The organism is Hydrocarboniphaga sp. FW305-C-57 (genome assembly GCF_058783045.1).
The window spans coordinates 113,097-169,560 of the sequence record NZ_JBYSYG010000001.1; the positions used below are offsets into that span (position 1 = coordinate 113,097).

Below are 56,464 nucleotides of genomic sequence, written 5' to 3' on the forward strand. Positions count from 1 at the left end.
CGTCATCACTCACGTGCCGGCCGGACTCGGCGTCATGGAGGCGGTGTTCCTGGCCGTGCTCAAGGGCCGGGTCGACGAAGCGCCGCTGCTTGCCGCGCTGCTGGCCTATCGGGCGGTGTACTACCTGATGCCGCTGCTGCTGGCCGGCGTGGTCTACCTGAGCATGGAGGCCCGCCTGCGTGGCGGCCTGCGGGCCTGAGACGCCGAAGGCTCAGACGCCCCAGGTCACATCCTTTCCGTTGCGCGCCGCACGCTCGAGCATGTCCATGAGCGGGAAAGCCCGGCGGCCGAGGCTGACGTCCTGAGCCTGGCGATCACGCTCGTCCGGGTCGTCGGCGTCTTCCGCGTGCGCATGCTGGGGAGCGTCCTTGGCGATGGCGGAGCGCAAGGCGGCGAGCGCGCCCGGAATTTCCGCGGCCGCAATGACGCCGCGTTCGCCGGCACTCTTGCCGATCACTTCGAGCAGCTGCCTGGCATGGGCGTCGAGCATCTGCACGTCGCCGCTGGTAGGGGACGAGAATCGGATCATGGGAAGTCTCCAGGCGGTTCGGGGCATCAGAGCATGCGGTGAGGAACCGCAGATTAATCCCGCGACTCGGCCGTTCCCAAGCCTGCCGGAAGCTCTTTCCAGATCGGACGCGCCCAGGCAAGCTGCGCGCCCTCTCGCTCCGTCGCTAGGTTCGCAAGCCGCCCGTCATGACCGACGTCGCCAAAGCCCGCTGGCAACTGCATTTCTGCGTCCTGCTGTGGGCCTTTACCGCCATTCTCGGCAAGCTCATCAGCCTCGATGCCGTGCGGCTGGTCTGGTGGCGCCTGCTGATCGTGGTCGCCTGCCTGTTCGTGCTGCCGCGCGTCTGGCGGGCACTGCGGCAGACGCCACGGCGCCTCGTCGCGATCTTCGCGGGCATCGGCGTGCTCGTGACCCTGCACTGGCTGACCTTCTACGGGGCGATCAAGCTCGCCAACGCCTCGGTCGCGGTGACCTGTCTCGCGGTGGCACCGGCGTTCTTGTCCGTCATCGAGCCCTGGGTCGCCAGGCGGCCGTTCGACTGGCGCGAACTCGCGCTCGGGCTCGCGGTGGTTCCGGGCGTCGTGCTGGTGGTCGGAGGCGTTCCGGACGACATGCGCCTGGGCGTGCTGGTGGGCGTCAGCTCGGCGCTGTTCGTCTCGTTCTTCATCGCACTCAACAAGCGCTATGCGGAGCAGGGCGACTCGCTGCTCGTGACGGGCCTGGAACTCGGTGCCGGCCTCGTGCTGATCGCGGTCGCGGCACCGCTGCTGCCGGGCGGCTTCGCTTCGCTGATGGTTCCGCCCGCCGGTCTCGATGTGCTCTGGATCGGCGTACTGGCGGTGGCCTGCACCTTGCTGCCGTTCACGCTGTCGCTCGTCGCCTTGCGCAGGATTTCGGCTTTCGGTGCGCAGCTGACGATCAATCTCGAACCGATCTACACCATCGTCTTCGCCGCGCTGATCTTCAACGAGCAGCGCGAGCTCGGACCGCGCTTCTATCTCGGCGTGGTGGTGGTGCTGTCGGCCGTGTTCCTGCACCCGCTCGTGGCGCGGCGACCCGAAGTCATCGCTCCGGACGCGATCGCAGCGGACGCCATCGCGGGCAAAGGCGAAGCGAACTAACCGTCTGCGCCCCGGCGCTGGCCCGTACGGGCCAGCCTTGAATTCAGGCGAGACTCATCTGCCCTCGGCATTTTGGAACCGTGCCCGCATGCCAAGGACGGCGTCGGCAGCACAGCGCTTCGCAATACTAGGTTTCAGCTCCAGCAAGCCGGGGTGCCTGCTCGTTCCTGTAGCAGCCCTTACGTGCCATGACGAGGGCGGCCATGCCGTCGTCGCAAAATGCTGCACTGCAACTGAATTGCGAGGATCTGAACTCGTCCTTGGCCTGCGGATCCATCTTCTTGGACGAGAGGACATCATGAGCTGGGCTCCCCATCAGATCCAGATCGGCAAATCCCTGGTCGGTCGCACCGCGACACCGATGCGCTTCAGCGGCCGCAGCCAGGCCCGCGCGCCGGTACTGTTGTGTCTTTCGCATCTGCGCTGGCAGTTCGTGTACCAGCGCCCGCAGCATCTGATGACGCGCTTCGCGCGCGATCATCGCGTGATGTTCTTCGAGGAGCCGCTCACGCACGAGGAGCTCCAGGAGCCTCAGCTCGAAACGCGCTACGACGAAGGCGTCGAGATCCTGGTGCCGCACCTGCCCAAGGGCCTGAGCGAAGCGCGCAGCGACGAAATCCAGCGTGAACTGATCGACGCGCATCTGGCCGCGGCCGGCGTGCCGCCGAGCGAGTTGATCCTCTGGTACTACACGCCGATGAGCCAGAGCTTCACGCGCCATCTGCGGCGCTCGCTGACGATCTACGACTGCATGGACGAGCTCTCGGCCTTCATGGGTGCGCCGCCGAAACTGCTCGAGCGCGAAAGGGAACTGCTCGAGCGCGCCGACCTCGTCTTCACGGGCGGCTACAGCCTGTTCGAAGTCAAGCGCGAGCGTCATCCGAACGTGCATCCGTTTCCGAGCAGCGTCGACATCGGCCACTTCGCGAAGGCGCGCGGCAGGCTGTTCGAGCCGGGCGATCAATCGGAGATTCCGCATCCGCGCCTGGGCTTCTACGGCGTGATCGACGAGCGCTTCGACCTCAAGCTGGTCGCCGAACTCGCCGAGCGCCGGCCCGACTGGCAGATCGTGCTGATCGGCCCGGTCGTGAAGATCGACGAGAGCCAGCTGCCGCGTCGCGACAACATCCACTACCTCGGGCCCAAGGTCTACGACGTGCTGCCGCATTACCTGCAAGGCTGGGACGTGGCGACGCTGCCGTTCGCGCTAAACGAGTCGACGCGCTTCATCAGCCCGACCAAGACGCCCGAATATCTCGCCGGCGGCTGTCCGGTGGTCTCGACACCGATTCGCGACGTCGTGCGCCACTACGGCGACAGCGGCGTGGTGCAGATCGCCGATGGCACCGATGCCTTCGAAAAAGGCATCGAAACGGCGCTTCGGCAAGGCGCCGAGCGCCAGAACTTCCTCGCCCAGGCCGACGCCGCGATCGATGGCCTGTCTTGGGAGCGCACTTGTGCCGAGATGGGTAAGCTCATGGTCGATGCGCGCGGTCGCTCGCAGCCGGCCTCCACTGGAGAATCGCATACCGTGTCTATGGACTCCGCGCGTCGTGGACGCAGCATGCCGGCGGCTCGCCGCTCCGGCTTCGATTATCTGATCGTCGGTGCCGGCTTCGCGGGCTCGGTGCTGGCCGAACGCCTCGCCTCGCAGGCGAACAAACGTGTGCTCGTGATCGACCGCCGCCCGCATATCGGTGGCAACGCCTACGACTGCTTCGACGATGGCGGCGTGCTCATGCATCGCTACGGCCCGCACATCTTCCATACCAATGCGCAGCGAATCTTCGACTACCTGTCGAAGTTCACGCGCTGGCGTCCGTACGAGCATCGTGTGCTCGCCGACGTCGACCAGCAGCTGGTGCCGATTCCGATCAACCAGACCACGATCAACAAGCTCTACGGCCTCGATCTCGATGAGGCTGGCGCCGCGCAGTTTCTCGCCGCGCGCGCGACCGCGATCGACGACATCCGCAGCTCCGAAGACGTGGTCATCAGCCAGGTCGGCCAGGAGCTCTACGAAAAGTTCTTCCGCGGCTACACGCGAAAACAGTGGGGCCTCGATCCGAGCCAGCTCGACAAGGCCGTCACCGCGCGCGTGCCGACGCGCACGAACACCGACGACCGCTACTTCGGCGACAGCTTCCAGTTCATGCCGCTGCACGGCTACACGCGCATGTTCGAGAACATGCTCGATCATCCGAACATCCGCATCATGGTCAATACGGATTTCGAGGACATCCGCAACGACGTGCACTACGACCACCTGATCTACTCGGGGCCGATCGACGAATTCTTCGACTATCGCTTCGGCAAGCTGCCGTATCGCTCCCTGCAGTTCGAGCACAAGACGCTCGATCAGGAATGGTTCCAGCCGGTCGCCGTCGTCAACTATCCGTCGCAGGACGTGCCGTACACGCGCATCACCGAGTACAAGCACCTGACCGGCCAGGTGCACCGCAAGACCAGCCTGACCTACGAATATCCGTCGGCCGAGGGCGATCCGTACTACCCGATTCCGCGCGAAGAAAATCAGCTGCTCTACAAGCAGTATCGCGAGCTGGCCGACAAGACGCCCGACGTCAGCTTCGTCGGCCGCCTCGGCACCTATCGCTACTACAACATGGACCAAGTGGTCGGACAGGCCATCACCTTGTTCAACAAGCTCATCGACACGCAGAACGACGAAGCGCAGGACGAGCCGCGCATCGCCCTGCGCCGCGCTTGAAGGAGGTAGCCCATGCATCGACCGACGCAGCTGTCCAGCTTCTTCCTCGGTGGCTTCGAATGCTCCTCGCACCGGCGCGAAGACGGCCGCAGGCTCGACCTGCTTGCGAGCACCGCGCACGATCGCAATGCGGCCGCCGACTACCGGCGCATGCGCGAACACGGCCTGTTGAGCGTGCGGGATGGCCTGCGCTGGCATCTGATCGAGAAGAGGCCCTGGCAGTACGACTGGAGCAGTTTTCTGCCGATGCTGCGCGCCGCCAGGGAAAACAGGATTCAGGTGATCTGGGATCTGTGCCATTACGGCTGGCCCGACGATCTCGACATCTGGTCGCCGGCCTTCGTCGATCGCTTCGCCGCATTTTCCAAAGCCGCGGCGACGGTGATGCGCGAGGAAGGCATCACGGCTCCGCTGTTCTGTCCGGTCAACGAGATCTCGTACTGGTCCTGGGCCGGCGGCGAGACCTCGAAGTTCTGGCCGCTCGGCAAGAGGCGCGGCGATGAGCTCAAGCGCCAGCTCGCGCGTGCGGCGATCGCCTCGGTCGATGCGCTGCGCGGTGTGGACCGGCAGGTGCGCACGGTGTTTGCCGATCCGGCGATCAACGTCGTCGCGGCTTCGGCCGACAGGCGCTCCGATGCCGAGCGCGCACGCCTCGCGCAGTACGCCGCCTGGGATCTGCTGACGGGCCGCGAGCAGCCCGAGCTCGGCGGCCATGACGACATCGTCGACATCATCGGCGTGAACTACTACAGCGACAATCAATGGGTGCTCGGCGGCAAGACCATCGAGCCCGGCGACAAGCGCTATCGCCCGTTCTCCGACATGCTCGGCGAGATCCACTCGCGCTACGCCAAGCCGATCCTGATCGCCGAGACCGGCGCCGAAGGCGACGCTCGCGCCAAGTGGCTGCGCTATGTCTGCGACGAGGTGTTGCAGGCGCTCGACCGCGACATTCCGGTCGAAGGCGTCTGCCTGTATCCGGTGCTCGACTATCCAGGCTGGATCAACGATCGCCATTGCGAAACCGGCCTGTTGGGCTTCGCCGATGCAGACGGCCAGCGCACGGCGCATGCGGGCCTCGCGCAGCAGCTCGCCTTGGAGCAGGCGCGCATCGCGAGCGTGGTGGCGAGCGCCTCGTCGCTCGCCGCCGAGCCGGCCTAAGCATCCTTCGCGTGACGAGCGCAGTGCATTCCCCGAGGCTCGCTGCGGCCCCGGCGGGTTTCCCGAACAGGCCGGTTCCATTCCTGCTGCGCTACGTCAGGCTCAGGCGCGCGCAGTTCTCGCTGCTGTTCGCGATCATCACCGGCGCGGCGAGCTGTGCGGTGGCCGTGCAGTACGGCATGAAGCTCATCGTCGATGCGATGGCCGTGCCCGATCGCATGGCGGCTCCGATCTGGTTTCCGCTCGGACTGTTCCTGGGCCTGATCGCTGTCGAGCAGACGCTCTGGAGACTCGGCGGCTGGCTCGGCTGCCGCACGGTGGTCGCGACGGGCGTCGACCTGCGGCTCGACCTGTTCCATCACCTGACCGGCCACCCGATGCGCTATTTCGCGCAACATTTCTCGGGTGCGCTCGGCAATCGCATCAGCCAGACCGCAAGCTCGGTGACGCTGATCTTCAGCTCGCTGACCTGGAGCATCCTGCCGCCGGTGGTCGATTTTCTCGGCGCCGTCGTCGTGCTCTGCACGATCGACTACCGCATGGCGCTCGCGCTCGTCGGCTTCGTCGCGGTGGTCGGCGGCGTGGTGCTGATGTTCGGTTCGCGCGGGCGCCCGCTGCATCAGCGCTTCGCCGAAGAAGGCGCGCGCACCAATGGACAGCTCGTCGACGTGGTGTCGAACGTCTGGACCGTGAAGGCCTTCGCCGCGCGCGATCGCGAGCGCGACCGGCTCGAGCGCGAACTCGGTGTCGAAGCGAACGCGCAGCGGCGCAGCTGGATGTTCATGGAAAAGACGCGCGTGCTGCACGACCTGAGCCTGTGGATCATGGCGGGGTCGATGCTGCTGTGGGCGATCCTGTCGTGGCGCGGCGGACGCATCACGCCGGGCGACGTCGTCATCATCAGCGCACTGACCTTTCGCATCCTGCACGGCTCGCGTGATCTGGCCTTCGCGCTGATCAACACTTCGCAGCAGTTCGGCGGCATCGCCGAAAGCCTGCGCGTGATCGGCGAGCCGCACGCGGTGGTCGATCCGGTCGATGCGCGCGGCTTCGAGCCGCTGCAAGGCGCGATCGAGTTCCGGCAGGTCCGCTATGCGTATCCGGGCGAACGCCACGTGTTTCGTGGACTCGATCTGAAGATTCCGGCCGGGCAACGGGTCGGCATCGTCGGGCCTTCGGGCGGCGGCAAGTCGACCTTGATCACGCTGATCCAGCGGCTCGACGACGTGCAGGGCGGCAGCATCGAAATCGATGGCCAGGACTTGCGCTCGGTGACGCAGGATTCGCTGCGCGCACGCATCGCCGTGGTGCCGCAGGAGATCGCGCTGTTCAATCGCAGCATTCTCGAGAACATCCGCTATGGCCGGCCCGAGGCGAGCGACGACGAGGTCTGCGACGCGGCGCGCCACGCCTACTGCGACGCCTTCATCCGCGATCTGCCGGATGGCTACGCCACGCTCGTCGGCGAGCGTGGCGTGATGCTCTCGGGCGGACAGCGCCAGCGGCTCGGCATCGCGCGTGCGTTCCTCAAGAACGCGCCGATCCTCGTGCTCGACGAGGCGACGTCGGCGCTCGACACGCATTCCGAAATCGAGATCCAGGCCGCGCTCGACGATCTCATGCGCGGGCGCACGGTGCTCGCGGTCGCGCATCGGCTGTCGACGGTTGCGGGCTTCGATCGCATCATCGTGCTGCAGGACGGTCGCGTGGTCGAAGACGGCGCGCCCGAGCAGCTGCGCCAGGCCGGCGGCCTGTATGCCTCGCTCTGGAGCCTGCAGGCCGACGTGCTCGCCGCGGCCTGAGCGCGGGGCGGCGGGGCGACTCAGCGGTCGAGCAGCGCCTCGAGCGCGTCGTTGAGCACGAAGCGCTGCTCGGCCTGCCGGAAATCCCAGCGCTCGACCACACAGCGCGTGTTCGCAGCGGCGTCGTAACGGATCAGGTTGACGCTGTTCGGCGCTTCGAAGCGCACGCGGGCCGACAGCGCGGTGCCGGCCTGGATCGCCCAGACCTCGCGCGGAAGATCGAGATAATGCGCGCGCAGGCTGCGGAAATAGGGCAGGTGGATGTGCCCGCCGAGGATCAGGTCTGCGCCCGCGGCCGACCAGGCGCGAATCGCGGGCTCGTGATGATGCAGGCGGTTCTTCTCGTCGCGCTGCTTGGTCACGTGCACGGGCTGATGCGTGACGACGATACGCAGCTGCCTGGCCGATGCGCGACGCAAGCGCCGTGACACCGCTTCGATCTGCGCATCCGAAACCTCGCCGTCCTTGTGCCGCCACCAGCGCGTGGTGTTGACGCCGATCGCGAGCAGATCGGCCGTTTCGATCAGCGATTCGATCTGCTGGTCGAGCGGCCCGCCGAAGGCGGCGCGATAGCGCGCGTAGGGCCGCCGCAGGCGCGACCACAGATCGAACAAGGGAACGTCGTGATTGCCCGGCAGGCACAGCATCGGCAAGGCGAGCGAGTCGACGAAGCGACGCGCGGCCGCGAATTCGTGCGCGCGCGCACGCTGCGTGATGTCACCCGACAGGATCGCGGCCTGCGGTTGCTGGTCGCCCGCGAGCCTGCGCAGCGCATCGACGACCGCGGGCTGCTCGGTACCGAAATGCGGGTCCGAGACGTGCAGCAGCACTGTCATGCGGGTTCGGTCCGATCGACCGGCGTGATCAGCTGCAGCTGCTTGGGTGCGACACGAAAACGCAGCGGCGGCGCGAGCCGGCAGACTTCGCCGTCCATCGCCACCTTGAGCTCGCGATGATGGCGCCGGCCCTGCACGACCGGCTGCACCTGCAGATCGCGGAACGCGAAGTTGATGACCGACTCCGCGCGTCCGAGCCTGCCGAGCGCGCCGCTGAACAGCAGCCCGGCCATCGCCCAGCGGCTCACGGGTTTGAGCGCGACGCCGGCCAGATGGCCGTCTTCGACCGCCTCGGCTTCGGGCAGGCCGACCTGATGCAGTTGCAGCGCGTTGTTGCCGACGAACAGCGTCGGCGTCTGCAGCGTCGCCTCGCGTCCGCGCTCGTCCTCGAGCCGCAGCAGCCAGTAACGCTTGCTGCGCAGCAGCGTGTGGGCGGCCGACCACAGCGCGACGATGCGATGGCGGCCGTAGCGGCGCTTGAATTTCTCGCGGTCCTCGAGCAGCCGCGGATACAGGCCGACGCTCGCGTTGACGAGGAACAGCCGGTCGTTCATGAGTCCGACCTGTACGGGCCTGATGCGACCGGTCAGCAGCGTCTGCACGGACTCGGAAACCTCCTGCGAGATCGAGTGGGCGCGGCCGAAATAATTGAAAGTGCCCTGCGGCAGCACGCCGAACGGCCGCTCGCTTTCGAGCACGGCGCCGGCCACGCAATTGATGGTGCCGTCTCCGCCCGCGGCGACGACGATGCCGTTCTCGCGCTGGGCTTTCTCGACGGCCTCTCGCGCGAGCTCCGGCAGTTGTGATGGATCGTCGACGCTGAGCAGCTCGTAGCGGCGCTGCGCCGCGTTCATGGCCTCGTCGATGATGCGGCGCGCGGCCTGCGGATCGCCGTGGCCGGAACCGATGTTGAAGACGATGTAGAAAGGCCCGTCGGCCTGACCGCTGGGCGGCATCGTGAGCGACATCGTATTCCCCCTGGTGGATGCGCTGCGGCGCGCAGCATGAGAGCGCTGCGCTGTACCGGGCCTGTCCGAGTCGGTCTTGACGATACGAGCGGGCACCACGCATTCAGCGCGGTGCCGGATGCCGGTGTTCAGGCTTGCTCGCCTAGCCAACCGCCGACTGGAGCCCGCCGTGCCCCGCATCCCGCTCAGCTTCGCCCAGCTCAAGCAGATCGGGCGCCTCGCCGCCCAAGGCTGGGTCGACGACAACGCGAGCAGCATGGGCGCGGCGATCGCGTACTACACGATGCTGTCGCTCGCTCCGCTGCTGCTCATCGTCATCACCACCGCGGGCCTGATCTTCGGCGAAGAGGCCGCGCGCGGAGCCTTGTTCGGCGAACTCGCCGAACTGGTCGGAGACAACGGCGCCCAGGCGATCCAGGCGATCCTGATCAGCTCGAGCGAGCTCGGCAGCGGCCTGATTTCGATCCTGATCGGCCTGGTGACCCTGTTCATCGGCGCGACGACGGTGTTCGCCGAGTTGCAGTCCGACCTCGATCGCATCTGGAAAGCCCCGGCGCCCAAGCACGGCGGCGTGCTGGGCTTCCTGCGCAAGCGCCTGCTCTCGTTCGGCATGATTCTCGGCATCGGCTTCATGCTGATCGTCTCGCTCGTCGCGAGCGCGGCCATCGCGGCGGTCGGCACCTTGTGGAACCAGTGGCTCATGGGCACCGAGACGCTGCTGCAGGTGCTCAACTTCTTCGTCGGCTTCGCGGTCATCACCGGCCTGTTCGCGCTGATCTACAAGCTGCTGCCGAGCGTACCGATCGCCTGGAGCGACGTCGGCATCGGCGCGGCGGTGACCTCGCTGCTGTTCTCGGCCGGCAAATTCCTGATCGGCCTCTATCTCGGCAAGGCGGCGATCAGCTCCTCGTTCGGCGCGGCCGGCACGCTCGTCGTGGTGATCGTGTGGGTCTACTACTCGGCGCAGATCTTCCTGTTCGGGGCCGAGTTCACGTATCACTTCGCGCGTGAGCGCGGCTCGCGTTCCTGACAACAGGCCCGCGATGCGGCCATAGCGGAAACTACGGTTTCGCCCGGGCGCGGTCGCTGGGACAATACGCGCATGCCCGCCGTCCGATTGCCCGTCTCCATCCAGGCCCGCTTGCGTGCCGCCCTCGTCGGGCTGATCTCGCGTGATCCCAAGGCCGACGGCGATCACTGGACCGAGCGGCTGATCGATTTCGACTCGCCGCCCGGCGATATGGGCCTTTTCGGCCCCGACACGATGACCTGGCGCGTGCATGCGGATTTCCCGGGCATGATGGCCGGCGGCGTCTGCGCACTGATGCTGCAGACGCTGCATCCGCGCGCGCTCGCGGGCGTCTGGGATCACTCCAATTTCCGCCAGGACCTGCTCGGCCGCCTGCGCCGCACGACCGCGTTCGTCGCGGGCACCAGCTATGCGCCGCGCGCCGAGGCCGAGCGGCTCATCGCCCTCGTCGGCCGTATCCACGAGAAGGTGCGCGGCGTCACGCCCGACGGCCAGCCGTACTCGGCCGCCGATCCCGACCTGCTGACCTGGGTGCACGTGACCGAGATGTGGAGTTTTCTGGCCGGCTACGAGCGGTATCGGAGCCGCCAGGGCGGCAGCGTGCTGACGCCGGCCGATCGCGATCGCTACTTTCTCGAGACCAGCCGGCTCGCCGAGGCGATGGGCGCCGAGCGCGTGCCGAAGTCGGCCGCCGGCGTCGAGGCCTATTTCCGTCGCGTGCGCCCGCAGCTGCGCTTCGACGAGCGTTCGCACACGGTGCTGCAGGTGCTGCGCTCGATCGACTTGCCGGTTCCGGGCGGCGTGCTGTTCCGTGAAGTGTTTCTCGGCGCCGGTGCGGTGCTGCTGCCGGACTGGGCGGCCGGGATGATGGGCCGCAGCCGGCGGCACAAGGCGCGCGCCGCAGCGGCTGCGCGCAGCCTGAGCCTGGCCGCGCCCCTGCTGCGCCGCGCGCTCGCCGACGGTGTCGTCGCGCGTTCGCATCGCCGGCTCGGATTGCAGCCGCCACCGATCTGATCGCGTCCGATGTCGATCTTCCTGCATCAGGTCGCGCTCGCGACGCCGCTGTTCGTGCTGGTGCTCGCGGGCTACGCGCTGACGCGCTGGGCGCGCTGGCCGGCGACCATCGATGCGGCGCTGTCGCAGTTCGTGTTCTCGGTGGCATTGCCGGCGCTGCTGTTCCGGCTCATGAGCCGGCTGTCGGAGATGCCGCCGATCGATACGCGCCTGCTCGTCGCGTTCTTCGGCGGCTGCTTCGTCACCTTCGCGATCGGACGGCTCATCGCCGCCAGGCTGTTCGCGCTCGACGGCGCCGGGCAATCGATCTTCGCGATGGGCGGCGTGTTCTCGAACAACGTCATGCTCGGCCTGCCGATCGCCAAGCTCACGCTCGGAGACGCGGCGCTGCCGGCGGTGTCGCTCGTGCTCGTGTTCAACGCGCTGATCCTGTGGACGCTCGGCACCGCCTCGGTCGAATGGTCGCGCAGCGGCTCGCTGTCGCTGGCCGGCTTTCGCAGCACCGCGAGCAGCGTGATGCGCAACCCGATCATCGTCGGCGTGCTCGCGGGCACCGCGTTCGGACTCACGGGCTGGCATCTGCCGATGCTGGTCGACGTGCCGCTGCAGATGCTCGGCGACTGCGCGCCGACCGTGGCGCTGATCGCGCTCGGCATGGGCCTGGCGCGCTACGGCTGGCGCGAACACGTCACGCAAAGCCTCGCGATCACCGCGCTCAAGCTGCTCGTGCAGCCGCTCGTGGTGTGGGCACTCGCGCTGCTGATCGGCCTGCCGTCGCTCGAGACACGCGTGGTGGTTCTGCTGGCTTCGATGTCGGTCGGCGCGAACGTCTACCAGATGGCCAGGCAATTCCACAGCCTCGAAGCGGCGACCGCCGCGAGCCTGCTGTACTCGACCGCGCTCGCGGCGCTGACGACGCCGGTGTTCCTGGCGTTGACGGCTTGAACGGCCGGCAGACGAGAGACGCGGAATGGGAGACGCAAATGCAGTGGATGCGCCACCCCTCCGCCGCTATGTCTTCCGTCTTCACCGCAGCAGCGCCGCCAAATCCGCATGCACCTCGCCGCCCGCCGACACGAGTACGAGCAGATAGCCCGGATGCAGGCTCAGCGCGTCGACCGAGACGCGCTGCACGTCGATTTGCGCGAGGCCGTCGGAGCGTTTCGAGACATCCGCCGCGAGCTTGGCCGCGGCGTCGCGCGCCTGGGCCTCGAGCGGAGCGAGCGGCAGCCGCGCCTTGCCCTGCAGTTCGGCGAGCAGCTTGGGTGAGGTGAGCCAGGAGGCGGCGCGCAGCAGCAGGTCTTCGGACTGCAGCGTGTAGCGCAGCTCGCGCAGGGCGAGCTCGTGCGTGGCCTCGTCGAGAAACGGCACGGCGTGCATGAAGACATCGGCCTTGGTGCGCCGGAACCAGGTGCCGGCTTCGATGCGCAGTTTCAGCACCAGCTCCTTGCCGTCGCTCCCTGCGCCGACGCCTTCGACCTTGACGTTGCGGCGCTCGAATCTGAGCTTGCCTTCGTGCAGTTGCTGCTCGAGCGCTTGGGCGAGTTTGCCCAGATCGACGGCGATGGGCAGCTCGAGATCGAAGCGATTGCCGAGCGTGTCGACGAAGCGCGGAGCCGGCAGGGCGCGCGGCGCCGGTGCGCGCGGTGTACCGCCGACCGCGAGGCTCAGCTGGCCTTCGAGCCCGAGCCCGAACACTACATCGCCCGAAGCGGTCGCCACCGGATTGGCGAGCAGCAGGCGCATCGGCTGGTGCAGCAGCGTGAGTTCGTAATCCGCCACCGAACGCGAACGCAGCGGCACCGCGCCGTAGGCCGAGCGCCAGAGCCGGCTGGCCTTGTCGCGCAGGGCTAGCCGCTCGTCGAGCTTGCGATCGAGCCTGGCCGCCCAATCGCGCTGCGCATCGCGGTAGCGTTCGGTCAGCAGCTTGCGCAAGGAAATGTCGGGCAGGTGATCGAGCTTGAGCCTGGCTTCGTCGATGTCGACGCGCGATTCGAGCCGTGAGCGCAGGCGGTAGGCGCCGTCGATCATCGGCTGGATCCGGCCGTCGACGCGACCGTGCACGCTCCAGCGCGTCGGTGCGCTGCCGTGGCCGTCGAGCGTCGAGCTGAACGCGATCGCCGGACTCGCCGGACGCAATTGCAGCGGCGTGCGGGTCACGCTGCCGTGAAACGGAATGCGCGGATCGTCGAACAGCGGCACACGAATCCGGATGCGCTCGTCGATGTCCTGCTGGCGTGGCAGCGCCTCGTCGAGCGCGGCCTGGACCTGCGCCAGCGGCAGGCTCGCGCGCAGTTCGATGCGCGAAAGCCGCTGAAACTGCGGCGGCTCGCTGGCGCCGGCCGGCAGGGTTTCGCCGCTGTCGAGGCGTTGCGTGCAGGCGCTCGTGAGCAGCATGCAAATGAGCAGTAGCTGAAGCCAGGAGGAAGGAAGCGAGCTGAGCATGCCGGAAGTGTCGGAGCGCGAGCCCGCAGCCTAGCCCGGATAAGAGCCGGGTTCGAGCCACCTTCGCGTGACGCCTTGCCTGCAGCGTCCGAGTCAGGCCGGACTCCGTACACTGTGGGCAGCATCCATCCGCGATCCGAAAAACGAGAGGCCGCCACCATGTCGCCCAAAACCCTCAGAACGCCCGTCGCCCTGCTGGCCCTGAGCCAGTTGCTCGCCGCCTGCGCCACCGCCACGCCCTACCAACCGCAAGCCAAGAGCGGCGAGGGCTACAGCGAGCAGCGGCTCGAGACCAACCGCTATCGCATCCGCTCGGTCGGCAACTCGGCCACCTCGCGCGAGACCGTCGAAAACTACCTGATGTATCGCGCGGCCGAGATCACGCTGCAGAACGGCTACGACTGGTTCGCGATCGCCGATCGCGCGACCAATGTCGACCCGCAGCTGTCGGGCGGCGGCAGCAACTTCGGCATCGGCATCGGCGGCAGCTCGGGCAACTTCGGATCGGGTGTTTCGATCGGCCTGAGCTCGCTGTTCGGCGGAGGCAACAAGTCGGCATACCAGGCCCAGGCCGACATCCTCGTCTACAAGAATCCGCGCACGCCGAACCTGGCGAATTCGTTCGACGCGCGAGAGCTCAAGGCGAACCTCGAGTCGACGATCAAGCGCCCGGAACCGAAGCAGTAAGCCAACGCTTGCCTCGATGAGCAACGAAAACATTATCCACCGGATGCAGCTCACGATCGATGCCTACCTTGAGAAGGCCCTGACGGCGATCCAGGTTGAGGACGCTCTGGAGGCGAATATGGCGGCGTTGGAGCGGGTGCAACTTCGCCAGATTCACGAGGTGCGCGAGCTAGGCAGCGAATTGGTTGTCGCAAGTGGCTTCTCGGGCTACGAGCGAGAGTTCCAAATATCGAAGAGCATTGAGTCAGTTATCGAGGATTTGCGCGCAGCGATTGCGGCTTTGCCAAAATGAGCGTGCCACACTGCTGCACGAAGATGAGCGTCTAACATCCATGCCCTGGCGCAACCCCTACTACGATCCGGCGCTCGCGCATCATCGCGTCGACGGCTTCGTCAATCCGGAGCCGGAGGTTCCGGTCGGCGGCGATTTCTGGCGCTGGCGGCGCGAGCGCCGTGCGCAGGGCGTTCCACAGGCGCCGGCCGCGGGCTATGCGGCCTTCGCTCGTGAGTGGAGCATGGCGCCGGATTTCGCACAGGCCGGCGAGCGCATCTGGTGGCTAGGCCATTCGACGCTGTTGCTGCAGATCGATGGCCTGCGCGTGCTGACCGATCCGGTGCTGTCCAGGCGCGCCTCGCCGTTTTCGTTCGTGGGGCCCGCGCGCAAGCTGCCCTGCGTGACGAGCGTCGCGGCGCTGCCCGACATCGATCTCGTGCTGATCTCGCACAGCCATTACGACCATCTCGATCGCATCAGCGTGCAGCAGCTCGCGCGGCGTTCGCGCGTGCAGGCGCAGCCGATTCATTTCATCATGCCTCTCGGGCTCGCCGACAAGCTGCGCAGCTTCGGCGTCGACAACGTGCATGAGCTCGACTGGTGGCAGGCCTTCGATTTTCGTGGCTTGCGCATACGCGCGACGCCTGCGCAGCACTGGAGCGCGCGCACGCCCTGGGATCGCAATCGCACGCTCTGGTGCGGCTTCACGGTGCATGGCGCGCAGCGCGGTTTCTATTTCGCGGGCGACACCGGCTATTGGCATGGCGTGCCCGAGATCGTCGAGCGCTGCGGGCGCATCGATCTGGTGGCCTTGCCGATCGGCGCCTACGCGCCGCGCTGGCTCATGAAGGGCCAGCACATCGATCCGGCGCAGGCCGTGCAGATGCATCTCGAACTCGCGGCCCGGCATTCGATCGCGATCCACTGGGGAACCTTCGAGCTCGCCGACGATGCGCTCGACGAGCCGCCGCAGAAGCTCGCCATCGCGCTCGCCGACAATGGTCTCGGCGCCGACGATTTCTGGTTGCTCAAGCACGGTGAATCGCGCTCGCTCGCGATGCAGACGCTCGCCGGATCGCGCGTGCATTTCGGCAGCTGATCTTCATCCTTCGACAGGAGTCACGGACATGAGCATGGAACGCAAGCCCGGAGCCTGGGCCTCGCCGATCAGCGTCGAAGCGGTGTTCGGCGAATCGCTGGGGCTCAGTGCGATCCATCTCGACGGAGACGACGTCTACTGGCTCGAAAGCCGGGCCAGCGAAGGCGGCCGCTCGGTGCTCGTGCGCAAGCGCGGTGAGCGCATCGAAGACCTCACTTCGCCCGAGTTCAGTCCGCGCACGCGTGCCAACGAATACGGCGGCGGTGCGATCACGCTGCACGATGGCTGGCTCTATGGCTGCAACGACGAAGACCAGGCGCTGTATCGCCTGCGGCTCGACGAAGAACATGCCGAACCCGAGCGCATCGTCGCGGGCGATCCGCATCGCTACGCGGACCTCGTCGTCGATGCGCAGCGCCAGCGCCTGATCGCGGTGCGCGAATCGCACGAGAACGCTGGGCAGGAGCCGGTCAACCGGCTCGTCGCAATCGACCTGCGCGCGCCGCACGCCGTGCGCTTGCTGCAGCAGGGCGCGGATTTCTACTCGTCGCCGCGGCCGAGTCCCGATGGCCGGCAGCTCGCATGGATCTGCTGGAGGCATCCGAACCTGCCGTGGGATGGCACCGAGCTCTGGGTCGCCGACTTCGCCGACGACGGCTCGCTCGCGAACGCGCGCCGCATCGCGGGCGGCGAGCAGGAATCGATCTTCCAGCCCGAATGGTCGCCGGGCGGCGAACTCGTGTTCGTGTCCGATCGCAGCGGCTGGTGGAATCTCTACGCCTGGCGCGATGGCGAGGCGCACGCGCTGTGTCCGCTGCAGGCCGAATTCGGCGTGCCGCAATGGACCTTCGGCGCCTCGCAGTACGCTTTCGACGCGCAGGGCCGCATCGTCTGCGCCTACAGCAGCGACGGCTTCTTCTCGCTCGCGTTGATCGATCCGGTGACGAGCGAGAAGCGCGACATTCCGACGCCGTACCGCGACATCGGCGCCTTGCGCGTCAGTGCGGCGGGCGTGTTCTTCATCGGCGGATCGCCGTCCGAGCCCGCCTCGATCGTACGCGTCGACCTCTGCAGCGGGCAGTCGCAAGTGCTGCGGCGCTCGAACCCGCTCGTCGTCGACGAAGGCTATCTGTCGGCTCCGCAGGCGATCACGTTTCCGACCACCGGCGGGCAGATCGTGCACGCGTTCTACTACGCTCCGCGCAACAAGGACTTCCACGCGCCAGAAGGCCTTGCGCCGCCGCTGCTCGTGCTCAATCACGGCGGCCCGACGAGCGCCGCGAGCCCGACGTTCAAAGCCTCGACGCAGTTCTGGACGAGTCGCGGCTTCGCGGTCGTCGACGTCAACTACGGCGGCAGCAGCGGTTACGGCCGTGCATATCGCGAACGGCTCAAGGGCCGCTGGGGCATCGTCGATGTCGACGATGCGGTCAACGCGGCCCGCCATCTGGTCGAGCACGGGCTTGCGAACGCCGATCAGCTCGCGATCCGTGGCGGCAGCGCGGGCGGCTACACCGCGCTCGCCGCGCTGACGTTTCGCGATACCTTCAAGGCCGGCGCGAGCTACTACGGCATCGGCGATCTCGAAACGCTCGCGCGCGACACCCACAAGTTCGAATCGCGCTATCTCGACAGCCTCGTCGGTCCGTATCCGGCGATGCGCTCGGTGTATGTCGAGCGGTCGCCGATCCATCACGTCGATCGACTGTCGACTCCGCTGATCCTGTTCCAGGGACTCAAGGATCCGGTGGTGCCACCGAACCAGGCGCAGGCGATGTTCGATGCGGTCAAGCGCAAGGGCCTGCCGGTGGCCTACGTCGCGTTCGCCGACGAGCGACATGGCTTTCGCGCGGCGGCGACGAATCAGCGCGCCTTGTCGGCCGAGCTGTATTTCTACGGGCGCGTCTTTGGATTCACGCCGGCCGATGCGATCGAGCCCGTGCCGATCGAGAACCTGCGCTAGCCGTCGCTCAGTTTTGCGGAAACGCTTCCAGCAGCGGTTCGGAACCCGGCTGCTGCGCGGGCGCCTTGCCGAAATCGAAGCCGATGTTCGCGGAGCGGATCTCGTCGGTGTGCTCGATGCCCGCCGCGGCCTTGCGGTTGTGGCGCAGCTCGTAATCGAGCGAGACGAACCAGCGCTTGCTGAGCTTGAGCCTCAGCGTCGAGACGCTCGCCAGGTAGAGGTTGTACGACGAGAACTCGGTCTGCACGGTCTGGCGGAACTGCGACTGCGCATTGAAGGCATGCACGTAGACGGCGCCGACGACACCGATCGCGCGTCCTTCGAAGCCGTCTTCGTCCTGCGCCTGCGCGTTCGACCAGCCGAGGCCGAGATCGAGATCGAGCTGGTCGGCGCCGCGCAGCAGGTGGCGGCCGAGGCCGGCGGCGAGCGAAACGCGCTCGCGGATCGCGGCGACCTCGTCGTGATCGTAGTGCGCGAGCCCGAACGCATAGTTCCGCCGGCCGAGCTCGAGCTTGAGTTTGTCGGCGATGCTGAACTTGCGGTCCGCGAGTTCGCCGCGCGCATGCGAATCGACGTAGAGCAGATCGACCCGGTTGTCGTATCGCGTCGTGTGCTGGTCGAGCGCGCCGCGTGCGGTCAAGGTGGACGAGCGCGTGTTGCCGGTATTGGCGAGCAGGCCCAGGCTCAGGTCGCCGCCACTGGCCGGGGCCGCTTGCAGGGCCTGCGCTTCGTCGAGCGGATCGAAGGCCGGCTCGGCCTGCGCGGCAGCGGCGCACATCGCCAGCAGGCCGCCCGTCAGCGCCGGACGACAGCGCTTCGCAAGCCGGCCGCGCATCAATGCTCGCGCTTGCGCGAGCCCGAGGTCAGCGAGGTTTCGCGCATGTCGATCTCGTAGAGCAGGGCGTTGAGCACCACGTCGTTGATCTCGTCCTCGCGATGCAGGCGCATCACTTCCTCGCGTTCGGCGCGCACGCCGACCAGGCGCAGCATGCGATCGGCGGCGCTGCGCTCGAGCAGGCCTTCGGCGGCGGCCTCGTCGACGCGCAGCGTGGTGATGCGCGACTGGTAGGCCTGGATCAGCCGCGAAGCCGCGGCCGAGACCGGCGACGGGTCGCTGGAGGCTTCGTCGTGATTCGGATCGTCCTGCCGCGCGGCGTTGGCGATGGCCGCGACCGCCGCTTCGCAGGCGCGGATACGCGCGGCCTGCTCTTCCTGCTCTTCCGGATCCTCGTCGACAGTCATGCCGCGCAGCAGCCAGGGCAGGCCCGTGGCGGCGGCGATCAGCGAGATCAGGATCACGCTCGCGGCGATGAAGATCATCAGCGAGCGTTGCGGAAATTCGGAGCCGTCTTCGAGCAGCAGCGGAACCGACAGCACGCCCGCGAGCGTGATCGCCCCGCGTACGCCGGCGAGCGCGGTTGCCACCACCAGGCGCTTGCGCGGCCGCTGGCGCGGGCCGGTGGCGGTGCCGCGCAGACGGCCGACCAGATGCGTGACGTGCAGCAATCCCCAGACCCAGGCCAGCCGGGTGACGAACAGCGCGAGCCAGGTGACCACCGAGTAGATCAGCAGTTCGCTGGTGTCCTTGAGCCCGCCTTCGTAGAACGAATCGGTGAGCGCCTCGCCGATGATGTCGGGCAACTGCATGCCCATGAGCACGAAGATCACGCCGTTGAGGACGTACTCCATCATCCGCCACATGTGCGTGGTGGCGATGCGCGTTTCGGCGCCCGAAACCGAGCTGGTGTCGGTGTCGCTCTTGAGGTTCAGCGTCATGCCCGCCGCGACCGCGGCGAGAATGCCCGAGGTGCCGAATTCTTCGGCGAGCAGATAGGTGGCGAACGGCAGCAACAGGGTCATCACGATGATGCCCTGCGCCTGCACCTGGTTCCAGCTCGCGAGCCACTTCTGGAACAGCGCCATGCCCCAGCCCATGGCGATGCCGAGCAGCAGGCCGCCGATGGCGACGAAGCCGAAGTTCAGCGAGGCCGATGACAGCGAGAAGGCTCCGGTCATCGCTGCGGCGACCGCGAACTTGAACGCCGTCAGGCCCGAGGCGTCGTTCATGAGCGCCTCGCCTTCGAGCACGTACATGAGGCGCTTCGGAATGCCCGCCCGGCCGGCGACCGCGGCGACCGCGACGGCGTCGGTCGGCGACAGCACCGCCGCGAGCGCGAACGCGGCCGCGAGCGGCAGGCCCGGCACCATCCAGTGCAGCAGCGAGCCGACCGCAACGACGGTGAACAGCACCAGACCGAAAGCCAGGCCCAGGATGCGCTCGCGCATCTGGAAGAACTCGCGCTTGGGCATGCGCCAGCCATCGGCGAACAGCAGCGGCGGCACGAACAGCAGCAGGAACAGATGCGGTTCGAGGTCGACGTAGATGCCGTGCTCCGGAATCGTCACCGCGGCGCCCAGCGCGATCTGCGTGAGCGGCAGCGGCAGGCGGGAGACTCGAAGAATGACGGCGGACGCGGCTACGCAAAGCAGCAGCGTGAGAACGAGAATGGTGGCGTGCATTGGCCGGAATCTACCGTCTGGATTTGCTTCTGCACAGTTTTTTGTCGCGAGCCATGTCCAGGCGATTCGCTCCGGCCGCTGCCGCTGTAGGCAATGTTCTCTAGGATGCGGCGGGTGGCGATTCAGGGAAGGTCGCGTGACCGCCGACACAATGGCCCGATACGCGCGGCGGCTTGTTGCCGCGTCCCGTGATGAAAGCAGTGCCGGGTCCGCGCAGCCCGGCTCAGGAGCGTGAATGCTGTCTCCGACCGAAATGACCGCCGCCAGTCTCGTGCATGCCGACCGCGATCTGAGCCACGTGCCGGCGGCCGATACGCTGACCCCGGCCGATCGTTATCACGAGCTGTTCGTCGACGTTCAGTTGAACCGCATCTTCGAAGATGGCAAGACCTTCGTCGACTGCTCGCCGCGCTTCGATCCGACCGCCATTCTCGACGCCTACCGCCTGCGCAAGCAGCAGCCCGGCTTCGACCTGCTGGCCTTCGTGCTCGAGCATTTCGAGCTGCCGCAGGCGGTGGACGGCGAATATCGCTCCGATCCCTCGCGTTCGCTCTGCGAACACATCGACCACCTCTGGGACGTGCTGACGCGGCTGCCCGAGCAGCATCCGCGGCGCTCCTCGCTGCTGCCGCTGCCGCATCCCTACGTGGTGCCGGGCGGCCGCTTCGCCGAGCTTTACTACTGGGATTCGTATTTCACGATGATCGGCCTGGCCGCGAGCGGGCGGCTCGACCTGATCAAGTCGATGGCCGACAACTTCGCCTGGCTCATCGACACCTATGGCCATGTTCCGAACGCCAACCGCACCTACTACCTGAGCCGCTCGCATCCGCCGATGTTCGTGTTCATGGTGGACCTGTTCCATCAGTACGGCATCGGCCGCGCCGAGGACTACCTGCCGCAGCTGCGCAAGGAGCATGCGTACTGGATGGAAGGCGCCGACGAGATTCGTGCGGGCGAGCAGCATCGCCATGTGGTGCGCACGCTCGATGGCAGGCTGCTGAATCGTTACTGGGACGATCGCGACACCCCGCGCGAGGAGTCGTATCGCGAAGACGTGACCACCGCGCGCGGATCCGACCGCAACTCGCACGTGGTCTATCGCGACCTGCGCGCGGCCGCGGCCTCGGGCTGGGATTTCTCGTCGCGCTGGTGCGTCGACGACGGCGGCCTGTGCACCACGCGCACGACGGCGATCCTGCCGGTCGACCTGAACAGCTTCATGTTCCGCCTCGAGCAGTCGATCGCCGAACTCAGCGCGCAGGTCGGCGACCAGGCGGCCGCGCAGAGCTTCGCCGAGCAGGCGGCCCGGCGTCGCGAGGCTACACACCGACTCATGTGGAACGAACAGGCCGGCGCGTTCTTCGATTACGACTGGGACCAGGAAGCGCAGCGCGAAGTGCTCACCGCGGCGACCGTCGCGCCGCTGTTCGCGGGCCTCGCGAGCCTGCCGCAGGCCGATCGTCTCGCCGGCACGGTGCGCGCGCGCCTGCTGTCCGCGGGCGGTTTCTCGACCACCGAGCACGAGTCGGGCGAACAATGGGACCGGCCCAATGGCTGGGCTCCGCTACAGTGGCTCGCGGTGGCGGGCTTCAGGCGCTATCGGCACGACGAACTCGCGGGCGACATCGCGCAGCGCTGGATCGACACCGTGGTCGGCGTCTACAAGACCCAGTACAAGCTCGTCGAGAAATATCGCCTGCGCGGCGAATGCCGCGGGGTTCCGGGCGGTGGACGCGGCGGCGAATATCCCTTGCAGGACGGTTTCGGCTGGACCAACGGGGTGACGCGCCGCCTGCTCAAGGACTATCCGCAACAGGCCGACGTGCATCCGCAGGCTTGAGCGAGACGGCTCGAGCGGTCGCGACGATGGCGGTGACAAGGGAGATCGGAGATGGCGGAGCAGCTGGTGTTGAGAACGGTGGAAGACTGCAAGTTCGAGGTGATGGAGCACAGCAGGAACCGGGCGCAAATCGATCCGGATGATCTGGTGTTCTACATCAACCTGGGCGCGACGCGCTTGGGCGTCGATGCGCTCAGGCAGCAGCTGCACTTCTCGCCGAAGAAAGACTTCAATGCGGAGTTGCTCGACGGCCGTATCGGCAGCGTGCTCGGCATGAGCGTGCTGACCGAGCGTTCGCCCGAGGTGCCCGACGAGGTTCGTGAGCGCTACCGCTGGTGCGTCTACGAAGTGCGGGAGCCCGCCAACGTCTACGGCGAAGCCGTCGACGGCAGCCTGCCGCTTTGAAGCTGCGCGATCCTCAGCCCGCGGCGTCGGGCTGAGGATCGCGCACGTAGCCGAGTTCGGCCGGCGCGGCCGCGAGATCGAGCCGCTTCACCGGCAGCGTGAGCTCGTCCGCATCGACGCTGAGCACCAGCGTGAGCGCGGTCGGCTCGCCGCTGGCCTGCTCGAGCGCGCCTTGCAGCTCGTCTTCGGTCACCGCGCCGTCGACGCCGCGCAGGCGCGCGAGCGCCCAATCGAGATCGCTCGCATCGAGTGCGGCCGGGCCATGCTCGGTGACGATCAGCAGCGAGCCTTCCTCGTCGAGGCAGGCCAGGCGCGGCGCACGCACGCGCAGGCCGTTGTGCGTCAGCAGGCTGCCGTCGGGCTGGGCGAGCAGCACGAGCGGCGCGGTCTCGCAGCTCACGTAGCCGCGCTGCGGCCCGTTCTGGAAATACCAGCGCCCGAGCTCGTCGGCCTCGTAGTTGCGGCCGATGGTGTCGATGATCTGCGGCCGGCTGATCAGCTCGCCGCGCACGTACCAGCGCCCGCGCCGGTCCAGGCTCAGCCAGCCGAACAGCGCTGGCACCTTGGGCCATTTCTCGAGCGCGCGGAAAACCCAGTCTTCCATACCTGTCCCGTTGGAGTCGTCGTCCGGATCAAACATTGGAATTATGGGCAAGGCGAGCAGGGATCATCGTGAACACGAGGGAGCCGTGATGAGGGCATTGCGATCGGGGGCACGGGCATCGGGTTGGTTGCTGGCGGCGATGCTCGGGGGATTGGCGCACGCTGCGGCGGCCGACGACATGGAACTGCTGACCACGCAGACCACGCCACCCCAGCCTTCGGCCGCGTTGATCGCGGTGCTGGTCTCGTATCGAGATTCGCAGCGCAAAGATATCGAGCACACGCTGCAACTGCTGCAATCCCTGGGACAATCACTCACACCCGAGCAGCGATGGTTCTACGCCGAGGGGCTCCACGATCATCAGTTCCGCGCTCGCATGAGAATGAAGCATGTCTCATCGGAACTGCGCGAGACCCTGATCGCGTTTATGAGCCGTCATCCGGAGCTACGCTGGGGGCAGCTGCGCATCGTGCAGCACCATATCCAGCGGGTGGATGCCACTCGGATTCGTCTAGTGGGGGAATCCAGGCGGCTCGCCGGTGTGCTGTTCGCGCTCTGGTTGTTGTTCTCGGTCACGTGGATGGTGTTCCTGCCCCAGCTGCGGGAACTGTTTCACGGCCCGACGAACTTGCGGGCCTACATGACGCTATCGATGCTCGGTGGCGCCTGGCTCGTGTTGTTCACCCAGCTGACGCTCACTTTCGGCGTCCCGGCTCTGGTGTTTCACCGGGTGCGGCGGGCGATTGAGCGTGATCAGCCAGCGGCTCCCGAGACCGCACCCCGTGTAGCCCCAAGCCTCGTCACGAGTGAGATCATCGACGGCGTCGCGCCAGACTCAGGCGGCGCGGCGTTTCAAGCGTCGTCTTCATCGTCGATATCCCACTCACGAAACCACAGCTGACCGTTTGGTAGCACGTCATGGGGCTGAGCTTCGGAGACGTAGCGGATTGACGTCACTGCCCGAAATTCCAAGCTTTCCGGCACGTACTCAGATTGAACTCGGACCGCGGCTCCACCGTATCGGGCTCGGCGAACAGCACGAGGTTGGTGCCGTTCTGATGTTGGGCGGAGCGAAAGCAAACGCCATCGAAGCGCTCGGCATGCACATGTCGAGGTACTCGGCCATGGCTTGGGTGATCACATAGTCGGGCTCGTTGCCGGGTACCACCGGCAGGGTAATCAGCTGATGCAGCTCGCTCAGGAACCGGTGTCGCTTAATCTGCTGGTCGCGATCCGGCGCGAAGTAGCTCAGCGTCTTCCCTGGAGCGCGTACCCGCTCCAGGCGGGAGAAATCCAGGATTCTGAGTATCCGCGTTGGCCTTACGGCGATCACGGCGATCACGGCGATCACGGCGATCACGGCGATCACGGCGATCTGGTGGCCGATGGCCGGCCGCAGTTCCGCGACCGCAGTCTCAGGCTCGAAGGCCCCATAGAACACCACGATACCCTCGGCGTTCATCCGGCCCGCACGCGCCAGATGAGGCGGCGGCCCGACCTGCATGTAGGGCTGATCGACCACGCGTTGCATAGTCTCCAGCGGCGTCACACGCGCACGATAAATTCGCTGGTTCGTGTCGAGCTCACGGACCACCGGCGCGTTGCCATCCCGCAGTGCGTGCACCCCCTCGAACAAATCCTTGAACAGCTGCAAGGCCTGGGCGCTGAAGAACCGGTGGTTGCGCTTGAGCTCATTGAGCCGGTAGTACCAGTCGTCGTGCAGAAACCGCGTATGAATCCGCGCGCCGACGTAAGTACCGCCATCCGCATCCCAGAACGGCTCATCGTGCCCGCTGTACTCGTTGCGGCAGATCGCCTCGACCACCTCGTTCAAAAAATCCTCGTCGAGATCCTGACCCAGCACCGTTTGCACGACGTAGTCCATGCCATCGCCGATTTGCGGCGCGCTCTCATGCACCGGCACGGGGGCAAGATCGAAGTTCGAGCGCATCTCAGGTTTGCGCAGATCAGCCAGTTGCTACGCCCGAACACACCGCTAACGCGCATGGCGCGGGATGTGATCGACCACGTATTGGTCCTCCGCACATTCATGACACAGGGCGAACTCGTCCATGGCACTCCCGCTACGAGATTTTAGGTTGTGATTTTTTAATCAAAATAGAAACTTTATACAATTTAGACTCAGAACCCCTCGCATCGCACAGGGGAGACCGGGCAGGGAGTCGATCGAATCCGGATGCATCCCACGGAAAATGCTCCGCGGTTTGCGCAGCCGGGCGTGCGAACGATGGGCACCGCCGAATCGCGGACAAAAAGAAGCCCCCAAGGAAGGGGGCCAAGGTGCGAGAAGGGCGCGTAGCCCTTCTGGAGGAGACTGGATATGAGCCGGAACCATCGCTCTGCGACTCATGTTGCGTTGCAGTATACGCAGACTGACTAAACAGTAAATGGACAAAACGTCCCAGGGGTTTATCCGACCATCGAACGATGGGATTCCATACGGGGATCCAGCTGCCAGACTCGGTTCCGCTGATCGCGACGGCCCACCGGACGCCGCGACGAGAGAACTTCCGCCTCGACGGAAGCAAGGTGCGATGGAGCCCGGGCCCGGCCAACCTGCGAGGTTGCCGGGCTGGCGCGGATCGAACATCAGTCCTTGACACCCGCTCGCATCGTTTCGTCTCTTTTTGACAAATTTCTTTCTGTAACAGTCGCTTGCGAACCCTCTGCGTTCGCGTTCGCTATTGACGACCGAACGAGTAAAGCCTAGATTCTGCTCAGCCATGGCCCGGTCTCCGTCCATCCGCTCACCGCGGAGCAGCAAACAGCGCGATTCCGCATCGCGCCGTCGGGTTCTTGCGTCCAAAGCCGAGCGTCAGGCTCGCTTCAAGGATCGAATGGGCAAAGCGGGCCAATCGGCTCTCCAGGTCATCGCAAACGCGAGCTTGTTCCAGGGCGTGTCCGCCTCGGACATGAAGGTCCGTCATTGGCCGAGCTTGTAGGCTCGACCACCGCCGACTACGGCTGGTTCTCCCCCGACGATTTCCGCTTTCTGGTCCAGCACCTGAAGGCGTTGCCCGGTGCCGATCAAACGGTGCTGGTGGGCGGGCAATCGATCACCGCCTGGGCGCTGTACTACGACATCCAGGTGCCGCAGACCCAGGCGCCGTACCTGTCGCAAGACGCGGACTTCCTCGCCAACAAAAAAGCCGCCGAATTCCTCAGCCGAGAGCTTGGCGGAAAACTGCGGCTCGCGAAGATGGACGATCACACCATCAACGTGGGCACCATTGTCTTCACCTCGCCTCAGACCGGCGAGTCGCTGCTGATCGACATCCTCAACGCGGTTCACGGCCTGAACAACGAAGAGATCCGAGCGCTCGCGGTCCCGATCGACGTCGCTGGCGGCACGATCCACGTGCTGCATCCACTGCTGTGCCTCAAGAGCCGCATCTGCAACCTGGCCGACCTGGCCGAGAAACGCACGCCAGAAGGCTTGGCCCAGGCCCAGGTTGCCCTGCAGATCGTGGCGCACTATCTGGCCAGCCTCGATGATTCCGGCCAGCTCAAGAAAGCCTACTGGCGCATCGCCGAGATCGCCGATCTGGAACAGGGACTCAGCGTCTTCATCGAGCACGGCATCGACCCGCTGTCGCTCGTCGATCCAGCTCGAATCGAACATCCGCAGTTCGCCACGCGCTCGTGGCCGGAAGCGGTGGAGAAAATCGAGCGCCGCCGCGGCATCCGCCAGGCCATCGCCATCAAAAGAGCCGCCAAAGCCAAGCGCAGCTGAGCAGGGAAGTCGCCCCCTGCAGTCCGCGACTCACCGCTCCAAACTTCGACACCGAGGCCGCGGTGTTGCCACGCAGTTTGCGTCATCGAAATCAGCCGAAGGCCATGCGACGGCAGCACTCGCGTTTGATCGGCCGCTGCCGGACACTCACCGGCAGGGAAAACGTCACCGAAGCGACCCACGCGGGCCAGGGGGCAGGGTGAACAAGTTCGAGAACATCGAGGGAATCGGGGGCTGGTGATTCTCGTGGCGATCGGGGTCGTGTTCTCCCCGTTCCTGTGCCTGAAATCGATCTATCAGACCTACCGCGACGTCTTCTCAACCGAGGCCTGGGGCATCCTCACGACACCGGGCACGGACATCTATCATCCGATGTGGGCCCCGCTGATCATCGTCGAGCTGATCGGCAATCTCGCGCTCGGCATCGCCTGGGTCTATGCGGCGTTCCTGCTCTTCAAGCGGCGGCGCAGCTTCCCTCGTTCTACAGTTCGATGCTCGTGTTGAGCCTGTTCGTGGTGTGCTTCGACGCGGCCGCCGTTCTGGGCATTTCGCCAGACGAGCTGGCATTGGACCCGCTGATGTTCCGCGACATCCTGCGCGCAACCGTCGTCGCCGCGATCTGGATTCCGTATATGCGAGTCTCGAAACGAGTGAAGGCAACCTTCGTCCTGTAGCCCCAACGCGGTCCTCGGCGATGCACAGGACCAGGAGCCCGATTGTCAGAGCGTGAGAAAAATCAACGGTGGACGAGTTGCGGGATCTCCTGCAGGATTCCAAATCAGTTGGTAAGGCCAATCTCAAACGAAATGCTTGACAGGTCGTAGGGTCGAGACTGCAAAATCATCATCATTGTTGATCAAAAACAAAATACGAAATCGTTGGAGGGGACAATGAAAGCAGTAAGCACAGGGCTGATTGCCGTCAGCCTGACGGTGGCACCTTGCGTAGTCCAGGCGCAGGACGAGTCGAACACTGGCCTGACCGATGGTGCGGCCACGCCGGCAGTTCCGAGCGCCGAGCCCGCAACGGCGGCGCCGGCTTCCGCTTCAACCGAAGCGCATCAGGAAGTGGTCGGCATCGAAGAAATCATCGTCAACGCGCGTCGTCGCGCTGAAAGCCTGCAGGATATTCCGCAGACGGTGAACGCCGTCACCAACGAAACCCTCGAAAAGCTCAACATCCAGAAGTTCGAAGACGTGCAGGCCATCGTTCCGGGCCTGACCATGAGTTCGGGCAACACCGGCTACACCACCTCGGCGACCATTCGCGGCGCTTCGTTCCAGGTCGAATCGGGTGCCACGCCGACGGTCGAGTTCTATCTCAACGACGCACCGATTCAGTCCAATTTCCTGTTCCAATCGATGTTCGATCTCGGGCAGATCGAAGTGCTGCGTGGGCCGCAGGGCACGCTGCGCGGCCGCGCGTCGCCGTCGGGGTCGATCACCGCCACCACGCAGAAGCCGGATCTGTTCGAATCCGGCGGCTACGGCATGGTCACGCGCAGCAACCTGGACGGTCTCAACGTGCAGGGCGCCTTCAGCATGCCCATCATCAAAGAGAAGCTCGCGGTGCGCATCGCCGGCATTGATGATCGCAACCGTTACGACCAGATCAAGAGCATTCACAGCGACATCAAGCCGAGCGCCCAGACGGAAGCTTTCCGCGGCAGCCTGCTGTTCGAGCCTTCCGACTTCATCAGCGCGAGCCTGATGTACCAAACGCTGCGCCGCGACGTGCGAGCATTCAGCGGCGTGCAGTCGTTCCATCTGGCCGATCCGACGGCTCCGGTGGTCGACAACGACCAGTATCCGGAGATTGGCGCGGGCGATCGCCTGGGCATCTACGATTCCCCGCGCGACACCACGCAGAAGCAGGACATCTTCACTGCTCAGCTCGACTGGCGGGTGCGCGGACAGAAGCTCAGCTACGTGGGCTCGTACATCGAGCAGGCGGTCGATGCGAACTCACCGCTCGATCACGCGGACATCGCGCCGGACTACGAGTTCTTCCAGACGCTGGATCAGCATTTCGACCACACCTCGCACGAACTGCGGCTGTCGTCCGAAGAGCGCGTGTTCAACTACTTCGACTACACCATCGGCGCATTCCACCTGGAGACCAATACGCCGAGCGACGTCGTCAACCCCACGCTCATCGGTATTCAAACCAGTCCGACCACGGTGCGTCCGGCCTCGGTCGCCTACACGCCGATCCGCCGCGACGGTGGCGTCAACGAGACGTCGTTCTTCGCCAACCTGACTGCGCACATCACCGAAAAGACCGAACTGGCCGCCGGCCTGCGTCGCATCGAGTTCAAGACCTATAACGGCCTTCGCGTCAACGGCGCTGTGCTCAACGACGTCCACACCAAGGAAACGCCGACCATCTACAACCTGTCGCTGTCTCATCGCTTCACCGACGGCTTCATGGTCTACGCCAACCATGGCAAGTCTTGGCGCGATGGCGCCGACGCGGTCGGTGTTTTCCGTCCGCTCACGCCGCGTCTCACGCAGTTCACGCAGCTCGACCCGGAAACCTCGAAGTCATACGAAGCCGGCTTCAAGGCCGATTTCTACGATCGTCGCCTGCGCGTGAATGCGTCGGTGTTCCGTCAGGATTTCAAGGACTATCTGTATCGCGGGCCGCTGGTGTACTTCGTTGATCTGGGGCGCTCGGGTGAAGTGCCGAACACCTTCAACTTCGTGTCGAACGTGGATGCGGTGGTCAACGGTGCCGAGCTTGAGATTGCAGCGCGGCCGATCGAGCGCTTCAACATCAGCGCGACTTTCAGCTACGCCAAGGGCAAGATCGACAATGGCACCGTGGCGTGCAACGACTTCAACGGCGACGGCAAGCCGGACCAGAATCCGCCCGCTCCGACGGTGGATCAGATCAAGCAGGCTGCCGGCGGCAACGACGTCGTAGCAGCTTGCAACATCAATCAGCGCCTGGCGTTCACGCCGTACTGGACTGCGGTGCTGCAGCCCGAATACACGCAGCCACTGCCGAACAATCTCGATGGCTTCGTGCGCGGTCTGTACACCTACAACCCGAAGAACACGCAGGATCCGAACAACCCTTACGACAACGTCAGCGCCTACGGCATCCTCAATCTGTACACCGGTGTGCGCAGCCACGATGGCGCCTGGGAGTTCTCGATCTTCGCCAAGAATCTGCTCGACGAAAATCAGTTGCTGGGTGTCAGCAACGGTCGGGCTGTCACGCCTTATCAGCAGCTGCAGCCGCCGACATACCAGACCGCCGTTGGCACCTCGATGGCCGGTCCGTACATGAATGACGTGCGCTACACGGCGCCGCGCGAAGTCGGCGCCAGCATCCGCTACTCGTTCGGAGCGCGCTGAGCCTGCGCTGATCAACCGTCTTTCCTCATTGCCGGCCAGGGCTTCGCCTTGGTCGGCTTTCCTATTTCGGGTGCCGCATCGATGGATGCTGCACCCGCAGGAGAAGCCGATGACCATGGGCCGACGCGCAGTTCTCGTGTTCGCGCTCGCAGCGAGTGCGAGCGCGGTGCTCGCAAAATCACCACAACGTGTATTCGGCCGCAAGGGCTTGCCGCTCGGGCTCAATCTCTATGTGCTCGCCGGGGCTTTTCGCAAGGATATCGAGGGCACGCTGAAATCGGTCGCCGAGATCGGCTACCGTGAAGTCGAGTTGTCGCTCGACGTGCATGCGGCAACAACAGTGAAGGCCGGGCTTGATCGCGCGGGGCTGCGCTGTTCGAGTCTCAACGTGTTGCCCAAGGCGCTGCGCGGCGGACTCAGCCTGGAAGACGAAACCGGCAAGATCGCCGAAGCGGTGCACACGCTCGATGCCGATTACCTGAGCTGCACACTGTTCCCGCTGCCCGACGGCGTGCAGATGCGGCCACAGTCGGGCGAAAGCCTCGAACTGATGTTTCAGCGCGTGTCCTCGAGCATTCACCGCGACGACTGGTTGCGCACGGCGGAATTTCTCAACGCCAAGGGCGAAGCGTTCAAGCGTCATGGCGTGAAGTTCTCGTATCACAACCACAACCCCGAGTTCGTGCCGCACGGCGAAACCAATGGGCTGGTCATGCTGCTCGAGCATACCGATCCGAAGCTTGTGCATTTCCACATGGACGCTGGCTGGGTCGTGGCGGCGGGACATGATCCGGTGGAACTCATCAAGGCCTACCCGGGCCGCTTTCGACTCATGCACGTCAAGGATCTGGCGGCGGCACATCAGGTCAACACCGCGCTCAAGGCGGCGACGGTGGAAGTGGGCGCGGGAATCGTCAACTGGAAACGGGTGGTCGGCGCTGCGATGGCCGATGGCATGCGCCATTTCTGCGTAGAGCAGGAGCCGCCGTATTCGATGCCTGAGATCGAGGCTGCACGGCGCAGCTTTGCTTACCTCGATGCGCTGGAACTCTGAAAGTTTGTTTTTGCTTCGATTGCGATCAAAGGGGTTACGTCATGCGTTCTTTTCTTGTTGCTTCCGTGTGCGCGGTCTCGCTGTTGTGCATGCCCGTGGTCGGCTCTGCTGCGGCAGCGTATTCGGTCGATGAGACGGAGCTGGGGACCTTGCTCGATGATCCGGCTGCGCGTGCAGTGCTGGACAAGAACATTCCGGGTTTGTCGGGCAAGGAGCAGATCGATATGGCGCGGTCGATGACCTTGCGGTCGTTGCAGCAGTACGCGCCGGACATGGTGAATGACAAGGCCTTGGCGGATGTGCAAGCGGATTTGGCGAAGTTGCCTGCAAAGAAATAGCCGTAACCGCGGAGGGCTTTCGGTGCTGCGGCCGCCAGCGTGATGGAAGGCAGGTTAGCGAAACTGACCCGCCGTTCTTCTGTCATCACTCGCCTTGTGGCGCTAGATCAGCTCGATCAGCGCCACGCCTTCGGCTGGCAAATCCAAGCTCAGTCGCTGCCTGCGATCGAGCTTCACCGTCACGTGCGGCTGCACGTCGGCGCGCTTGCGCAGCGTGGCGAGCTGCTCGGGTTTCAGGTATCGCGGCGAGCCCATCTCACGCCAGGCTGGCAGCGGCGAGCCGCGCTCCATGTCGACGTAGCGTACTTGTGCGCGCTGGCCTGCACGAGCACCGGCGAATCCGATCTCCAAGCGCTTGGCTTCGACCTCGACTTTGCGCTCGATGCTCTTGGGGTCGGGAATGCCGCCGGGCTGTTCCACTTGTGCAAGGTTCCAGACCAGCGCGGCGGTGGATTGGTCCGCACGCCGTGTGGCGAGCACCGGGCCTTGCGCGGCCAGGCGCTGCGTGCCGAGTGCGTGCAGCAGCTTGTAGGTGTTTAACGAGGGCTTGGCGATGCCCTGGATCATGGTGCTGAAACCGGCGTTGCCTTCCTTGATCCAGTAGTCGAATACGCCGAGCTCTTCATAGGTGCCGCTCAAGACCCAGTGCGACAGCGCGTGGCAGGTGTCGAGGCAGCCGCTGATGACCTGCGCGATCATTGCCGGGCTGTCGCAGTTCCACTCGCTGAGCCACAGCGGGCGCCCCGCAAAAGCGGTGGCGTTGATGCGCTGGCGCGCGCGCCGCATGGCTTCGGGAATGATCTCCGACAGCGGGTAGCGCTCATCACCGAACAGCTTGTCCTGAGGATCGCCGATGTAGGCATGAGTGGCGAAGAAGTCGATCGGCAAATTGTTCTCGCTGCAATAGCCGGCGAGTTCGCTGAGCCATTCCACGCGCGCGGTGGCCGGGCCGCCGACGAGCAGGCCGTCGTCCACGCTCTTGAGCGCCAGCGCGGTGGCCTTGTACATCTCGAAGTACTGCTGCTGCGTGCCACTCCAGAAGAACGGCAGGTTGGGTTAGTTCCAGACCTCGAACGGCCAACTCTTCACCGTTGCCAGCCCGTAGCGTTCGATCAGCGCGATGGCGAAGTCGCGCATGAACGTGCCCCAGGCTTCCATCGACGCCGGCGGGGTGATGTTGCCGCCATAGAAGCCGAACTTGCGATCGCCCGAGGCGAGCTGCTTGGGCATGAAGCTGAGTTCCACGAATGGGCTCATGCTGCGCTCGACCAGGCCGTCGTAGACCTGGAACAGGTTCTGCCAATTGGGCGCGTCGACCTTGCCGCGATTGAGGATGGAGCTGGCGTAGACGCCAAGCTCATCGTTGAAAATGCCGTGGAAGCGCACGCGCTTGAGGCCGGCTTCATTGCGCCAGCGGTCGAGGTCGCGGCGCCAGCTTTCGCGCAAAGTAATTGCCGCACGATCCGAGCCCGCGCATTCGGCCCAGATGTGGGGCAGCGCACCGACGGTTTCACGCGTCTCGATGCGCAGGATTTGCGTGGGAGATTCACGGGCGCCTGCGCTTGCTGAGCCCAGGCGGGCAGGGAGGCTCCGGCGAGGCTGAGGGCGCTGTGCTGCAGAAAGCGGCGACGGTCGTACGGCATGAGGCTCTCCTCGTAATTGTGGTTGACTGGTCTTACCGAGTCACCCACTATTGGTCAGCCAACTATAAACGAAGGTCCACTCAATGGAACTCGGAAGGAGAACGCTGCGCTTCGCAGCGGCGCTTTTCGCATACACTTTCCCCTGTTTCGCGCTGGCCTTACCAGCCGCCGCGAACGCGACCGTCAGCACCGCCGTCGAAGGCCCGCGTAGCGAGCAGTTGCTGGCAGCAGGTTGGCGCTTTCACTTCGGAGAGGCTGCCCCTGCCGTCACCGCGAGCGGCTACGACGACAGCGCCTGGCAGCCTGTGAACCTGCCGCACACCTGGAACCGCGTCGGCACCTACGACGGCACGCCGTCGCCGAACACGCAGCGCGGTGTGGGCTGGTACCGGCTCGCGTTCGAGCTGCCCAAGCCCGACGGCAAGCGTAGGCAGTTCCTGCAGTTCGACGGCGTGGCGGTGATCGCCGAAGTCTGGGTCAACGGCACGCGCGTGGGCGAGCATCGCGGCTCGTACGCGCGCTTTCGCTTCGACGTGAGTGCGCTGCTCAAGCCGGGCCAGAACCTGATCGTGGTCAAGGCCGACAACAGCAAGGCCGAAGCCGGCAGCAGCACGCAGGACGTGTTGCCGCTCGGCGGCGACTACTTTCCGTATGGCGGCATTTATCGCAGCGTTTCGCTGCTGAGCACGGACAGCGCGCAGATCGACGTGCTCGATCACGGCGGCCCTGGCGTCTACCTGAGCACGCCGAGCGTGAGCGCGGAACGCGCCGAAGTTTCGGTACTCACGCGCCTGCGCAATCTCGGCGGCAAGCAACGCAAGCTCTCGCTCGTAACGAGCATGCTCGATGCGCATGACCAAGTCGTTGCCAGTGACAGCGCGCCGGTGAAGCTCGCCAAGAACACCACGAGCGAATCGCGCCGCAACCTCGTACTCGACAATCCCACGCTCTGGCAGGGCCGTGAGCATCCCTATCTCTACCGCGTCGCGGTGGAACTGCGTGACGGCGATCGTGTGCTCGACCGCGTCGTGCAGCCGCTGGGCTTGCGTACGTTTGCCTTCGATGCAGACCGCGGCTTCATCCTCAATGGCAAGCCACTACGCCTGCATGGCGCCTCGCGCCACCAGGATCGCGCAGGCAAGGGCTGGGCGCTGTCGGCAGAGGATCACGCGCAGGACATGGCGACGATGATCGAGATAGGCGCCAACACCGTGCGCCAGGCGCATTACGAACATGCGCAGGAATGGTCGGACGCGGCGGATGCGGCCGGCATGATCGTCTGGGCCGAGTTGCCGTACACGCACGAGACTTCGGTGACGCATGCGCCACTGCCGTCGGATGCCACGGTGGCCAATGCCAAGTCACAGCTCATCGAACTGATTCGCCAGAACTACAACCATCCATCGATCGCGATCTGGGCGATGGGCAACGAAGTCGATGTCGGCGCGCTCGTGGAGAAACGTCGCAACGGAGGCAAGACGCCGCTGTCGCAGCCGCATGCCTTCCTGAAAATGCTCAGCGATCTCGCGCATAGCGAAGATCCTTCGCGCGTCACCTCCTACGCTGATTGCTGCGAAGATTCGCCCTTGTCTCAACCCGGTCTGCAGACGCTCACCGGCGCCACCGACGTCACCGCCTACAACCGCTATTTCGGCTGGTACTACGGCGAGCCGGCGGACATGGGCAAGATGCTCGACAAGTTTCATGCGAAGCATCCGCAGCAGCCGATCGGCATCAGCGAATACGGCGCTGGCGGTGCGTTCTCGCAGCACACCGACAACCCCGAAGGCGGTCCTCCCGATGCGATGGGCCGTCCGCATCCAGAGGAATACCAAAGCTGGTATCACGAGCAGAACTGGGCGCAGATCGAGCAGCGTCCGTACCTTTTCGCGACCTGGATCTGGAACCTGTTTGATTTCGCCGTCACCGGTCGTGCCGAAGGCGAGAGCATCGACATCAACGACAAGGGCCTGGTGCATCACGATCACCAGCAGCGCAAGGACGCGTTCTATTTCTACAAGGCGCAGTGGTCCAGCGAGCCGGTGCTGTATCTCAATGGCCGGCACTACGTGGATCGCGCGTATGCGGTGGTCGATGTGCGCGCGTACAGCAATGCGGACAAGGCGAGCCTGACGCTCAACGGCAAGGCTGTGGGTGAAGTGTCGTGCGCGCAGCGCATCTGCGTCTGGCCTGCAGTGAAATTGGCCAAGGGCGAGAATACACTCGAAGCGAGCGCGAGCATCGGTGGCAAGACGATCAGCGACCGCTTGAACTGGACGGCGCCCGATCCCGCAGCAGGGCTGCGCGTCATGGCCGGAACACTCACGGGCCGCTCGACGAGTGACGGTTCGCGCTATGGTTCCGACAACTTCTTCATCGGCGGCAAGGGACGTGTGGTGGTGCCGTTCCTGATCCCCAATCGCAAGCCGAAAATCGTCGCCGGTACGGCCTCGCCGGAACTCTACGAGTCGTATCGCGACGGCAGTTTCCGCTACGAACTGCCAGTGCCGGATGGGCAGTGGAAATTGAAGCTGCACTTCTTCGAACCCGAGAAGGGCAAGCTGGAGACGCGCACCTTTGATGTGAGTGCGGGTGGCAAGACGGTGTTGCGTGATTTCAGCATCGGCAAGACCGCGGGTGACGCAATGACGGCGGTGGTTCGCGAGGTGCCGGTGAAAGTGAAGGGCGGCAAGCTCGTGCTCGAGTTCACCGCCAAGGGCGGACCGGCATTGGTTTCGGCGATCGAGGTCGTGCGTTGAGCCGAGTGGGCCCCAACCGGCGAATCCCAATTCCTCGTCATTCCAGAAGGGACGGCAAAAGGGTTCACACGTGACCGCTCCCCGCATCGGCCACATCCGCTGGTGGATCATCAGCCTCGTCACGCTGGGAACGGTGCTGAACTATCTCGCACGTTCCTCGCTCTCCGTCGCAGCCCCCACGCTCAAGCAAACCTTCGACATGAGCACCCAGCAATACAGCTGGGTCGTCGCCGCCTTCCAGGGCGCATACACCGTCGTGCAGCCAATCGCGGGCTACGTGCTCGATCTCATCGGCATGCGCCTGGGATTCACGCTGTTCGCCATCGGCTGGGCGCTGTCGAACTGCGCGCATGCCTTCGCCACCGGCTGGCATAGCCTCGCGTTCTTCCGTGGCCTGCTCGGGGCCACCGAAGCGGCGGCAATTCCGGCCGGCATCAAGGTCGTTGGCGAATGGTTCCCACCGCGCGAGCGCACGGTGGCGACGGGCTGGTTCAACATCGGCTCGTCGATCGGCGGCATGATCGCGCCGCCGCTGGTGGTGTTCTGCATCGCCATCTGGGGCTGGCAATCGGCCTTCGTCGTTACTGGCGGCGTGAGCTTGCTGTGGGCTGCACTGTGGTACTGGGGTTATCGCTCACCCGCGGAGCATCGACGGCTCGGCGAGGCAGAACGCGCGCATATTCAATCGGGGCGTGATGACACACCCGCAACCGATGGCAGTGTGCTCGGCTGGCGCGCGGTGCTGCGCACGCGTGATTTCTGGAGCATCGCGATTCCGCGCTTTCTGGCCGACCCGGCCTGGCACACCTTCAATTTCTTCATCCCGCTGTATCTGTTCGAAGTGCGCGGCATGGATCTGAAAGGCATTGCCGCCTTCGCCTGGCTGCCGTTTCTCGCGGCCGATGCAGGCTCGATCTGCGGCGGCTATTACGCGCCCTGGCTCATGCGCCGCTTCAAGGTTTCGTTGCTCACGTCGCGCAAGATCGTGGTGACGAGCGGCGCGATCTGCATGATCGGCCCCGCGTGCATCGGCCTGGCCGGCAGTCCAGGTGCGGCGATCGTGCTGTTCTGCGTCGGCGGCTTTGCGCACCAGATGCTGTCGGGTGCGCTGATGACCTTGTCGTCCGATCTATTCGATCGCCGCATCGTCGCCACTGCCACCGGCATGGCCGGTTCGGCCGCGTGGATCGGCGGCATGAGCTTCTCACTCGTTGTCGGCGCGCTCGCCGACACCATCGGCTACAACCCGCTGTTCGTGAGCCTGGCGGTGTTCGACTTCATCGGCGTGACCATCCTGTGGACGCTGTTGCGCGGCCGGCGCTGAGCGCGTCACCCATCATCAGGAACTAGAGACATGATCGATCGCGTTCGCCGCAAATTGTTCCTGCAACTGCCCATGCTCAGTGGTCTGGCGCTCTCAGCCTGCGCAGGACACCGCACGGCACCCGACGAGGCGGAGACGTCCAAGCGCTATCGCAGCTTCCACCCAGGCGAGTTGTGGCTCGACACCGCGGGCAAGCCGATCCAGGCGCATGGCGGCTCGGTAATCGCGGTCGGTAACACGTTCTACTGGTACGGTGAGAACAAGGAATTTACCGACGGCAAGAGCGGGATTGAAAGCTGGGGTATTCGTTTCTACTCATCGCAGGACCTCTACAACTGGACCGATCTCGGCGCGCTGATCCCGCCCGATCAGACCGATCCCACGTCGCCGCTGAGCCCAAAAGTATTCCCGGAGCGCCCACATATTCTGTTCAACGCGGCCACCGGAAGATTCGTCTGCTGGATCAAGATTCGCGGCCGCGGACCGCAGTTCAGAACGGTGCTCGAAGCCGATGCGATCACCGGTCCGTATCGGCTCGTGCATGCGGACATTCGCCCGGCCGGCATGCCGGCAGGCGACTTCGATTTGGTGCAGGACGAGGACACCGGAAAGGCCTGGATGTACTTCGAGCACGAGCATCGCGAAGTGGTCTGCGTCGAACTCACGAGCGACTATCTGGGCTTCACGGATCGCTACACTCGGCACCTGCCGGGTCAGGCGCCCAACACCTGCGAAGGCATCGCGTGCTTCACCCGCAAGGGCAAGCTGTACCTGACCAGTTCCGGCATGACGGGCTACTTTCCCAACCCTTCGCGCGTGGCCGCGAGCGCCGACCCTCATGGGCCGTTCACCGACCTGGGCCTGCTGCATGCGAACGATCGCAGCGAGACTTCGTTCGGCTCGCAGATCAGCGACATCTTCAAGATTCCGGGCAAAGATCTGTATATCGCGATGGCTGATCGCTGGCTGCCGGATCTGTGGACCGATCCGCAATTCCAGAGCGGCGAAATGTCACGCCTGGCGCGCAGCGCAATCACCAAGGCTACGGCCAAGCCGAGGCAGACGCTGACGCCAGAGGAGCGTAAAGCGATCGTGCCTGCTGCATCGTTGACGGGTGTCGATACCTCGAAGTCACGCTACGTCTGGCTGCCGATCGGCTTCGATGGCGATCGACCGGTGATCGGCTGGCATGACGAGTGGAGCCTGGCCGAATTCAGTTGAGCAGAAGTTCTGGCGCTCGCTTCAACGCACGATGTTGCGAGCCGTCGATCCTCGCGCGATCAGTTCCACCGGCAGCGTGATCTGGCTCGGCGCTCGCGTGTTTTTATCGAGCAGCAGCGCCATTGCCTGCCTGGCCATTGCTTCGATCGGTTGCCGGATGGTGGTGATTCCCGGCCAGGCGGATTCTGCGATCGGGCTGCCGTCGTAGCCGATCACCGCAAGCTGTTGCGGAACGCCGATGCCTTGATCGAGCGCATGGCTGACGAAGCCCGCAGCCACTTCGTCCGCATGCGTGAACACCGCAGTCGGGCGCGCTGATTTTTTCAACGCCAGAGTCTGCCGGCACAGCTGGCGCCCAGCTTCGAACGGCGGTAGTTTCCAATCGATTGCGATCGATTGAATGCCTTTCTCGGCTACGCCTTTGCCGATCAGCGCGGCCTTGAGCTGATCGTGGCGTTTCGGTCCCACGTGACCGATGACGATCTTGCGATGCCCGAGCGAGCTCAGATGATCGGCGATGGCTTGCGCGCCTTGCACATCGTTCGCCGAAACGCTGTCGCTGTTCGCGTGTGGCTGCGAAGGTTGCAGCCGCACATGGCGAAGGCTCAAGTTATTCAGAAGTTTGAGTACCGGCGCGTAGCTTGATATTGGCGGCGCCAATATCAAGCCATCGAAGCGCATCTGCGCCAGATTGCGTTCCAGGCGCTGCAGGGCCTCGTCGTCGGGCGAGGCCACTTCTTCAAGCAACACGTGAAAGCCGGCGTCGCGCGCAGCACGAATGGTCTGGCGATGCAGCTCGTGGAAGTAATACTGAAACCATTCCACGCGCGGAGTCAGCAGGCCGATCAAGTAACTGCGACCTGCAGCGAGCGAACGCGCGGCCGGGTTCGGCGTGTAGCCGAGCGCCGTGATCGCCTTGAGCACCGCGTCTTTCTTCTCTTCGCGAACGTAGGCCTCGCCATTGAGTACGCGCGAGACGGTCTTGCGCGAAACGCCAGCGGCGCGAGCGACATCGTCGATGCTGATCGAGGTAGGCAAGATGGCTCCGCGTTCAATGCGTTGATGGGCTGCGCATCTTAATGCGGGCCGTTGCAAGTCGAAATTCATTGCCTTCCAGACCGTTACGAACGGCGCCGTCAGAAACCAATTGACAGCGCGGTCATAGGCGTCGAATCATGAGCCATACCGACACATCACCGGCTCATCGCATCACGCCCCAGGTTCATACCCGCGTGCAGCGATGAACATGAAATGCGCAAGAAAAGCACAGAAAAAGTGCGGAGGAGACATGGATGCATGCGTGATCAGCCCCAACGGGCGAAGCACCGTCGAAGCTTGGCTTCGATGGTCGGGCTCGGCCCTTCTATGACGGCAACGATCCACTGATCGAATTTCAGCTGCGCGCGCCCGGCTTGCTGCCGATCGTCCCGCGCAGCGTTCGGCTTCAGTCGGCTTTCTACGTTCACCGCCTCATGAGTGCAGCGGCGCTGCTGTGTGCCCGTGCATCCGCCGGCAGGTGAATCGATTTCGCGTTTGATCAATTTCGCTTGATCGAGAGCCGGTCGGGCCGTGCCCGCATCGCCAAGACAACCGTCACTAAAACAAAGAGGAGAAGGAAGGGTGAAAGCGATTCAATCCACGCATGCAGCGCGTGCAAGCTCACGAGCGCATGCGAGCAGAAAAGTGATGCACGCCGGAGGGGCGCTGTCCGCGCTCGCCGCCGCTGCGTTGTTTGTAGCGCAGCCCGCAAGCGCCGCGAACTGCGAAGCAAGTGGGCCGGGTACTCCGATATTCATTACCGACACCTGCGACGATCCGGTGCTGAACCAGCCCTACATAGACATCGATCGGCAGGAGTCGGTGATCGACGCGCGAACTGGTGTCAACGTGAGCTACCGTTACGTGCATGGCGGCTTCACCGATACCAATGTCCGCTTTGCGTACTACTTCCCAGCAGCCGATATCTACAAAGGGCGCTTCTTCGAATCGACCTATCCGACCACGACCACCGAAGGCGCTTCCGCGAGCACCATCGCGTTCGCGATTTCCCACGGTGCTTACGTGGTGTCGAGCAACAATGCCGGCGGTGTTCCGGCCGGCGGGGCGCTGGCGGCATATCGCGCCAATGCAGCGGCGGCGAAGTATTCACGCGTGCAGGCCGAGCGCGTCTACGGCGCGTCGAGCCGCCCGCGTGGCTACATCTACGGCGCCAGCGGCGGCGCGTATCAGACGCTCGGTGCGGCCGAAAATACGCAAGGCGTCTGGGATGGCTCCGTGCCGATGGTGCCGGGCGTTCCAAATGCGATTCCGAGCTTCCAGGTCTCGCAATTGCTTGCCCTGCGCGTGCTCAATGGCGTGCTGCCGCAGATCGCCGAGGCGATGTCGCCGGGTGGCAGCGGCGATCCGTTCGCCGGGCTCAATGCCGAGCAGAGAGCAGTGCTCAGCGAAGTGACCAAGCTCGGCTTTCCGCTGCGCGGCTGGTGGCAGCATGCAACGCTCACCGGCGGCGCTTACGCGGCTGTGGCGGGTGCGGTCAAAGCCATCGACCCAGCCTACGTGCAGGACTTCTGGACCAAGGCCGGTTACGAAGGCAGCAATCCGTCGGTTGCGGCCGCGCGCCTGCAGCACGACAGCAGCGCCGTCGCCGTCGAGAGCGCGCAGCAGCTCGTGCTGCAGAACGTGCCGTCCGGCGCGGTGCTCAATGCCGATCTCACCGTCACCAGTGGCCCAGGCGCAGGTAATTCCGCGACCATCGTCGGCGTCTCCGGCAACACGCTGCGGCTCAGCAATGCGATCGGCGTGGCCGCCGGCAGCGCGGTGCGCATCGACAACTCCTGGCTGCTCGCGCTGCAGTATTTTCCGCGCTATCAGGTGCCGGATGCGGAGCAATACGGCTGGAGCCAGTATCGCGATGCGGGCGGCAACATGATCCATCCGCAGCGTCCGCTGCTGATCGGCAATCTGCTTGCGGCTTCGTCGGGCGGTTCGGTGGCGACCGGCAAGTTCAACGGCAAGATGATCATGCTCGCCTCGGTGCTCGACGTGCAGGCCTACCCGTGGTCGGCCGACTGGTATCTCAAGCGCGCCAAGGTCGAGAAGGCCGCGCAGTACGAAGACAGCTTCCGGCTTTGGTACATGGACAACGCCGATCACGAGCGTCTGACCGTGCCGATGGCCGAGCACCACACCGTCGCGTACGACTCAGCTTTGCAGCAGGCGCTGCTGTATCTGGATGCCTGGGTCGAGAGCGGCACTGCGCCGCCGGCGAACTCCAGCTACACCATCGACGCGAACAACCAGGTGCAGCTCGCGGGCACTGCGGCGACGCGCTTCGGCGTGCAACCCGTCGCGAGCCTGTCGGGCGCTGGTGGCGCTGCGGGTGCGACGATCAATGCAACCGTCGGCGAACCCGTCGCCCTGACCTTGAAAGCCACGGTGCCGCCGAGCGCTGCGAAGATCACGCGCGTCGAATGGGACTTGAAGGGTACGACGGGCACGTTCCCGCTGAGCCTGTCGCTGCTCGGTGATGCCGCGCCCGATGTGTCCGCGCAGCAATCGATCACTTTCACCGAGCCCGGCACCTATTTTCCGGTGGCGCGAGTCACTGCGCAGCGCAATGACGAAACGAGTTCGCCGTATGGGCAGGTGCAGAACCTCGCGCGTATTCGCGTGGTGGTGAAAGCGGCGCCGACGCCGGAAGAAGAGAACGATAACGGCAGCGGCGCCTGGTCGCCGATGGCGCTGGTGTTGATGCTGAGCTTCGCTGGCTTGCGTCAACTGATGCGCAAGCCGGTGGCACGTCGCTGATGCCTTGTTCGCTGGCTCGGAGTATTGCCGAGCCAGCGAACATCCGCGTTTTTAGTAAGGCGCTTGCGCCGTGCGTGGCGGAATCGCCCCACGCTGAGTGACCACCCAGCCGGCCAGACGATGCGCGATCAACGCCGCTTGGGCCGGCGCTTCGCCGGCCAGTCGGGCATGCAGATAGCCGGCATTGAAGGCATCACCGGCGCCGCTGGTATCTGTCGGCGTGATCACGGCGGGCGGCGGTACGATGCGGCCGTCGGCAATGCGGCAACCGCGTTCGCCGAGCTTGACGATCACTTCGTGCACGCCACGTGCTTGCCAGTGCTGCGCAACGGCGTCGGCATTGACATGACCGAACAGTTGTTGCTCGTCGTCCAGCGTTGGCAGGCCGATGTCGCAGCAACCGAGGGCGGCTTCGTGCGCTGCGCGCGTCTCGTCGAGGCTGGCCCACAGACGAGGGCGATAGTTGCCATCGAAGACCACGCGCCCACCGTTGTCGCGCACGCGGCGCGCAAGCCGCAGCAGCGCTTCGCGCCCCGATGTAGGCAGGATCGCGAGGCTAATCAGTGAGAAGCACAACAGATCGGCTTGCGCGGCCGAATCGATCATCCGAAATGAATCCGCGTGCTCGAACAGCCGCCGCGCCGCGCTGTCGCTGCGCCAGTAACTGAAACTGCGTTCGCCGTGTCCGTCGGTGCTGATCGCATAGAGCCCGGTGGAGCGCGTCGCATCGCGCAGCACGAGTGAGGTATCGAGCCCCTCGGCAGCCCAGCGCTCGCACAGCTGAGCGCTGAAAGCGTCGTTGCCGATCGCGCTCGCATAGGCAACATCGCGTCCGTAGCGCGCCAGATGCAGCGCGGTGTTGAGCGTGTCACCGCCGTAGCCGAGCTGCCAGCCCTTACCGTCGCACGACTGCGACAGCTCCAACATGCCTTCGCCGACAAGGATCACGCGCATGGATGACTCAAGGCTTGGACGGCAACGCCGCGAGTTCTGCATCGATACCTTCTAGAAGCGCGTCGGTGATGCTGGGATCGAAGTGGCGCACGGCGGTCAACGTCATCTTGCGCGCCTGCTCGGAGGCCGCGGCTCTTTTCGCGAGCATCGGCAGATGGCGCTCGATGATGGCCTTGGCGCCCGGATCGCTGAGCAGTTCGCCGATCGAGGCCTGCGCTGTGGAATAGCGTGCGCCCTTGCCGTCCGCAGGCGCGCGGCCGCCGCATGCTGGTTCTGCTTGCCGACGCCCTGCAGGCCGTAGATCGGATCGGCGGCGCGTATGCGCTTGGCCAGCACATCCGCGTCCGGATAGCGCGCGTCATGCACGCGCAAGTTCGGCAGCGCCTCGCGGTAGGCCTCGACGCGTCGCTGGATGAATTCCGGATGCACCTGGTTGGGCAGATGCCGCGAGATCGAGGCGATCAAGCCCTCGATCTCCAGATCGTTGGCATAGGTCAGCAGGCGCACCACGGATTGCACGTCGTCGGGCTCGGTGCCGATGTCGGTGATGACGATCAGGCGCGGCTTGTCTGCAGCCGCAGGCGACGCAGCGCCTGAGGAAAAAACACAGCACAGCGATGCCAGCAGCGTCAGCGAACGGATTGCGCTATTCATGGCTCCTCGCGAGTTGGCCTGCCGCTACCAGTTCCACATGGTGCCGTCTTCGAGTCGCGCCACCGGCAGGTACGCAGGCTTGTACGGATACTTCGCAGCTTCGGCCTCGTCGATGTCCACGCCGTGGCCGATCGCATCGCCCGGGTACAGGTAGCCCTGCTCGAAGTGATAGGCGTGCGGGAATACCGCATCGGTTTCAGGCGTGTGGCGCATGTATTCCTGAATGCCGAAGTTCGGCACCCAGCTATCGAAGTGCAGCGCCGCGCCCATCGTCACCGGCGACAGATCCGTCGCTCCGTGGCTGCCGGTGCGAATCTGGTACAGCGAGGCCAGGTCGGCGATGCGCCGCAGATGGGTGATGCCGCCGGCGCGCACTACCGTGCAGCGGATGTAGTCGATCAGCTGGTTCTGGATCAGATCCTTGCAATCCCAGATGGTGTTGAAGATTTCACCCACCGCCAGCGGCGTGGTGGTGTGCTGGCGGATCAGCTTGAACGCCTCCTGGTTTTCGGCCGGCGTCATGTCCTCCAGCCAGAACAATTGGTAAGGCTCCAGCAGCTTGCCGAGCGTGGCGGCTTCCATCGGCGAATAGCGGTGGTGGCCGTCGTGCAGCAGGTGATGGTCGAAACCGTAAGTTGAACGCAGCGTGTCGAACAGCTTGGGCACGAAGTTAAGCGCCTTGCGCGTGTCCCAGCCGGTTTCGCTCGGCAGCGCGGCATCGGCGGGCTCGTAGAACAACTTGCCGCGACCCACGCCGTAGTTGTCCTTGATCCCCGGCACGCCGCTCTGGGCGCGGATCGCCTTGTAGCCGAGGCTGATGTAGTGGCCGACCGCTTCGACGGTTTCCGACAGGTCGCTGCCATTGGCATGGCCGTAAACCATCACGCCTTCACGGCTCTTGCCGCCGAGCAGATCGTAGAGCGGCATATTGGCCATCTTGGCCTTGATGTCCCACAGCGCGGTGTCCACGGCCGAGATCGCCGACATCGTCACCGGCCCACGCCGCCAGTAGGCGCCGCGGTAGAGGTATTGCCAAATGTCTTCGATCTGCCTGGGGTCGCGCCCGATCAGGCAGGGCACGACGTGGTCTTGCAGGTAAGACGCCACCGCCAGTTCGCGGCCATTGAGCGTGGCGTCGCCGATGCCGTACACCCCCTGATCGGTGACGACCTTCAAGGTCACGAAATTGCGGCCAGGGCAGGTCACGATGACCGCTGCCGAGATGATTTTCATGCTGTGTTTCTCCTCGGGCGGGTGGCGCCTTCGTGTTATCGTCTCGGCATGTTATCCGGATTGGCCAATTCGTATAAAGTGGTATTGCCAATTAATTCGGGCCAACCAGTACCCGTGAGACAGGCGAGATGAAACGAGAGCAGCGAATGAAGGCTGTAGGTGGCGAGGCGGTAAAGACCGCCGGGACCAGCCGGCTGTACCAGAAGGTGGCGAGCAAGCTGTTCGAGGAAATCGCCGCCGGCAAGTACGCGATCGGCGATCGCCTGCCGGCGGAGCGTGAACTTGCGCTCGAACACAACGTCAGCCGTCCAGCGGTCCGCGAGGCGATGATCGCGCTCGAAGTACAGGGACTCATCGACGTGCGCGTGGGCTCGGGTGCTTATGTACTGAGTGTCCCGGGCCGCGAAGATCGCCCAGGCTTCAACGTCACCGCCTTCGAACTCATGGAAGCACGCGTGCTGTTCGAAGGCGAGGCCGCTGCGCTGGCCGCCACGCACATCACCGACGAGGAGCTCAAGGAACTCGAATCGCTGGTCGAGCAGATCGCGGACGAGAACCGTCGCGAAGATGGCGCCGACAACGCCGATCATGCCTTCCATCGCCTGATCGCCAAGTCCACGCGCAACGCCGCGGTGCTCAACGTGGTGGAAGAACTCTGGCACCTGCGTTCGACTTCGCCCGAATGCGCGCTGCTGCTACAGAAGGCGCGCACTGCCAACGTCCTGCCGGTGGTTGCCGAGCATTCCGCCATTCTCGATGCGCTGCGCAAGCGCGATGGCGTTGCCGCCCGCACGGCGATGCGAGCGCATCTGCATGCGGTGATCGATCACCTGCTGTTCGCGATCGAAGAGCAGGCGCTGGCCGAAGCGCGACGCTCGGTCGAACTCAAGCGTGCACGGTATGCGCGCGCATCCAAGCTTTGAGTGGGAAGCTGACAGCGCGATGCGACCTCTACACCTTCATCCGGATCGTTTGTTCCCGAGCGACGCTGGCCTGCGTTCGCTGACGCGGCAGTTGTACGAGCGTGTCGCTCGGCTACCGATCATCAGCCCTCACGGCCACACCGATCCGCAATGGTTCGCGGACAACGCCGCGTTCGAAAACGCCACCGAACTACTGCTCAAACCCGATCACTACGTGTTCCGCATGCTCTACAGCCAGGGCGTGCCGATGGAAGCGCTCGGGCTGTCGCCGATCGATGGCAGCGCGGTGTCCACGATCGATCCGCGGCAAGCCTGGCGCTTGTTCGCGAGCCGCTATCACCTGTTCCGCGGCACGCCGTCGCGCATGTGGCTCGATTGGGTGTTCTCCGCGGTCTTCGGCTTCGACGTGCTGCTTGATGCCGACAGCTCGGATCATTACTACGACCGCATCACCGCCGCGCTCGCGACCGATGCATTTCGTCCGCGAGCCTTGTTCGAGCGCTACAACATCGAGGTGATCGCCACCACCGAATCGCCGCTCGACACGCTCGACCATCATGCCAAGATTCGTGACAGCGGCTGGAAAGGCCGCGTCATCACCGCGTATCGCCCCGATCCGGTGGTCGATCCGGAATTCGAAGGCTTTCATTCCAATCTGCGGCGCTTCGCTGAACTCACTGGCGAAGACGCTTTGAGCTATGCCGGCTATCTGGCCGCGCATCGCAAGCGTCGCGCGTTCTTCGCGAGCCTGGGAGCGACTTCGACCGATCACGGCCACCCGACCGCCGCGACGGCAGATTTGTCGCAAGCGCAAGCCGAAGCGCTGTTCGCACGCGTGACGCACGCCCAGTGCGAGCCCGCGGATGCCGAGCTGTTCCGCGCACACATGCTCACGGTGATGGCCGGCATGAGCCTGGAAGACGGGCTGGTCATGCAGATTCATCCGGGCGCGTTTCGCAACCACAATCCGCTGATCCACGCGCGCTTCGGCCGCGACAAGGGCGCGGACATTCCGCTGGCGACCGAGTACGTACAGGCGCTGCGTCCGCTGCTGAGCCGTTATGGCAACGAGCGCGATCTGACCATCATCGTGTTCACGCTCGACGAGACAGTGTATTCGCGCGAACTCGCGCCGCTGGCCGGGCATTACCCTGCGCTCAAACTAGGGCCCGCCTGGTGGTTCCACGACAGCCCCGAAGGCATGCGGCGCTTTCGCCTGTCGATGACCGAAACCGCGGGCTTCTACAACACCGTCGGCTTCAACGATGACACGCGCGCGTTTCTGTCGATACCGGCGCGACACGACGTCGCGCGGCGCATCGACTGCGGCTTTCTGGCGCAGCTGGTAGCCGAGCATCGCATTGCCGACTGGGAAGCCGAAGAACTCGCGGTGGAGCTGTCATATTCGCTCGCCAAGCGGGCGTACAAGCTGTGAGGCTGTCCCAGGGAATGTTCGGTGCGCTGCCGGCATCGGTGGCCAGGCCGCAATACAACCGCGGTGCACAGCGCAGCGGCATCGTGCACCTGGGCATTGGCGCGTTTCATCGGGCGCATCAGGCGGTCTACACCGACGATGCGATGAATGCGGGCGATCGCAATTGGAGCATCGTCGGCGTGTCGCTACGCTCGCCCGAGGTTCGCGATCAGCTCGCGCCGCAGCAAGGGCTCTACAGCGTGGTTCAGCGAGATGCGCAAGGCAGCGTGCCGCGCATCATCGGCGCGGTGCAACGCGTGATCGTGGCGCCCGAGCAGCCCACCGCGGTGATCGAAGCGCTGGCCTCGGCGGATACGCAGATCGTCAGCCTGACGGTGACGGAAAAAGGCTATGGGCTGCGTCCAGACGGCGCGCTCGATCTCGCGGCCGCCGACATCGCGCATGATCTATCCGCGCAGGCGCCGCCGCGCACGCTCTACGGTTTCATCGCGCGTGCGCTGTCGCTGCGCATGCAGGCCGGTCGCGCAGGCCTGAGCCTGCTCAGCTGCGACAACCTGGCCGACAACGGCGCGCGGCTGCAGCGTGCGCTGGTGGCGTTTCTCGATCAGATCGATCCGGCACTCGCCCGCTGGTTCGGTGAGCATTGCAGCTGCCCCTCGACGATGGTCGATCGCATCGTGCCGGCGACTACGAATGCGGATCGCGACGCGCTCGTGGAGCAGTTCGGCTATCGCGATGAGGCGGCGGTCGTCACCGAGCCGTTTCGCCAATGGGTGATCGAAGATCGCTTCGTCACCGCGCGTCCGCGCTGGGAAACCGGTGGGGCGCAGTTGGTGGTCGATGTGCGCGCGTTCGAAACCGCAAAGTTGCGCATGCTCAACGGAGCGCATTCGGCGCTCGCGTATCTGGGTTTGATGCGGGGGCATGAGTATGTGCATCAGGCAATCGCCGATGCGCAGATCGGGCCGCTGGTCGAGACGCTCATGCGCGAAGAGGCCGCGCGTTCGCTCGATGCGATGCCGGGATTCGATGCCGGCCGCTACGCCGATGCGCTATTGCAGCGTTTCGCCAACCCGGCACTGCAGCACCGGCTTGCGCAGATCGCGATGGACGGTTCTCAGAAGATTCCCCAACGCTGGCTCAGGCCGCTGGCTGTCAATCGCGACAAAGGACACACGAGCCTGGCGACGCTGCAAGCACTCGCGGCCTGGCTGCTGCACGTGCGCGGCGACACGCGTAAGGTGGAGGATCCGATGGCCGCGCAGCTGCAAGCGCTGTGGCAATCCCAAGGGCTCACCGGGACAGTCGATGCACTGTTCGGTCGTGGCGGGATGTTCGCGCAGAACTGGCAGGCCAGCGAGCCCGAGCGGCGCGCGCTCGTTCAGGCCGCTGAGCGGCTGCAAGGCATTAACGCCTGAGCGTCGCCGCGACGCACTCCGAACTTCAGCCAGCTGATCGTCAACCTCGGCCCAGTCGAAACCTCGCATCGCCGGGGATGCGCGCCGCTGGCTGAATGTTGCACTGAAGAATTCTGACTGGAGAGCCGCTTGAAGATTGAAGAGGTGCTGGACGCCGGCCCGGTGATTCCGGTGATCGTGCTCGACGACGCATGCGTCGCCGTACCGATGGCCACGGCGCTGTTCACCGGCGGCATCAAGGTGTTCGAAATCACGCTCAGGACGCCGGCCGGCATCGAGGCCGTGCGCGCGGTGCGCCGTGCGCTGCCGGAGGCGATCGTCGGCGCCGGTACTGTGCTGACGAATGCCGATCTGCTTGCTGCGATGGATGCCGGTGCGCAGTTTGGCGTGAGCCCCGGCCTGCTGCCCGAAGTGGTCGAGCAGGCGAACCGCCTCGGCTGGCCGTTTCTCCCCGGCGTGATGACGCCGAGCGAGGTGATGCGCGCCCAGGCGCTCGGCTGCAGCGCGCTCAAATTGTTCCCGGCGGTTCAGGCCGGCGGCATCGACATGCTCAAGGCTTTGGGCGGGCCGTTCCCGGGACTACGCTTCTGCCCGACCGGCGGCATCAGCGTCGAAACCGCGCCGGGCTTCCTGGCGTTGCCGAACGTCGCCTGCGTAGGCGGCTCCTGGCTGACACCAAAAGCCCGGATCGAAGCGGCAGATTGGGACGGCATCGCCGGGCTGGCCCGGCGTGCGCTGCGGCTGCGTCCTGAGAAGGCGAAGTCGCAATCCGACGTTGCAGCTCCAGTGCAATGAAAAGCGGCCACCACGCAGCATCACGCGATGGCCGCATCGAAGCACAGACGGCGCGCTGAGACTTAGCGCTTGAGCTTGTACGCCATGACCGAGTCGCCTTTGGTTGAACCGTACATGCTGTGTCCGCCCGCCGGGATCACCACGTACTGCTCGCCGCCGACTTCATAGCTCATCGGCGTTGCCATGCCGGCGTCGGGCAGCTCGGCCTTCCAGAGCGTCTTACCGGTTTTCAAGTCGAACGCCCGGAACTGGTCGTCGAGCGTGTAGCCGATGAACACCAGTCCGCCCGCCGTGACTAACGGCCCGCCAGCCCCTGGCGTGCCCAGCTCCCACGAGAACGGCAGCTTCGCCAGCTTCTCGATGCTGCCGAGTGGCACTTCCCACCGAATCGTCCCGCTGACCATATCGACGGCCGTGAGCGCTGCCCACGGCGGTACCGTGCAAGGCGTGCCCAAAGGCGAGAGCAGGGGTTCCATCTTGGTCACATACGGCACGCCTTCGTTCGGGAAGATCATCGGCTTGCCAGCTTCGATGGCTTGATCCTTGTCGAGCGTGACCGTCTCGCGCGGAATGAGCGTCATCACCATGGCAACGCGATTGGTGGGCACGATCATCAACTTGCTATCGGGATCATAGGCGCCGCCACCCCAATCGGCGCCGCCGGCGGCGCCCGGAAACAGCACCGTGCCCTTCAGGCTCGGCGGCGTGTAGATCGAGCCGTGTTCGAGCGAGGCGATGCGCTCTTTGCACAGGTGTCGATCGATCGGCGTAAAGCACCGTGCCCGAATGGGAAGGCGATGCGACGCAACCCAAGGTCAAGCTTTCCGCCGACGACCTGAAGCGTGCCGACGAGGCCGGCTTGCGCGCGCTCGACGCCTTGCCGGCAGCCGCGATGACGAACGATTTCGATCGCGCCTGGGTGGCGTTTGCGCGCGGCCGCACGCTCGAAGCGCTCGGACGCCGTGAGGAGGCGATGGAACAGTATCGGCGTCTGCGCACGATGCCGCGCACCAACGTGCTCGATCGCTATGCGCTCGCTCATATGCATGCCTTGGGGGACGACAGTGCGCCAGGGTGGTGCCGGGGTGTCGGACCGGGCGACAAGCCCAGGATGTGGCAGGCCGACTACCCGAAAGCGGCGGCGAGCCGCCGTATCGAAGGCTGGGTGGATGTGATCTTCGACGTCGAGGTCGGCGGCTCGATTCGGGTCGTGACCGTGAGGCAATCGAGCATGCGCGTGTTCGAGCAGGCCGCCATCGCATGGTTGCAGCGGCTGCAGTTCAAGGACGGCGCGGGCGCCGTGCCGGACCGTCCGTGCTTTGCTTTCACGAGCTTGAACTACCGAATCGGCAAGACCGCGACCTCGCGTGGTCCGGCCTTCGCGGCCGACGCCATCGGCCGCGAGCCCGAATATACCTTTCGCTACATCGGCCCTTCGCTCGCGATCCGGCGCGAGGCGCGCAATGCGCTGCTCGCGGCGCAGGCAACCGGGCCCTGATGCCTCACGCCTCGCGAACCCGGCTCAGCGCGCGACCGTGAAGCGCTGGCGGACATGCCTCGGCGTTTCGAGCTCGTCGACGATCGCCACCGCGAGGTCGGCCACCGAAATGCCGGCCGGATGGTCGCCGTCCATGAGCAGATCTTCGCCACCGAGGCGGTAGCGCCCCAGGCGCTCGCCCGGGGCGAGCAGGGCGGGCGGCGAGACGAAGCTCCATTCGAGCCCGGTTTCCTTGCGCAGCTCGGTCAGTGCATCGCGGGCCGCCCGGGCGCCCGGGATGATGTTCGGCGGCACGGCTTCGGCGAACGCCGGGGTGTCGACGAGCTGCACGCCCGGGGCCACGAACAGGCTGCCGGCGCCGCCGACCACGAGCACGCGCCGGACCCCGGACTGCTTCACGCCGGCCAGGATCGCATCGGTGCCACGGCGGAACTCGGCATACAGATCGGGGTGGTCCCAGCCCGGGTTGTAGGCGTTGACGACAGCGTCGGTACCGGCCACCGCGCGGGCGACCTGGGCCGCGTCGGTGGCGTCGCCCTGGACCACGGTGAGTCCCTCGCGGGCCGCGAGCTTGGCCGGGTTGCGGGCGAGGGCGGTGACGCGGTGGCCGCGGCTCAGCAGCTCGTCGAGCACGGCGGCGCCGACGAAGCCGGTCGGGCCGATCAGGGCGATGTGGAGGGTCTTGCTCATGTCGGATTCCAGTGAAAGAGTGTGGGATGACAATAGAAGCTTCACCAGATGCGCAGAAGTCTGCTATTCAAGACAAGACCATTAACTCCTGCTTCAAGGTGAAGGCTTGGACGATCTCAAGCGCTATGCCCTGTTCGCCGAGGTCGTCCGCAGCGGCTCGATGAGTGCCGCGGCACGGTATCTGCGCATCAGCACGTCGGCCGTGAGCCAGCAGCTGCGCCAGCTCGAGCAGGCGCATGGCGTGACCCTGCTGCACCGCTCGACGCGCAAGCTCGCGCTGACCGAGACCGGCCTGCGCTTCGCCGAGCATTGCCGGGCGATGGTCGAGGCGGCCGACCGGGCAAGGGCCCAGCTGCTGCTCGCTCGCGACGCCCCCGAAGGCGAGCTGCGCGTGGCCGCTCCGGTGGGCTTTGCTCGCCACATCGCGCCGGCGCTCGCCTCGCTGCTCGCCCGCTATCCGGCGCTGCGCCTGAACCTGCACGTCGATGACGCCCTGATCGACCTGATCGACGAGCGCATCGACCTGGCGATCCGCGGCGGCCCGCTGCCCGATTCGTCCTGGGTCGCGCAGCCGCTCGGCTACGTGCACTGGCTGCTGTGCGCGGCTCCGTCCTATCTCGCGCGCATGGGCGTGCCCGAGACGCCGGGCGAGCTGCTCGCGCATCAGTGGATCGCGGTCCCGCGCGATTCGCGTGCCTTCGAGCTGGAGCTGCAGGGCCCGGCCGGCGAGCGCGAAACCGTGCACCTGGAGCCGCGCGTGGCGAGCAACAACCAGTTCACCGTGCAGCAGCTCTGCGTCGCCGGGCTCGGCATCGCACGCGGAGTCAGGCCGGATTTCGAGGACGACCTGCGCCAGGGGCGGCTGGTGCCGGTTCTACAGGACTGGAAGATCGCGCCGATACCGATGTCCGCGGTCACCCCGCAGCGCGACGGCCAGCCCGCCAAGGTGCGGCACGCGATCGAGGCGATCCGCACCTACCTGCGGCAAGTTCCGGGCGTCAGCTTTTGACGGCAGCTGTTCGGTTTCTTACCGACGCGAAATACTGATCGGTTAAGATATTGTGACAGTTGAGTCTGGTGGCGCTTGGCGGCCAGGGACATGGCCGATTCGGCGTGAGGAGAGAACGATGCGGGTCAATTTTCTGTTTTATCTCGATGAAGTGAATCAGCGCCGCGTTCGTCCACGCGTGGTCTGGGGTTTCTGGGGCTTCATCGCCGGGGTCGCGACCTCGATCGCCGTCGCAGCCATCGTCTGAACCGAAGTCTGTCCCGCCTGCGGCGCCTCGGCCGCTGCCGCAACACCGAATATCCATCCCCGTTCCTGACCGACGCCGGCCCGCCATAGAGCCGGGTGTCTGGCTGCGCGCCGCAGCCCGGCCGCCGCGACGATGGCGTCGGCCTCGTGGTCGTCGAAGTGCGTCAGGCCCGCCGGCTCGCTGTCCAGCGCGCGCAAGGCCGCATCGAGCGCCGGGGCCGAGCGCAGCTTGGCGTTGCCGCCCGCGGCCTGGCGGATGAACAGGCGCGGGTAGATTTCGACGCAGACCGGGCGCCGGTCGTGGTGGGAGAGCTCGTCGAACGGCCAGACCGCCCAATGGTGCGAGCGCAGCCGGTGCAGCAGCCGCGCGCCGGCCAGCGTTCCGAGCCCCACCTGCTTCGGGCCGATGAGCTTGAGCGGCGTCTGCGGATGCCCGAGCCCCTGCGCGATGCAGGCCAGCTCGGCCGGACGTTGATGGCCGATCCAGTCCGCCGGCTGCCGGCCGCTGCGCCAGAAACGCGGATCGCCCTCCACGTAGCGATGGCCGGCGAGATCGGCGTCCTGTGCGCAGCGGGCTTCGATTCCGGCCCACAGCAGCGGCGGCGCCGCGAACGGGGCGGGCAGCGCGAACGCCATGTCGATGCCGACGAGCAGGCGCGGGCCGCGGTCGCCCTCGGCGACGAGCCAGTCGAACACCGCGCTGCGCGTCCAGCGTCCGCGAGATTCGGCGCCGGGAGGCTTCACGAGTTGCGGTGCCGCGGTGCCGGCCTCGCAGCGCGCAACCGCGATCCCACGATAGCCACGCCCGCTCGCGCCGGACCAGTCGATCGCGACGAAGCCGTCGAAACGCATCGTTATGCCGAAGCCGCGGGTGGAATGCGCGCGAGCAGCCGGTCGAGCTGGTTCGCGAAGGCCTGGCGATCGCGCTGATGGAAGGCGGCCGGCCCGCTGGTTTCGACGCCGGCGCCACGCAGATCGGCCATGAAATTGCGCATCGACAGGTGCTGGCGGACGTTGTCGGCGGTATAGAGCTCGCCGCGCGGGTTGAGCGCCTGCACGCCTTTTTCGACGACGGCCGCCGCGAGCGGAATGTCGGCCGTGATCACGAGATCGCCGCGCTCGGCCCAGTCGGTGATCGCCTGGTCGGCCACGTCGATGCCCTGCGGCACGACGACGCTGCGGATGCGGCTCGAACGCGGCACCGCGAGCGGCGCGTTGGCGACCAGGATCAGGTCGATCTGCCGACGCTGCGCGGCGCGGAACAGGATTTCCTTGATGACCTTCGGACAGGCGTCGGCGTCGACCCAGATTTTCATGCGCGCATGATCGCATGCGCGGGCGGCACGGCTGGCTACTGGAACTGGCGGCGCAGCGCTTCGTAGGCTTCGCGACGGTCGAGCAGATCGAGATGGCCGATGCCGGTGCCGATCCATTGCCGCTCGGGTGCGATCGGCAGGGCGCGATGGCCGTTCGGATCGCGGCCGAGCGCGCTTTCCACCGGTACCAGGCCGTCGCCGAACAGGCGGTCGCCGACATCGCCGATGCGCGAGCCGGTGGTGCCCGCGAGTGCCGAGACGAGCGCGCCGGGCGGCAGGCCGATCGCGGTCGGCAGGCGATCGGCGCGCTCGAAGCGGTCGAGCCCGCTCCAGTCCTCGTCGACGAGGCTGCCGTGGCGCAGGTCGGTGATGCCGGCGCTGCGCAGCTTGCCGAGCGCCGCGAGCGGGGCGCTGTACGGGCTGATGCCGATGAGCCCCTGCAGCCCGTTGCCGCCGCGTTCGAGCGGGGCGCCCAGATGCGGCGTGCCGAGAAAGATCAGGCGCTTGAGCAGCGAGGGCCAGCGATGCTGCGCCAGCGCCGCGTAATGGCAGGCGCTGCGCGCGAGCAGCCCGCCCATGCTGAAGCCGAGAATCGCGAGTTCGGTGACCGGCGTTTCGGCCGAGTCGATGAAGGTTTCGAGCGTGTCGGCGAGTTCGCGGCCGTTGGTCGAGACGTGGCGGCCGCTGTTGTAGCGCAGGTAGATCGGTGTGTAGCCGAACTCGCCCGCGAGCGCCGCGCCGTGATCGTGGCCGTTGCGCCGCCATTGGCCGTCGTGCATGCACAGGCCGTGGATCAGCAGTAGGACGCGGCCGCCTTCGCAGCGCGGCAGGTCGCGGCCGTCGCGGCGGAAACGCATCGTCGTCGCGAGCGGGTTGGCGCTGGCCTCCAGGTGGTCGCCGAGCACGCCGTTGAGCACGGCGATCACCGCATCGCGCCCGGCCGGGCCGGCTTCTTCGCCGGCGGTGTCGATCAGTGGCTGCAGCTGGCGGATCGCCAGGTCGAGCCCGCCGCCGACCCAGCCGGTGACCCTGCGGATGTTGCGGTAGACCAGGCCGGTGATGCCGCGCGTGCGCCCGGGCGGCAGCGTGCCGAAGATCCACGGCACGTGCGAGATGTTGCGGTGCATGTGCTCGACGATGTCGGTGATCGCGAGCGTGGCGCTGACCGCGAGCCGGGTCGCGCCGCGCAGATCGGAGGAGCGCATCGGCTATCCGGGCGTCATTCGCCAGTGGACGAGGGCGCTCAGTGTCGGCTGCGAACGGCGCGGCGGGCTTTGGCCCGCGCGCAGGCCGGCGCGTCGATGCGGCCGGTCTTCAGTTTCGCGGCGCGTTGCCCGCCTCGGTGTCGGACTTGCCGCGTCGCGGCAGCGGCACGAGTTCTTCGGGCTGGAAGATGCCGGCCTTGAGCGTGTGCTTGGAATCCTTGGAGCCGGGTTTGCGATAGCTCACCTTGATGCCCCGGCGCCCGTGGCCGGTCACCGTCACGAGGTATTCGTCGGTCCACGAGAACAGCCAGTTCGAGCCGATCGGGTGCGTCTTGGTGAGGTCGTCGCTGGTCATTTCTGGGCCGGACTGGTCAGAGGATTGGGCGGATCATCCCACGCGGATGCACGGGGCCTGATGAATCGCGGTGCGAAGCGCTGGCGCCGCGGGCAACAAAAAAGCCGCGACTTTCGCCGCGGCTTTTTTGTATGACGCTTTTTCCTTAGAGCGGGCGAATCGCGCTCGCCTGCATGCCCTTCGGGCCACGCTTGGCGACGTATTCCACGCGCTGGCCTTCCTTGAGGCTCTTGAAGCCCGAACCCTCGATTTCCTTGAAGTGGGCGAACAGATCGTCGCCACCTTCGGACGGGGTGATGAAGCCAAAGCCCTTGGCGTCGTTGAACCACTTCACGGTTCCGGTCGAAACATTGCTCATTGATACATTCCTTAAAACGGATACAGCTAAAACAGGACAACCCGCCTGCACAGGTGCAAACGATCAAGGAACGCATCGAGGAGAATATCGAGCTGCCCGCGA

The 56,464-nt window shown here is 65.4% G+C and carries 49 protein-coding genes and 3 pseudogenes (1 of these 52 running past the window's edge); 30 read left to right on the forward strand and 22 right to left on the reverse strand.

The genetic code is table 11. From position 1 onward, the window contains the following. Positions 1-199 carry the 3' portion of a lysylphosphatidylglycerol synthase domain-containing protein gene (locus tag AC3WUM_RS00500; protein ID WP_492408105.1) on the forward strand. It extends 749 nt beyond the left edge of the window, so 199 of the gene's 948 nt are visible here — the last part of the coding sequence; the start codon falls outside the window, past its left edge; it ends in the stop codon at positions 197-199. Between the two features lie 12 nt (positions 200-211). Here the strand turns inward: AC3WUM_RS00500 and AC3WUM_RS00505 are convergent, their stop codons facing one another. After that, positions 212-529 carry a DUF1840 domain-containing protein gene (locus AC3WUM_RS00505; protein ID WP_492408106.1) on the reverse strand — a complete coding sequence of 106 codons (318 nt, stop codon included), beginning with the start codon at positions 527-529 and terminating at the stop codon, positions 212-214. Positions 530-696: 167 nt separating this feature from the next. Here AC3WUM_RS00505 and AC3WUM_RS00510 point away from each other — a divergent pair, with 167 nt between their 5' ends. The 4 genes from AC3WUM_RS00510 to AC3WUM_RS00525 all read left to right on the forward strand — a co-directional run bounded on the left by AC3WUM_RS00510 (position 697) and on the right by AC3WUM_RS00525 (position 7,323). Then, positions 697-1,632: a DMT family transporter gene (locus AC3WUM_RS00510; RefSeq protein ID WP_492408107.1), complete on the forward strand. Its 936-nt coding sequence runs from the start codon at positions 697-699 to the stop codon at positions 1,630-1,632. Between the two features lie 298 nt (positions 1,633-1,930). Then, positions 1,931-4,360 carry a UDP-galactopyranose mutase gene (gene glf, locus AC3WUM_RS00515; protein WP_492408108.1) on the forward strand — a complete coding sequence of 810 codons (2,430 nt, stop codon included), beginning with the start codon at positions 1,931-1,933 and terminating at the stop codon, positions 4,358-4,360. A gap of 12 nt (positions 4,361-4,372) precedes the next feature. Continuing rightward, on the forward strand, positions 4,373-5,521 hold the full coding sequence (locus AC3WUM_RS00520; protein WP_492408109.1) for a glycoside hydrolase family 1 protein: 1,149 nt from the start codon (positions 4,373-4,375) through the stop codon (positions 5,519-5,521). A gap of 11 nt (positions 5,522-5,532) precedes the next feature. Then, entirely contained in the window at positions 5,533-7,323 is a 1,791-nt protein-coding gene (locus tag AC3WUM_RS00525) for an ABC transporter ATP-binding protein (protein WP_492408110.1), read from the forward strand. A gap of 20 nt (positions 7,324-7,343) precedes the next feature. On the opposite strand, the gene AC3WUM_RS00530 is transcribed toward AC3WUM_RS00525, so the two are convergent. After that, entirely contained in the window at positions 7,344-8,159 is an 816-nt protein-coding gene (locus AC3WUM_RS00530; protein ID WP_492408112.1) for a metallophosphoesterase family protein, read from the reverse strand. Beyond that, a complete protein-coding gene (locus AC3WUM_RS00535; RefSeq protein ID WP_492408113.1) occupies positions 8,156-9,127 on the reverse strand; it encodes a diacylglycerol/lipid kinase family protein in 972 nt (323 codons plus the stop codon). The genes AC3WUM_RS00530 and AC3WUM_RS00535 overlap by 4 nt, the downstream gene beginning before the upstream one ends. A 169-nt stretch (positions 9,128-9,296) precedes the next feature. Here AC3WUM_RS00535 and AC3WUM_RS00540 point away from each other — a divergent pair, with 169 nt between their 5' ends. From AC3WUM_RS00540 to AC3WUM_RS00550, 3 genes are all read left to right on the forward strand, one after another. Then, a complete protein-coding gene (locus tag AC3WUM_RS00540; RefSeq protein ID WP_492408114.1) occupies positions 9,297-10,157 on the forward strand; it encodes a YihY/virulence factor BrkB family protein in 861 nt (286 codons plus the stop codon). Between the two features lie 72 nt (positions 10,158-10,229). Then, positions 10,230-11,171 (forward strand): oxygenase MpaB family protein, encoded by a 942-nt coding sequence (locus AC3WUM_RS00545; RefSeq protein WP_492408115.1) that lies wholly within the window; start codon positions 10,230-10,232, stop codon positions 11,169-11,171. Positions 11,172-11,180: 9 nt separating this feature from the next. After that, the gene (locus AC3WUM_RS00550; RefSeq protein WP_492408116.1) at positions 11,181-12,116 is read left to right on the forward strand and encodes an AEC family transporter; all 936 of its coding nucleotides are present in this window, start codon (positions 11,181-11,183) and stop codon (positions 12,114-12,116) included. 81 nt (positions 12,117-12,197) lie between these two features. Here the strand turns inward: AC3WUM_RS00550 and AC3WUM_RS00555 are convergent, their stop codons facing one another. Next, positions 12,198-13,568, reverse strand: a complete 1,371-nt coding sequence (locus AC3WUM_RS00555) for a DUF4403 family protein (RefSeq protein WP_492408117.1) — start codon at positions 13,566-13,568, stop codon at positions 12,198-12,200. 207 nt (positions 13,569-13,775) lie between these two features. On the opposite strand from AC3WUM_RS00555, the gene AC3WUM_RS00560 reads away from it, so the two are divergent. From AC3WUM_RS00560 to AC3WUM_RS00575, 4 genes are read left to right on the forward strand one after another with little or no spacing between them, the layout of a single operon-like run. Then, complete coding sequence (locus AC3WUM_RS00560) at positions 13,776-14,303, forward strand: CC0125/CC1285 family lipoprotein (RefSeq protein WP_492408118.1); 528 nt, start codon at positions 13,776-13,778, stop codon at positions 14,301-14,303. 16 nt (positions 14,304-14,319) lie between these two features. Next, complete coding sequence (locus tag AC3WUM_RS00565; RefSeq protein WP_492408119.1) at positions 14,320-14,595, forward strand: hypothetical protein; 276 nt, start codon at positions 14,320-14,322, stop codon at positions 14,593-14,595. 40 nt (positions 14,596-14,635) lie between these two features. Next, positions 14,636-15,676, forward strand: coding sequence for an MBL fold metallo-hydrolase (locus AC3WUM_RS00570; RefSeq protein ID WP_492408120.1), 1,041 nt, complete (start codon positions 14,636-14,638; stop codon positions 15,674-15,676). A 28-nt stretch (positions 15,677-15,704) separates the two neighbouring features. Continuing rightward, positions 15,705-17,639, forward strand: coding sequence for a dipeptidyl-peptidase 5 (locus AC3WUM_RS00575; protein WP_492408121.1), 1,935 nt, complete (start codon positions 15,705-15,707; stop codon positions 17,637-17,639). A gap of 7 nt (positions 17,640-17,646) precedes the next feature. Here the strand turns inward: AC3WUM_RS00575 and AC3WUM_RS00580 are convergent, their stop codons facing one another. After that, positions 17,647-18,474 carry a DUF481 domain-containing protein gene (locus AC3WUM_RS00580; RefSeq protein WP_492408122.1) on the reverse strand — a complete coding sequence of 276 codons (828 nt, stop codon included), beginning with the start codon at positions 18,472-18,474 and terminating at the stop codon, positions 17,647-17,649. Further along, positions 18,474-20,159, reverse strand: coding sequence for a Na+/H+ antiporter (locus tag AC3WUM_RS00585; RefSeq protein ID WP_492408123.1), 1,686 nt, complete (start codon positions 20,157-20,159; stop codon positions 18,474-18,476). The genes AC3WUM_RS00580 and AC3WUM_RS00585 overlap by 1 nt, the downstream gene beginning before the upstream one ends. Before the next feature lie 235 nt (positions 20,160-20,394). On the opposite strand from AC3WUM_RS00585, the gene treF reads away from it, so the two are divergent. Together treF and AC3WUM_RS00595 are read left to right on the forward strand one after the other, a co-directional pair. After that, the gene (gene treF / locus AC3WUM_RS00590; protein WP_492408124.1) at positions 20,395-22,002 is read left to right on the forward strand and encodes an alpha,alpha-trehalase TreF; all 1,608 of its coding nucleotides are present in this window, start codon (positions 20,395-20,397) and stop codon (positions 22,000-22,002) included. Positions 22,003-22,053: 51 nt separating this feature from the next. Beyond that, the gene (locus tag AC3WUM_RS00595; protein ID WP_492408125.1) at positions 22,054-22,407 is read left to right on the forward strand and encodes a hypothetical protein; all 354 of its coding nucleotides are present in this window, start codon (positions 22,054-22,056) and stop codon (positions 22,405-22,407) included. A gap of 13 nt (positions 22,408-22,420) precedes the next feature. On the opposite strand, the gene AC3WUM_RS00600 is transcribed toward AC3WUM_RS00595, so the two are convergent. Then, positions 22,421-23,011, reverse strand: a complete 591-nt coding sequence (locus AC3WUM_RS00600) for a DUF2946 family protein (RefSeq protein ID WP_492408126.1) — start codon at positions 23,009-23,011, stop codon at positions 22,421-22,423. Positions 23,012-23,189: 178 nt separating this feature from the next. Between AC3WUM_RS00600 and AC3WUM_RS00605 the strand changes: the two genes are divergently transcribed. After that, positions 23,190-23,912: a hypothetical protein gene (locus AC3WUM_RS00605; RefSeq protein WP_492408127.1), complete on the forward strand. Its 723-nt coding sequence runs from the start codon at positions 23,190-23,192 to the stop codon at positions 23,910-23,912. A gap of 52 nt (positions 23,913-23,964) precedes the next feature. Here AC3WUM_RS00605 and AC3WUM_RS00610 read toward each other — a convergent pair whose 3' ends face one another. Then, positions 23,965-24,117 carry a hypothetical protein gene (locus AC3WUM_RS00610; RefSeq protein WP_492408128.1) on the reverse strand — a complete coding sequence of 51 codons (153 nt, stop codon included), beginning with the start codon at positions 24,115-24,117 and terminating at the stop codon, positions 23,965-23,967. A 146-nt stretch (positions 24,118-24,263) separates the two neighbouring features. Further along, a pseudogene (locus tag AC3WUM_RS00615) lies at positions 24,264-24,962 on the reverse strand (RES domain-containing protein); the annotation flags it as partial. 996 nt (positions 24,963-25,958) lie between these two features. Here AC3WUM_RS00615 and AC3WUM_RS00620 point away from each other — a divergent pair. From AC3WUM_RS00620 to AC3WUM_RS00640, 5 genes and pseudogenes are all read left to right on the forward strand, one after another. Beyond that, a complete protein-coding gene (locus AC3WUM_RS00620) occupies positions 25,959-26,765 on the forward strand; it encodes a hypothetical protein (protein WP_492408130.1) in 807 nt (268 codons plus the stop codon). A 261-nt stretch (positions 26,766-27,026) separates the two neighbouring features. Continuing rightward, positions 27,027-27,439, forward strand: a pseudogene (locus AC3WUM_RS00625) (DUF2569 domain-containing protein). A 216-nt stretch (positions 27,440-27,655) separates the two neighbouring features. Beyond that, positions 27,656-30,127, forward strand: a complete 2,472-nt coding sequence (locus AC3WUM_RS00630) for a TonB-dependent receptor (RefSeq protein WP_492408131.1) — start codon at positions 27,656-27,658, stop codon at positions 30,125-30,127. Between the two features lie 109 nt (positions 30,128-30,236). Further along, positions 30,237-31,181, forward strand: coding sequence for a sugar phosphate isomerase/epimerase family protein (locus tag AC3WUM_RS00635; RefSeq protein ID WP_492408132.1), 945 nt, complete (start codon positions 30,237-30,239; stop codon positions 31,179-31,181). Positions 31,182-31,222: 41 nt separating this feature from the next. Further along, on the forward strand, positions 31,223-31,519 hold the full coding sequence (locus tag AC3WUM_RS00640) for a hypothetical protein (RefSeq protein WP_492408134.1): 297 nt from the start codon (positions 31,223-31,225) through the stop codon (positions 31,517-31,519). A gap of 102 nt (positions 31,520-31,621) precedes the next feature. Here AC3WUM_RS00640 and AC3WUM_RS00645 read toward each other — a convergent pair. Next, positions 31,622-33,094 (reverse strand): annotated as a pseudogene (locus AC3WUM_RS00645) (GH39 family glycosyl hydrolase). Positions 33,095-33,245: 151 nt separating this feature from the next. On the opposite strand from AC3WUM_RS00645, the gene AC3WUM_RS00650 reads away from it, so the two are divergent. From AC3WUM_RS00650 to AC3WUM_RS00660, 3 genes are all read left to right on the forward strand, one after another. Next, positions 33,246-35,921, forward strand: coding sequence for a glycoside hydrolase family 2 TIM barrel-domain containing protein (locus AC3WUM_RS00650; RefSeq protein WP_492408135.1), 2,676 nt, complete (start codon positions 33,246-33,248; stop codon positions 35,919-35,921). Between the two features lie 70 nt (positions 35,922-35,991). Then, on the forward strand, positions 35,992-37,245 hold the full coding sequence (locus AC3WUM_RS00655) for an MFS transporter (protein ID WP_492408136.1): 1,254 nt from the start codon (positions 35,992-35,994) through the stop codon (positions 37,243-37,245). Positions 37,246-37,275: 30 nt separating this feature from the next. Then, entirely contained in the window at positions 37,276-38,466 is a 1,191-nt protein-coding gene (locus tag AC3WUM_RS00660; RefSeq protein ID WP_492408138.1) for a family 43 glycosylhydrolase, read from the forward strand. 21 nt (positions 38,467-38,487) lie between these two features. Here the strand turns inward: AC3WUM_RS00660 and AC3WUM_RS00665 are convergent, their stop codons facing one another. Together AC3WUM_RS00665 and AC3WUM_RS00670 are read right to left on the reverse strand one after the other, a co-directional pair. After that, a complete protein-coding gene (locus AC3WUM_RS00665) occupies positions 38,488-39,504 on the reverse strand; it encodes a LacI family DNA-binding transcriptional regulator (protein ID WP_492408139.1) in 1,017 nt (338 codons plus the stop codon). A 266-nt stretch (positions 39,505-39,770) separates the two neighbouring features. Beyond that, the gene (locus AC3WUM_RS00670; RefSeq protein WP_492408140.1) at positions 39,771-40,007 is read right to left on the reverse strand and encodes a hypothetical protein; all 237 of its coding nucleotides are present in this window, start codon (positions 40,005-40,007) and stop codon (positions 39,771-39,773) included. A gap of 145 nt (positions 40,008-40,152) precedes the next feature. Between AC3WUM_RS00670 and AC3WUM_RS00675 the strand changes: the two genes are divergently transcribed. After that, a complete protein-coding gene (locus tag AC3WUM_RS00675) occupies positions 40,153-42,273 on the forward strand; it encodes a hypothetical protein (protein ID WP_492408141.1) in 2,121 nt (706 codons plus the stop codon). 51 nt (positions 42,274-42,324) lie between these two features. On the opposite strand, the gene AC3WUM_RS00680 is transcribed toward AC3WUM_RS00675, so the two are convergent. The 3 genes from AC3WUM_RS00680 to manD all read right to left on the reverse strand — a co-directional run bounded on the left by AC3WUM_RS00680 (position 42,325) and on the right by manD (position 45,114). Beyond that, positions 42,325-43,227, reverse strand: a complete 903-nt coding sequence (locus tag AC3WUM_RS00680; RefSeq protein WP_492408142.1) for a sugar kinase — start codon at positions 43,225-43,227, stop codon at positions 42,325-42,327. A gap of 102 nt (positions 43,228-43,329) precedes the next feature. Beyond that, positions 43,330-43,881 (reverse strand): nucleoside hydrolase-like domain-containing protein, encoded by a 552-nt coding sequence (locus AC3WUM_RS00685; RefSeq protein WP_492408144.1) that lies wholly within the window; start codon positions 43,879-43,881, stop codon positions 43,330-43,332. A 24-nt stretch (positions 43,882-43,905) separates the two neighbouring features. Continuing rightward, positions 43,906-45,114: a D-mannonate dehydratase ManD gene (gene manD / locus AC3WUM_RS00690; RefSeq protein WP_492408145.1), complete on the reverse strand. Its 1,209-nt coding sequence runs from the start codon at positions 45,112-45,114 to the stop codon at positions 43,906-43,908. Between the two features lie 146 nt (positions 45,115-45,260). Here manD and AC3WUM_RS00695 point away from each other — a divergent pair, with 146 nt between their 5' ends. The 4 genes from AC3WUM_RS00695 (at position 45,261) to eda (ending at position 49,685) form a co-directional block, all read left to right on the forward strand. Continuing rightward, complete coding sequence (locus AC3WUM_RS00695; RefSeq protein ID WP_492408146.1) at positions 45,261-46,037, forward strand: FadR/GntR family transcriptional regulator; 777 nt, start codon at positions 45,261-45,263, stop codon at positions 46,035-46,037. 19 nt (positions 46,038-46,056) lie between these two features. Next, positions 46,057-47,472 (forward strand): glucuronate isomerase, encoded by a 1,416-nt coding sequence (uxaC, locus tag AC3WUM_RS00700; protein ID WP_492408147.1) that lies wholly within the window; start codon positions 46,057-46,059, stop codon positions 47,470-47,472. Then, positions 47,469-48,890 carry a mannitol dehydrogenase family protein gene (locus AC3WUM_RS00705; protein WP_492408148.1) on the forward strand — a complete coding sequence of 474 codons (1,422 nt, stop codon included), beginning with the start codon at positions 47,469-47,471 and terminating at the stop codon, positions 48,888-48,890. Before uxaC ends, AC3WUM_RS00705 begins: the two co-directional genes overlap by 4 nt. Before the next feature lie 129 nt (positions 48,891-49,019). Next, entirely contained in the window at positions 49,020-49,685 is a 666-nt protein-coding gene (eda, locus tag AC3WUM_RS00710) for a bifunctional 4-hydroxy-2-oxoglutarate aldolase/2-dehydro-3-deoxy-phosphogluconate aldolase (protein ID WP_492408149.1), read from the forward strand. Between the two features lie 62 nt (positions 49,686-49,747). On the opposite strand, the gene AC3WUM_RS00715 is transcribed toward eda, so the two are convergent. Further along, positions 49,748-50,473: a PQQ-binding-like beta-propeller repeat protein gene (locus tag AC3WUM_RS00715; protein ID WP_492408932.1), complete on the reverse strand. Its 726-nt coding sequence runs from the start codon at positions 50,471-50,473 to the stop codon at positions 49,748-49,750. Here AC3WUM_RS00715 and AC3WUM_RS00720 point away from each other — a divergent pair. Next, positions 50,464-51,183 (forward strand): energy transducer TonB, encoded by a 720-nt coding sequence (locus AC3WUM_RS00720; protein WP_492408150.1) that lies wholly within the window; start codon positions 50,464-50,466, stop codon positions 51,181-51,183. The genes AC3WUM_RS00715 and AC3WUM_RS00720 overlap by 10 nt on opposite strands. Positions 51,184-51,207: 24 nt before the next feature. On the opposite strand, the gene AC3WUM_RS00725 is transcribed toward AC3WUM_RS00720, so the two are convergent. After that, positions 51,208-51,873: an NAD(P)-dependent oxidoreductase gene (locus tag AC3WUM_RS00725; RefSeq protein WP_492408151.1), complete on the reverse strand. Its 666-nt coding sequence runs from the start codon at positions 51,871-51,873 to the stop codon at positions 51,208-51,210. Between the two features lie 106 nt (positions 51,874-51,979). Between AC3WUM_RS00725 and AC3WUM_RS00730 the strand changes: the two genes are divergently transcribed. Continuing rightward, positions 51,980-52,882 carry a LysR family transcriptional regulator gene (locus AC3WUM_RS00730; RefSeq protein ID WP_492408152.1) on the forward strand — a complete coding sequence of 301 codons (903 nt, stop codon included), beginning with the start codon at positions 51,980-51,982 and terminating at the stop codon, positions 52,880-52,882. Positions 52,883-53,038: 156 nt separating this feature from the next. Here the strand turns inward: AC3WUM_RS00730 and AC3WUM_RS00735 are convergent, their stop codons facing one another. The 5 genes from AC3WUM_RS00735 to AC3WUM_RS00755 form a co-directional block, all read right to left on the reverse strand. Further along, on the reverse strand, positions 53,039-53,980 hold the full coding sequence (locus tag AC3WUM_RS00735; RefSeq protein ID WP_492408154.1) for a hypothetical protein: 942 nt from the start codon (positions 53,978-53,980) through the stop codon (positions 53,039-53,041). A 2-nt stretch (positions 53,981-53,982) separates the two neighbouring features. Continuing rightward, positions 53,983-54,444: a YaiI/YqxD family protein gene (locus AC3WUM_RS00740; RefSeq protein WP_492408155.1), complete on the reverse strand. Its 462-nt coding sequence runs from the start codon at positions 54,442-54,444 to the stop codon at positions 53,983-53,985. A 35-nt stretch (positions 54,445-54,479) separates the two neighbouring features. After that, entirely contained in the window at positions 54,480-55,649 is a 1,170-nt protein-coding gene (locus tag AC3WUM_RS00745) for an esterase/lipase family protein (RefSeq protein WP_492408157.1), read from the reverse strand. A gap of 109 nt (positions 55,650-55,758) precedes the next feature. After that, complete coding sequence (locus AC3WUM_RS00750) at positions 55,759-56,004, reverse strand: hypothetical protein (RefSeq protein ID WP_492408159.1); 246 nt, start codon at positions 56,002-56,004, stop codon at positions 55,759-55,761. A gap of 145 nt (positions 56,005-56,149) precedes the next feature. Continuing rightward, positions 56,150-56,362, reverse strand: a complete 213-nt coding sequence (locus AC3WUM_RS00755) for a cold-shock protein (RefSeq protein ID WP_492408161.1) — start codon at positions 56,360-56,362, stop codon at positions 56,150-56,152. Positions 56,363-56,464 lie beyond the last annotated feature (102 nt).

What these genes read in the sequence shown, in the direction of transcription:
- AC3WUM_RS00505 (WP_492408106.1), bottom strand. Translation starts at nt 529, where the DNA reads ATGATCCGATTCTCGTCCCCTACCAGCGGCGACGTGCAGATGCTCGAC.
- AC3WUM_RS00510 (WP_492408107.1), top strand. Translation starts at nt 697, where the DNA reads ATGACCGACGTCGCCAAAGCCCGCTGGCAACTGCATTTCTGCGTCCTG.
- glf (WP_492408108.1), top strand. Translation starts at nt 1,931, where the DNA reads ATGAGCTGGGCTCCCCATCAGATCCAGATCGGCAAATCCCTGGTCGGT.
- AC3WUM_RS00520 (WP_492408109.1), top strand. Translation starts at nt 4,373, where the DNA reads ATGCATCGACCGACGCAGCTGTCCAGCTTCTTCCTCGGTGGCTTCGAA.
- AC3WUM_RS00530 (WP_492408112.1), bottom strand. Translation starts at nt 8,159, where the DNA reads ATGACAGTGCTGCTGCACGTCTCGGACCCGCATTTCGGTACCGAGCAG.
- AC3WUM_RS00535 (WP_492408113.1), bottom strand. Translation starts at nt 9,127, where the DNA reads ATGTCGCTCACGATGCCGCCCAGCGGTCAGGCCGACGGGCCTTTCTAC.
- AC3WUM_RS00545 (WP_492408115.1), top strand. Translation starts at nt 10,230, where the DNA reads ATGCCCGCCGTCCGATTGCCCGTCTCCATCCAGGCCCGCTTGCGTGCC.
- AC3WUM_RS00550 (WP_492408116.1), top strand. Translation starts at nt 11,181, where the DNA reads ATGTCGATCTTCCTGCATCAGGTCGCGCTCGCGACGCCGCTGTTCGTG.
- AC3WUM_RS00555 (WP_492408117.1), bottom strand. Translation starts at nt 13,568, where the DNA reads ATGCTGCTCACGAGCGCCTGCACGCAACGCCTCGACAGCGGCGAAACC.
- AC3WUM_RS00560 (WP_492408118.1), top strand. Translation starts at nt 13,776, where the DNA reads ATGTCGCCCAAAACCCTCAGAACGCCCGTCGCCCTGCTGGCCCTGAGC.
- AC3WUM_RS00565 (WP_492408119.1), top strand. Translation starts at nt 14,320, where the DNA reads ATGAGCAACGAAAACATTATCCACCGGATGCAGCTCACGATCGATGCC.
- AC3WUM_RS00570 (WP_492408120.1), top strand. Translation starts at nt 14,636, where the DNA reads ATGCCCTGGCGCAACCCCTACTACGATCCGGCGCTCGCGCATCATCGC.
- AC3WUM_RS00575 (WP_492408121.1), top strand. Translation starts at nt 15,705, where the DNA reads ATGAGCATGGAACGCAAGCCCGGAGCCTGGGCCTCGCCGATCAGCGTC.
- AC3WUM_RS00580 (WP_492408122.1), bottom strand. Translation starts at nt 18,474, where the DNA reads ATGCGCGGCCGGCTTGCGAAGCGCTGTCGTCCGGCGCTGACGGGCGGC.
- AC3WUM_RS00585 (WP_492408123.1), bottom strand. Translation starts at nt 20,159, where the DNA reads ATGCACGCCACCATTCTCGTTCTCACGCTGCTGCTTTGCGTAGCCGCG.
- treF (WP_492408124.1), top strand. Translation starts at nt 20,395, where the DNA reads ATGCTGTCTCCGACCGAAATGACCGCCGCCAGTCTCGTGCATGCCGAC.
- AC3WUM_RS00595 (WP_492408125.1), top strand. Translation starts at nt 22,054, where the DNA reads ATGGCGGAGCAGCTGGTGTTGAGAACGGTGGAAGACTGCAAGTTCGAG.
- AC3WUM_RS00600 (WP_492408126.1), bottom strand. Translation starts at nt 23,011, where the DNA reads ATGGAAGACTGGGTTTTCCGCGCGCTCGAGAAATGGCCCAAGGTGCCA.
- AC3WUM_RS00605 (WP_492408127.1), top strand. Translation starts at nt 23,190, where the DNA reads ATGGAACTGCTGACCACGCAGACCACGCCACCCCAGCCTTCGGCCGCG.
- AC3WUM_RS00630 (WP_492408131.1), top strand. Translation starts at nt 27,656, where the DNA reads ATGAAAGCAGTAAGCACAGGGCTGATTGCCGTCAGCCTGACGGTGGCA.
- AC3WUM_RS00635 (WP_492408132.1), top strand. Translation starts at nt 30,237, where the DNA reads ATGACCATGGGCCGACGCGCAGTTCTCGTGTTCGCGCTCGCAGCGAGT.
- AC3WUM_RS00640 (WP_492408134.1), top strand. Translation starts at nt 31,223, where the DNA reads ATGCGTTCTTTTCTTGTTGCTTCCGTGTGCGCGGTCTCGCTGTTGTGC.
- AC3WUM_RS00650 (WP_492408135.1), top strand. Translation starts at nt 33,246, where the DNA reads ATGGAACTCGGAAGGAGAACGCTGCGCTTCGCAGCGGCGCTTTTCGCA.
- AC3WUM_RS00660 (WP_492408138.1), top strand. Translation starts at nt 37,276, where the DNA reads ATGATCGATCGCGTTCGCCGCAAATTGTTCCTGCAACTGCCCATGCTC.
- AC3WUM_RS00675 (WP_492408141.1), top strand. Translation starts at nt 40,153, where the DNA reads ATGCACGCCGGAGGGGCGCTGTCCGCGCTCGCCGCCGCTGCGTTGTTT.
- AC3WUM_RS00680 (WP_492408142.1), bottom strand. Translation starts at nt 43,227, where the DNA reads ATGCGCGTGATCCTTGTCGGCGAAGGCATGTTGGAGCTGTCGCAGTCG.
- AC3WUM_RS00685 (WP_492408144.1), bottom strand. Translation starts at nt 43,881, where the DNA reads ATGAATAGCGCAATCCGTTCGCTGACGCTGCTGGCATCGCTGTGCTGT.
- manD (WP_492408145.1), bottom strand. Translation starts at nt 45,114, where the DNA reads ATGAAAATCATCTCGGCAGCGGTCATCGTGACCTGCCCTGGCCGCAAT.
- AC3WUM_RS00695 (WP_492408146.1), top strand. Translation starts at nt 45,261, where the DNA reads ATGAAGGCTGTAGGTGGCGAGGCGGTAAAGACCGCCGGGACCAGCCGG.
- uxaC (WP_492408147.1), top strand. Translation starts at nt 46,057, where the DNA reads ATGCGACCTCTACACCTTCATCCGGATCGTTTGTTCCCGAGCGACGCT.
- AC3WUM_RS00725 (WP_492408151.1), bottom strand. Translation starts at nt 51,873, where the DNA reads ATGAGCAAGACCCTCCACATCGCCCTGATCGGCCCGACCGGCTTCGTC.
- AC3WUM_RS00735 (WP_492408154.1), bottom strand. Translation starts at nt 53,980, where the DNA reads ATGCGTTTCGACGGCTTCGTCGCGATCGACTGGTCCGGCGCGAGCGGG.
- AC3WUM_RS00740 (WP_492408155.1), bottom strand. Translation starts at nt 54,444, where the DNA reads ATGAAAATCTGGGTCGACGCCGACGCCTGTCCGAAGGTCATCAAGGAA.
- AC3WUM_RS00745 (WP_492408157.1), bottom strand. Translation starts at nt 55,649, where the DNA reads ATGCGCTCCTCCGATCTGCGCGGCGCGACCCGGCTCGCGGTCAGCGCC.
- AC3WUM_RS00750 (WP_492408159.1), bottom strand. Translation starts at nt 56,004, where the DNA reads ATGACCAGCGACGACCTCACCAAGACGCACCCGATCGGCTCGAACTGG.
- AC3WUM_RS00755 (WP_492408161.1), bottom strand. Translation starts at nt 56,362, where the DNA reads ATGAGCAATGTTTCGACCGGAACCGTGAAGTGGTTCAACGACGCCAAG.